Source organism: Phaeovulum sp. (genome assembly GCF_030684035.1).
Classification (GTDB): Bacteria; Pseudomonadota; Alphaproteobacteria; order Rhodobacterales; family Rhodobacteraceae; genus UBA6213.
The window spans coordinates 1-52,962 of record NZ_JAUXPI010000045.1; the positions used below are offsets into that span (position 1 = coordinate 1).

Here is a 52,962-nt window from a genome sequence, read left to right on the forward strand (position 1 = left end):
GGCGCGGCCACGCTGGCCGCCGACAGGGTGCTGGTGTTCTAGAGTCTGTCTGGCGCAGATAGAAGCGCCAGACAGACTCTAGGGGTGCCTGCGAAGGACCTGGCGCTTGTGGTGCCGCCAGAAATTCCGAAAGCTGCCAGCCTCAGCGCGCTGCAAGGGCACGCAGCAAAAAATGCCGGTCGCCATCGTTGGCCAGCGCCTCTGCCGCCTCTGCCGCCCCCATCCAGACCGCGCGATGGCCGGGCTCGCTCGGAAGCCCCAGGCGGCGGGTGGGGCGGGCGAGGTAGATGGTGCACAGCTTTTCCGCCCAGCGGTCATATTCCGGCATATAGGCAAAACGGCGGAACGCGCCGATCCGGCGCGGCGCTGCGATGCCCCAGCCGGTTTCCTCGAAGACCTCGCGGTGCAGCGCCCGAAGCGCGCTTTCGCCGGCGTCAATGCCGCCTCCGGGAAGCTGGAATTCTGGCCGCGGCGCGTTCTGGTGGGTAAGCAAGACGCTGTTGCCCAGCAAGAGCACCGCATAGGCACCCGCGCGCAGACTGTAGCTTTGCCCCCGCAGCACCGGCGCGCCAAATCTGCGGATCATGCATTTCCCCTTGGCAGCGCCACCCCGGCCCCCATATAGGCCCGGTATGCCAGCCGCACGGCTGCAAGGAAACCCCCGAGGCCTCGCTTATGAGCACGCATTCACTGACCAATTGGGATGATACCGTCCTGCCATTCCAGCTTGACCACGCCGATGTGCGCGGCCGCGTGGCGCGCCTTGACGGGGTGTTGCAGCAGGTGCTGGCGCAACACGCCTACCCGCCCGCCATCGAGGCGCTGGTGGCTGAGGCGGTGCTGTTGACCGCGCTCATCGGCCAGACGATCAAACTTCGCTGGAAGCTCAGCCTGCAAATCCGCGGCAAGGGGCCGATTCGCATCATCGCCACCGATTATTTCGGCCCCGGTGCCAGGGGCGAACCCGCGCGGATTCGCGGCTGGGCGAGCTTTGATGCCGAAAGGCTCGATCCCGCGGCAGACCCCTTCAGCCAGATCGGCGAGGGCTATTTCGCCGTGCTGATCGACCAGGGCGAAGGTGGCCAGCCCTACCAGGGCATCACATCGCTTGCCGGTGGCTCGCTCGCCGCCTGTGCCGAGGCCTATTTTGCGCAGTCCGAGCAACTGGCCACCCGCTTTGCGCTGTCTTTCGGGCAGTCGCAGCTACCCGGGCAGGGGCTGCGCTGGCGCGCCGGTGGGGTGATGGTGCAGCACATGCCCGAAGCCTCGCCCTTCGTGACCATGCCCGAAGACAAGGCGCTGCACGAAAGCGAGCCGGGCGAAAACTGGTCGCGCGTGGGCTTCCTTCTCGATACCGTCGAGGCGCTGGAGCTGATCGGCCCAACCGTGGCACCGACGGATCTTCTGCTGCGGCTGTTTCATGAGGAGCGGCCGCGCGTGTTCCCGGCGCAACCGGTGCAGTTTGGCTGCACCTGCGCGCCCGACAAGGTGCGCCAGACGCTTTCCATCTATTCCGCCAAGGACATCCGCACGATGACCACACCCGAAGGCATGGTGACCGCCGATTGCCAGTTTTGCGGCGCGCATTACCAGTTCAAACCGGCCTCGCTGGGGTTCGAGGCGACCGAGGCCCCGGATGGCTCGCCCTTGCCGGGGGCGGCACATGGCTGATGCCTTCGCCCCGCTGCGCGCCGCTTTGGCGCGGCCGGGGCGGCCATCATCGGATTTCGATCTGAACCCCGGCACGGTTCTGCCCGAGGGGCGGTTGCTGCGCCCGGCCGGGGTGCTGATCGGAATTCAGGAGGCAAGGGGCGGGCTGAGCGTACTTCTGACCAAACGCGCCTCGCATCTGCGAAACCACCCCGGCCAGATCGCCTTTCCGGGCGGCAAGGTTGATGCGACCGATGCCGATGCCGCCGCCGCGGCGCTGCGCGAGGCGGAGGAGGAAGTGGGCCTGCCGCAAGCCAATGTAGAGCTGATAGGCACCATGGCGGCGCATGAAACGGTGACCGGTTTCCTGATCACCCCGGTCGTCGGGCGGATCGTGGCCCCTTTCACGTCGCGCCCCGAGGCGGGCGAGGTGGAAGAGGTCTTCTCTATCCCGCTGGCGCATTTTTCCGATCAGGCCAACTTTCACGTTGAGGCGCGGCGCTGGCGCGGGCAGTTGCGGCGCTATTATGTCGTGCCCTATGGGCCGTATTATGTCTGGGGCGCAACTGCGCGGATCTTGCGGGCGCTGGCGGACAGGATGGCGGGATGATGCGGATTTCGGGCGATTGGCTGGCAGAGCCGGGGCTGCAAGCGGTGCTGGCGATGCTGGCGGCGGGTGGCCACCGCGCGCTGCTGGTCGGCGGCGCGGTGCGCAACGCGCTTCTGGGCCAGGCGGTCGCCGACATCGACATTGCCACCGACGCGCGGCCCGAGCGGGTGCAGGAACTGGCCGAGGCGGCGGGCATGCGCGCGGTGCCAACCGGCATCGAGCACGGAACCATCACCGTTGTCGTTCAGGGCGTGGGCCATGAGGTCACGACATTCCGCCGCGATATCGAAACCTTTGGCCGCCATGCCGTGGTCGGCTATGCCGATACGATTGAAGAAGATGCGGCCCGGCGTGATTTTACCATGAACGCGCTTTACGCTGATGCAGAGGGCCATGTGCTCGACCCGCTGGGCGAGGGCTTGGCCGACCTCGCCGCCCGGCGGGTGCGCTTTGTCGGCGCGCCGGATGATCGCATCCGCGAAGATTTCCTGCGCATCCTGCGGTTCTTCCGCTTCACCGCCTGGTATGGAAGGCCCGAGGCTGGCCCGGATGCAGACGCGCTCGCGGCTTGCGCCGAACACGCCCAAGGTGTGGCCAGCCTTTCGCGCGAAAGGGTGGGGGCCGAGATGCGCAAGCTTCTCGCGGCACCCGACCCCGCGCCCGCCATGGCCGCGATGCAGGCGGCGGGGGTGCTGGCACAGGTGCTGCCGGGGGCCGATGCGCGCGCGCTCGGTGTGCTTGTGCATCTCGAAGCGGGGGCCGCGCCCGATTGGCTGCGGCGGCTTGGGGTGCTTGGCGGCGAAGGCCTTGCAAAGGCGCTGCGCCTTTCGCGGGCCGACGCGCGCGCACTCATGGCGTTGCAGGCGGCGGTGGCGGGCGGCGAAGCGGCGGCGGTGATCGGTTATCGGTTCGGCACCGATGTCGGGGCAAACGCGATGCTGGTGCGCGCGGCACTGGAGGGTGCCGCCCCGCCTGAAGACTGGCAAGCCGAAATCGCCCGCGGCACCGCCGCGCGGTTTCCGCTCAAGGCCGCAGATTTCGCGCCAGGCCTGAGCGGTGCCGCACTTGGTGCGCGGATGAAAGAGCTTGAGGCACGTTGGCTGGCTTCGGGCTTTGCGCTTAGCCGCGCCGAGCTTCTGGGCTGAACAGGGCGGGTTTCACCCGCCGCGCCGGCGGCCTATATGGGTGCGATGAGCACGCGCGCCCGCAAACCGATGATTGATGCCTTCCGCCCCGCCGAAGGCGACCCGCCTCAGCGGTTGTTGCCGTTTTTGCGCTGGTCGCTCAAGGGTGCCTGGCCCGCGCTCTGGGTTTCGGGCGTGCTTTCCGCTGCGGCGGGTGCGCTTGAAATCGTCTCGGCGCTACTTCTTGGTTGGGTGATCGACGCCGCTCTGGCTTCCGAACCGGGCCGGATATTTACCGATAACTGGCCGCTTATCGCCGCGTTTGCAGGCTTTTATCTGGTGCTTCGGCCGCTGGTTTTCGGGCTGTCGTCGTTATCCGCCAACGTCGTAGTCGCACCAAACGTGCTGCCGCTCGTGCTTTCGCGCCTGCATCGCTGGACCATGGGCCACGCCGTCACGTTTTTTGACAACGACTTCGCCGGCCGCATCGCGCAAAAACAGATGCAGACGGCGCGGGCGGTAACCGATGTTGCCACCGAAATCATCAACACGGTGCTGTTCGCGCTTGCCTCGATCATCGGCTCGGCGCTGTTCCTGCTGGCAATCGACAGTTGGGCAGCGCTGGCGCTCAGCCTCTGGCTCGTCGCCTACCTCGGGCTGATTCGCTGGTTCTTGCCTCGGGTGCGGGGACGCTCGGCAGCGCGCGCCTCGGCGCGGGCAATGGTGACCGGGCAGGTGGTCGATACCATCACCAACATCAAGACGGTCAAGCTTTTTGCCAGCGCGGCACATGAAGACCGCGCGGCGCTCAGGGCAATGGCGGGCTTTCGCGAACGCGCGCTTGATTTTGGCGTGGTCTCGGCGTGGTTCCGACTGGCGCTGATGACACTGGCCGGGGCGCTGCCGGTGCTGCTCGTCGGCGGCACCTTGCTGCTTTGGCAAAGGGGCGGGGCGAGCGCGGGCGACATTGCCGCTGCGGGTGCCATTTCCATTCGCATCGCGCAGATGACCGGCTGGGTCAGCATGTCGCTGATGGGCATCTGGGGCTCGGTTGGCGAGGTCGAGGACGGCATGCACACCCTGACCCCGCCGCACAGCCTGACCGACGCGCCCGGCGCAATCGAACTTGGGCGCGCAGCGGGCGAGGTGCGCTTTGAAGGCGTGCGCTTTGCCTACGGTGCCACGCAAGGCGGGATCGACGGTATCGACCTGACGATCCGCCCGGGCGAGCGGTTGGGCATCGTCGGTGCATCGGGGGCCGGAAAATCGACTCTCGTGGCGCTGCTGCTGCGGCTTTACGATACCGAGGCGGGCCGGGTGCTGATCGACGGCGAGGATATTCGCGGCGTCACGCAAGAAAGCCTGCGCCGCCAGATCGGCATGGTCACGCAAGAAACCGCGATGTTCAACCGAAGCGCGCGCGAGAACATTCTCTACGGCCGCCCCGAAGCCACCGAAGCCGAGGTAGAGGCCGCCGCACGCGCTGCCGAAGCGCATGAATTCATTCTCGGGCTTCAGGATCACCGTGGCAATCGCGGCTACGATGCGGCGCTGGGTGAACGCGGGGTGAAGCTTTCGGGTGGCCAGCGCCAGCGCATAGCACTGGCTCGCGCCTTTCTGAAGGACGCGCCAATTCTGGTTCTGGACGAGGCAACAAGTGCGCTCGACAGCGAGGTTGAGGCGGCAATTCAGGATGCGCTGGTGCGGGTGATGCAGGGCAAGACCGTGCTCGCCATCGCCCACCGGCTTTCGACAATTGCGCAGATGGACCGGATCGTGGTGCTTGACGAGGGGCGCATTGTCGAGGCAGGCAGCCATGCTGAACTGCTGGCGCGCGGCGGCCTTTACGCGCGCTACTGGAGCCGCCAGTCCGGCGGCTTCATCGGCACCGACGAGGCGGTGCCGGCATGAGCGGGCCTGACCTCGAAATGATCACGCCAAAAGCGTTCGGGCAAAGTCTGCGCGGGGTCGGGGTCAATCTTCTGTGTCGCGACGTGCCGGGGATGGCGGCGTTTCTGGCGCAGGTCTTCGGACTTTCGGCGCACCGCGTCAGCGCCGATTTCGCGATCGTCTCGCATGCCGGAGTGATGCTGCAACTGCACGCCGATGCGACCTTTGCCAGCCATCCGCTGCATGCGCTGCTGCCCGAGGCCGGGCCGCGCGGTGCCGGGGTGCAGCTTTACCTGTTCGGCATCGACCCGGACGCTGCCGCTGCGCGTGCCGAGGCGGCGGGCGGCATGGTGCTGGAACCGCCATCCGACAAACCGCACGGGCTGCGCGAGGCGACGATACTGGCGCCAGAGGGGCAGGCGTTTTCGCCAGCAGTGCTGTGCGCATGAGGCTTCGCATCGACCGGCTCGGGCATCTGGGCGATGCGGTGGCAGCCGGGCCTGATGGCCCGGTCTATGTGCCGCGCGCGCTGCCCGGCGAACTGGTCGAGGGCGAGGTTGCGGCGGGCCGGATGGAAGCGCCGAAGATCCTTGTCCCCAGCCCCGACCGCGTGCTCCCACCCTGCCCGCACTACCGATCCTGCGGCGGCTGCGCGCTGCAACACGCCTCTGACGCCTTCGTGGCGGGGTGGAAGGCCGATGTGCTGCGCACGGCGCTTGCCGGGCAGGGCCTCGGCGCGCCGATCCGCGCCGTGCATACTTCGCCCGCCGCGACGCGCCGCCGCGCCACATTGGCGGGGCGGCGAACCAAAAGCGGGGCGATCGTGGGTTTTCACGCCCGCGCCTCGGGCACGCTGGCCGAGGTGCCGGACTGCGCGGTGCTGCGCCCTGAACTGCTGGCGGCGCTGCCCGCGCTACGCGAGGCAACCGTTTTGGGTGCCAGCCGCAAGGGCGAGATTGCCTTTGCGCTCAGCCAGTCCGATGCCGGGCTCGATGTTGCGGCCTTGGGCGGCAAACAGGCCGACGCTGCGCTTCTCGAAGCTCTCGCCAGGTTGGCCGAGCGGCACGACCTTGCGCGGTTAAGCTGGAACGGCGCGCCGGTGGCAAGCCGCCGTCCGGCGCAGCAGAGCTTTGGCGCGGCGCGGGTCACCCCGCCCCCCGGCGCGTTCTTGCAGGCGACCCGCGAGGGTGAGGCGGCGCTGCTTGCGGGTGTGCGCGAGGCAGTTGGCGGCGCGGCGCGGCTTGCAGACCTGTTCGCCGGTTGCGGCACCTTTGCGCTGCCACTTGCCTCTGCGGCCGAAGTGCACGCGGTCGAGGGGGATGGGGCAATGGTGGCGTCACTTCTTGCGGGCGCGCGCAGTGCCGCATGCTTGAAGCGGGTTACTGCCGAAGCGCGCGACCTTTTTCGCCGTCCGCTTTTGTCCGAGGAACTGGCGCGTTATGCGGCGGTTGTGCTCGATCCGCCGCGCGCCGGGGCTGAGGCGCAGGTGGCCATGCTCGCCGCCTCGGCGGTGCCGGTCATTGCCTATGTCTCGTGCAACCCGGTCACCTTTGCGCGCGATGCGCGGCAGCTTGCGGCGGCGGGCTATGTGATCGACTGGCTCGACGTGATCGACCAGTTCCGATGGTCGCCGCATGTGGAACTGGTGGCGCGCCTGGTGCGGCCCGCACCGAGGCGCCAAGGCGGAATTCTGCCACCAGCGCTCCGACCATGGCACGGAGCGGCATTTCTGACGCTAGGCAAAAGCCCCGTTTTCAGGTATTGGTCCGCGCAACAAGCGCGAAGCGCGCGGCAGTAACGGGCAGTCTCATGCACTCACGCCGATCTCTCCTTGGTCTTTCTCTGGCCTCGCTTCTGGTAGCGCGCGGCGCGGGCGCGCAGGTGTCGAAGTTTCGCAGCTACGATGGCCCGCCGGTCTCCCAGCTTCAGGTCTTCAAGACCGATCGGAAGCTCTACCTGATCAGCGGCGAGAAGGTGCTGAAGACCTACCGCATTGCGCTGAGCGGCAACGAAAAGGGCCACAAGCGCTGGGAAGGCGACGGGCGCACGCCCGAAGGCACCTACATGATCGACTTTCGCAACCCCAGCAGCGCCTTTCACCTTTCGCTCAGGATTTCCTATCCCAATGCGCGCGACGTAGCCGAAGCCAAGGCACTGGGGCGCAAGCCGGGGGGCGATATCTTCATTCATGGTGGCGGCGGCACCACGTTTCTGCCCTGGCTGCGCCGCGACTGGACCGCGGGCTGCATCGCCGTGAAAGATCGCGAGATCGAGGAAATCTACGCGATGGTGCAGCTTGGCACGCCGATTTTCATCTTTGCCTGAGCGCTACGGGGCCTAGCCGCCGGTCACCAGGGTCCACCAGATCTTGCCGCTCGGTTCCTGATACCAGGCAAAGCCGAGATCGCGCGCTGCCGGGTTCAGGACCACGTCGCGGGTGTCCGGCACCGCCATCCATGCCGACAGGGTTTCGGTTTCGGTCTCATAGGTCTCCGAGATGTTCTCGCCCAGCACCCGGCCCGCATAGCCCGCGCGCTGCCCACGGTCGAGCGGCGACGAGCCATCGGAACCAAAGTGCCAGGGCCGGTTCTGCACCGCCATGTCGCGCGAATGGGTGGCGGCGGCGGCGTTGAGTTCGGGGCTGAGTGCAAGCGCACCCACGCCGCCCGCCGCCCGCAACGCATTGACGCTGTCGAGTATTCCGAAAGTGATGCGCGAAGTATCCGAGGCGCTGATCTTGTAAAGCTGCGGCAGCGGCTTGCCATCGGGGCCAAGCGCTGGCGGTTCGGCGGCGCAAGCGGTCAGCGCCAGTACCGACAGCAACAGCAGAGCTTTGGAGAAGTTCATCAGCGATACCCATGCAAATTCAGGGCGCAGCTTTAGCGCGTCGGCGCGCCAAGGGCAAACGCAACTCTGCGTGAAACCGCCGAGTGACGGGAGTTTGATTTGCGCCCGGCGGATTGTCGCAATATGTAGCGCCAAGACGCCCGGTGTGTTTTCGCCGCGGCAGACCGGAGTTGACAGATGTCCACGAAACCTTTCACCAGCCCCAGCCGCCGCGCCTTTCTGGGCGGTGCGGCATTGGTTGGCGCGGGGCTTGCCGCGCCGGCGCTCGCGCAGACCACGTTTGATGCGGGCGAGGTACACGAAGATAATGCCTACACCAACGTGCGCCGCAATATCTCGTCGTTCCGCACGCTCGACTGGCAGCCGTACTTCTCCAATACGAAGAAGGGCGCGATACTGGTGGATATCACCTCGCGCGCCCTGCATTTCTGGTCCGAGGATCTGAGCGTCTACAAGCTTTTCCCAACCTCGGTGCCGGTCAGCGAGGATCTTACCCGGAAGGGTCGCTCCGAAGTGGTCCGCAAGGTGGTGGGGCCGACATGGTCGCCGACCCCGGCGATGAAGATCCGCAACCCGGAATGGCCCGATTTCGTGCCCGCCGGGCCCGATAATCCGCTTGGAACCCACGCGCTCTACCTGAGCTGGCAATACTATCGAATTCACGGCACCCATGACACCCGCAAGATCGGGCGCAAGTCTTCGAACGGCTGTATCGGGCTATATAACGAGCATATCGCGCAGCTTTTTGAGCTTACGCGGAACGGCACGCAGGTTCTGCTGATCTGACGCAGGCGATGATGGCGCGCAATAACACGCGTGTCATCCTTGCCAAGCCTTTGCCATATATAGATAATATTTGCGGCATTAAGCTTTTGGCAAGCATTTCGCCGCGCCGCCGGGGGCGGTTCAGCCGAGCCAGCCGGTCAGGTTTTCCGTCACCACCTCCATGAGCGCGGCAATGTGGGCCGCGTCGTCGTTGAGGCAGGGAATATAGGTGAAGCTTTCACCTCCCGCCGCCTCGAAGGCATGGAGGATTTCGCCGTTGATCTCTTCCAGCGTTTCGATGCAGTCGGCGGCGAAAGCGGGCGAGATTACCGCGATGTTTTTCTTGCCCTCCCGCGCCAGCGCCGCAACATGCTTGACCGTGTAGGGCTTCAGCCATTCCTCGCGCCCGAACACCGACTGAAAGCTGGTGTCGATGCTGCCCGCCGCCCAGCCGAGCCGCTCGCGCAAGAGCCGCGAGGTCTTCTGGCACTGGCAATGGTAGGGGTCGCCCTCGGTCAGGTAGCGCTGGGGCATGCCGTGGTAGGAAGCGACCAGAACATCGGGCCGCGCCGCCAGCCCCGCATAGGCGCGTTCGACCGACTGCGCCAGCGCGTCGATGTAGCTTGGCCGGTCGAAATACTCGGCCACGACCCGCGCGGCTGGCTGCCGCTTGATCCGCATCAACGCCTTGAAAAACGCGTCGTTGGCGGTCGCCGAGGTGGCCCCGGCATAGTGCGGGTATAGCGGGAAGAAGAGGATTTTCTCGCAGCCATCGGCCACCATCCGCTCGACCACCGACCGGGTCGAAGGATTGCCGTAGCGCATGCAGAATTCAACCTGCACAGCCTCGCCCCAGTTTGCCTCGGCAGCGGCGCGGAGTTTGGCCACCTGCTGCCTGGTGATCGTCATCAACGGGCTTTCGTTGGCCTCGTTGTTCCAGATGAGCCGGTAATTGGCACCCGAAGTGAATGGCCGCTTGCTGAGGATGATGAGCTGCAGCAGCGGTTGCCACTTCCAGTTAGGGATGTCGATCACCCGCTTGTCGGAAAGAAACTCGTTCAGGTAGCGCCGCATCGACCAGTAGTCGGTGGCATCCGGCGTGCCGAGGTTGGCAAAAAGCACGCCGATTCTGGCAGGCTTCACCGCAGGGTGATCGGCCGGTGCATGGGCAAGGCGGCCATCGCCGGGGCGGATCGAGGCATTGGTCATCGCGGTCCCTTTCGCTTTGCCCCCAGATAGCGGTTCGGGCGCAGCCGTCAATCTTTGCGGGTTGGAATTGCCGCCAGAACGGCGGCAAGGCTGTGTGTGGCCGAGCCGGGGCGCAGCGGCTTTTGCTGGCTTTCGTGCGGTGCCCAGCCGGTCAGGTAGATCATCTCGAAACTGGCGGTGATGCGGCCCATGCCATCGCCGAAGGCTTCGCCATAAAGCTGGCCCGCCTTGGCGAAGAGCGCGCGCGGTGTCGGGGTTCGGCGGCGCGCGGCAAGCGCATTGGCTTCGCCCATGGCGCGCAGGTCGGCCATCAGCTGCCCCAGATCGCGGTAACTTACCGGGCGCGCTGCCATATCGGCCACTGGCAAGGCAAAGCCAGCCCTTTGCAGCAACCCGCCAAGGTCGCGGATCTCGCCCATCGGCAGCACCCTTGGGGAAAGGCCGCCGGTCAGCCGCGCCTCGGCATCGGCAAGAACGCTGCGCAATTCGGCCAGCGTCTGGCCGCCGAACATCACCGCCAGCATCAGCCCATCGGGGGCGAGCGCGCGGCGGCATTGCACCAGTTGGCCGACCGGGTCGTTTGCCCAGTGCAGCGCCAGCGCGTGGATCACCAGATCATGCGCGCCGGGGGCAAGATCAAGCAGTTCGTCATCTGGCACGATCTTTGCCTGCGGCAGAATTTTCGCCCATGGCCCGGCAAAACCGGTCACCACGGCAGGTGCCGTAAACCTTCTGTTAACCTCGTTGAGCCTTTCCTCGATCTCGGCGGCAGCATCTTCGTGCAGGAACAGCGCGGGGCCGAAGGCCGCTGCGCGGGCGCGGTTTCGTAGCAAGGCGATGCGGTCGGTGAGGGGGGGCGGCGTGGTCATGGGGCGCAACTTTACGGGGCTTCGGCGCGGGATGCTAGGGGCGCTGCACCTGATGTTTCCGCCCCGCTGCATTGCCTGCGGCGATCTGGTGAGCACCGATTTCGGCCTCTGCGCCGCCTGCTGGCGCGACACCCCCTTTGCTACCGGGCTGGTGTGCGACAAATGCGGCGTCCCGCTGCCGGGCGAAGATGAGGGCAGGGCGGAGTTCTGCGACGATTGCCTGACCCTGGCGCGGCCATGGAAAAGGGGGCGCGCGGCGCTGGTGTACAACGGGGCCGCGCGGCGCATGGTGCTGGCATTCAAGCATGGCGACAGGCTTGACCTCTTGCGGCCTTTGGCGGGCTGGATGAACCGGGCGGCTGCACCGATTCTTGAACCCGGAATGCTGGTGGTGCCGGTGCCGTTGCACCGGCTGCGGCTCTTGAAGCGGCGCTACAACCAATCGGTGCTGCTGGCGGCGGCGCTGGCCCGCGCGGCGGCGCTTGACCACGCGCCAGACCTGTTGCTGCGCACCCGCGCCACGGCAAGCCAGGAGGGGCTGCACCGCGACGACCGTTTTGCCAATCTGGCGGGTGCGGTGCGGGTGAACCCGCGCCGGGAGGCGGTGCTTGCCGGGCGCGCGGTGCTTTTGGTCGATGACGTGATGACCTCGGGCGCGACCTTCGCCGCCTGTGCCGATGCCTGCCTTGCCGCGGGGGCAAAAAACGTTTCGGTGCTGGCTCTGGCGCGCGTTGCGAAGGATGCCTAAATCCCGCATAGTCGCAGCCGAGAGAAGGATTTTACCCATGCCGCGCGTCGAGATCTATACCACCCGTTCCTGCCCCTATTGCCTTGCCGCGAAAGCGCTTCTGACCCGCAAGGGCGTGAAGTTCGAGGAAACCGATGTGGGCGCGGACCCCTCGCTGCGGATGGCGATGACCCAGCGCGCGGGCGGGCGGCGGACGGTGCCGCAAATCTTCATCGGCGGCAAGCATGTGGGCGGTTGCGATGATATCCATGCGCTTGACCACCTCGGCAGGCTTGATGCGCTCTTGGCAGGCTAGGCCATGCGGGCGGCGCTGATCCAGCTTTCGGTTACCGACGACTGGGCGGTGAACCTGCCGGTGACGCTGGGCTTGGTGCGGCAGGCGGTGGCGGCGGGGGCGGGCTTTGTGCTTACGCCCGAGGCGACGAACCTGCTCAGCTCTGACCGTGCCCATCAGCGCGCCGTGTTGCACCCCGAGGCCAGCGACCCGACGCTGGCGGCGCTGCGGGCCGAGGCGGCGCGGGCGGGGGTGTGGCTGCTGATCGGCTCGCTGGCGCTGAAAACCGACGATGCCGATGGCCGCTTTGCCAACCGCTGCTTTCTGATCGGGCCGGATGGCAGCATCGCGGCGCGCTATGACAAGATCCATATGTTCGACGTGGAGGTGAGCGAAACCGAGCGTTACCGCGAATCCGAGGGCTATCGGCCCGGTGCGCGGGCGGTGCTGGCCGCCACGCCTTTTGCGCGGCTTGGCCTTTCGGTCTGCTATGACCTGCGCTTTCCCTATCTTTACCGCGCCCTCGCGCATGCCGGGGCGGAGGTGCTGACCGTTCCCGCCGCCTTCAACGACACCACCGGTGCCGCGCATTGGGAGCCCTTGCTGCGGGCGCGGGCGATTGAAAACGGTGCCTATGTGCTGGCACCCGCGCAATGCGGCAGCCACGCCGCCCATGCCGGCCGTCCGCGCCGCACCCATGGCCACAGCCTTGCCGTGGCACCCTGGGGCGAGGTGTTGGCAGACGGCGGCATCGAACCGGGCGTGAGCCTCGTCACGCTCGATCTGGCCGAGGTGGCACGCGCCCGCGCGCGGGTGCCATCGCTTTCGCACGACCGCCCCTTTGCGGGGCCGACGCCGTGACCGATGCCACCGATACCCTTGCCGCCGCGCTTTTTTCGGAAGTCTTCATGACCGATCAGCTGGCGCGCCACCGGGTTTCGCGGGCGTTGCCCAAGGGCATGGAGATTTCGCATTTCTCGGTGCTGAACCACCTTGCCCACAGCCCCGAAGAGCGAACCCCGGCGCAACTTGCCGCCACCTTTCATGTTACCCGTGGCGCGATGACCAATACCCTGGCCAAGCTCGAATGGGCGGGGCATGTGCACATCCGCCCCGATTGGGACGATGCGCGGCGAAAGTTCGTGTCGATCAGCCCGGCGGGTCGGGCCGCGCGTGACACCGCGGTTGCGGCTTTCATGCCGGTCATTGCCGATCTGGTGCGCGGCATCGGCCCGGAGAGGGTGCGCGCCATGCTTCCGGTTCTGCGCGAACTGCGCGCCCGGCTGGAAGGGGCGCTCTGACGCCAGCGCGTCAGATGAGCGCGGCGTGGCGCATGGCGGCGTCGATTGCGGCCTTGGTGCCATCAAGCAGCGTGGTCAGCGGCAGCCGCACCGTCTCGCCGCAAAGCCCGAGCCTGGAGAGCGCGTATTTCGCCCCGGCAAGCCCCGGCTCGATGAAAATTGCGCTATGCAGCGGCATGAGCCTATCCTGATACTCCAGCGCCTTGGCGTAGTCGCCAGCCAGCATCGCCACCTGAAACTCGGAACAAAGCCGTGGTGCCACATTGGCGGTAACCGAAATGCAGCCAACCCCGCCTTGCGCATTGAAACCAAGCGCCGTTGCATCTTCGCCCGAAATCTGGATGAAATCTGCGCCGCAGGTCTGGCGTTGCTTGCTGACCCGTTCGATCTTGCCGGTTGCGTCCTTCACCCCGACGATGCGCGGCAGTTTGGCCAGCACGCCCATGGTTTCCGGGCTCATGTCGATCACCGAGCGGCCGGGGATGTTGTAGATGATGATCGGCAGCGTGCAGGCATCATGCAGGGCGGTGTAATGCGCAATCAACCCGCGCTGCGTGGGCTTGTTGTAATAGGGCGTTACCACCAGCGCCGCATCGGCCCCCACATCCTGCATCTCGCGGATCAGCGCGACCGCGTGGGCGGTGGCGTTTGAACCCGCTCCGGCGATCACCGGAATCCGCCCGGCGGCGGCTTTCACCACCTCGGTCACCACCTGCACATGCTCGCCGTGGCTGAGCGTCGGGCTTTCGCCGGTGGTGCCGCAGGGCACCAGCGCGTGGCTGCCCTCGGCGATGTGCCATTCCACCAGCTTCCTGAGCGCGTCCAGATCCAGTGCGCCGCTCGCGGTGAACGGTGTGACCAGTGCAGGGATCGACCCTTTGAACATGACGCGCTCCTTTCGTTTTCGGTGGATTCGCCGGTGCAAATCGGCGCGGACCCTAGCCGAGCCGCGCGCGCTTGCCAAGTTTGTGTCTTGCGCCAAGGCCGCTTGGCAGGCAGGAAGGGTGAAAACCAACCGAGCCGAGGCACATGTTTGCACGAAACTGGTATTTTGCCGCCCTATTCGCCCTGACCGCGCTTTTCACCGGGCTGCCGCGCCCGTCGCTGGCCGAAGATACCGAGGCGCTTGCCCGCGCCATGGCCGCGATCGAGGCGAAAGACTGGGTGACTGCACTCGCCGAAGGTGCGGCGGCAGGCGCGCTTTCCCGCGATATCGTCGAATGGCACCGGCTGCGCGCGGGCGAGGGCAGGTTTGCCGAGTTTGCCGCCTTTGCCGCGCGCCGCGCCGACTGGCCGGGAATGCCGCTGTTGCGCAAGGCAGGCGAGGCGAAACTTGCCGAGGCCTCGGCCGCCGAGGTGCGCGCCTGGTTTGCGCCGCTTGCGCCGCAAACCGGGGCCGGGGCGCTGGCGCTGGTTGCGGCGGGCGGCGATGCGGGCGAGGCGGTGCGCGCCTGGCGCAACCTGAGCCTGACCGAGGCCGAGCAGGCGGCGTTTCTGGCCGCGCATGGCCCGGTGCTGGCCGACCATCACGGCGGGCGCATGCAGATGTTGCTTGACCGTGGGCTGATCGAGCAGGCGCGCGCCATGCTTGATCTGGTCAGCGCCAACACCCGCGCGGTGGCCGCAGCCCGGATCGCGCTGCAAGCCGATGCAAACGGCGTCGATGCGTTGATCGCGGCGGTGCCGCCTGCGATGGCGGGCTCGGCAGGGCTGGCGCGCGACCGTGCCGCCTGGCGGCTGCGAAAGGGCAACCCGGATGGGGCGGCAGAGCTGATGCTTGAACGTTCCGGCAGCGCCGAGGCACTTGGCTCGCCCGAGCTTTGGGCCGCGATGCGGGCCCGGCTGGTGCGCGATGATCTGCGCGCGGGCAACTTCAGCCGCGCCTACCGGCTTGCCTCGCGCAACCGGATGAGCACCGGCAGCGCCTATGCCGATCTGGAATGGCTGGCGGGCTATGCCGCGCTGAAGCTGGGCGATGCGCCTGCGGCGCTTGGGCATTTCAAGGCGTTTGAGGCGGCGGTGAAAAGCCCGATCAGCATGGGGCGCGCCGGCTATTGGCAGGGCCGCGCCCATGAGGCGGCGGGCAATGCCGAAGCCGCGCGCGCGGCCTATGCCATGGCGGCGCGCTACCAGACCTCGTACTACGGGCTTCTGGCCGCCGAGCGCGCCGGGCTGCCGCCCGACCCGGCACTTGCCGGGACCGCGCCGCTGCCGGACTGGCGCAATGCCGCCTTTACCGGATCGTCGGTGTTTCAGGCGGCGGTGCTTTTGCGCGCGGCGGGGGCTGGCACGCTGGCCAAGCGGTTCTTCCTGCACCTTGGCGAAAGCCTGAGCGATGATGACCTTGCGCGGCTGGCGCGGCTGGCGCTTGATTGGAACGATGCGCATCTTGCGCTGGTCATTGCCAAGGCCGCCGCCGACCGCGGCACCGAGCTGGTGCCTGCCTATTACCCGCTTTCGGGGATGGAAAAGCTCGACCTCGGAATTCCGCCCGAATTGCTGCTGGCCATCACCCGGCGCGAAAGCGAGTTCAACCCCGCGGTCATTTCCAGCGCCGGGGCGCGCGGGCTGATGCAGGTGATGCCCAACACCGGGCGCGAGACCGCCGCGAAGATCGGCCAGCCGTTTTCGCTCGACCGGCTGCTGAGCGATGGCGAATACAACTCGCGCCTCGCCTCGGCCTATATCGCCGGGTTAAGGGCCGAGTTCGGCCCGGCGCTGGCGCTGGTGGCTTCGGGCTATAATGCCGGGCCGGGGCGGCCGCGCCGCTGGATGGGCGAGCGCGGCGATCCGCGGCAGGCATCGGTCGATGTCATCGACTGGGTCGAGATGATCCCCTTCGAGGAAACCCGCAATTACGTCATGCGGGTATCGGAAAGCGTTGCGGTGTATCGCGCGCGGCTGAGCGGCGTTTCGGCACCGGTGAAGCTGACCGACATGCTCAATGGGCGCTGATCCGGGTCAGGCCTTTTGCGCCGCAATGCGCGAACGCCAGAGCGTGAACAGCCCCGCCCCGACCACCACAACCGCGCCCACCGCCACCTCGGGCTTCAGCACTTCGTCGAACACGGTGATGCCGAGCACCGCGATGAACACCAGTTGCAGATAGGCGAAGGGCTGAATCGCGCTTGCCTCGGCGGCCTCATAGGCCTTGATGAGCAGCCAGTGCGCGGTGATCGCGGTCAGGCACAGGAGGCCCATCCAGGCCCAGTCTGGCCGCGCCATCGGCTCCCAGAACCAGATGCCGACCGCGGTTGCCGCCAGCGCCCCCACGGTTCCGGTCCAGAAGAACGATACCGCCGCACTGTCCTTGCGCGCCACATAGCGGGTGAGCAAGCCGTAAAGCGCGAACATGAAAGCCGCGCCGAGCGGGATCAGCGCGGCGGGCGAAAACACCTTTACCCCCGGTTGCAGGATGATCAGCACCCCGGCAAAGCCGATGCCGATTGCGCTCCAGCGCCGCCAGCCGACCCTTTCGCCCAGAACCGGGCCGGAAAGCGCTGCCACCAGCAGCGGATAGCAGATGAAGATCGCGTGGGTTTCCACCAGACCCAGAATGACGAAGGCTTGCACCGTCACCAGCACTTCGAAGATCAGCAAGAGCGCGCGCAGCGCTTGCAGCCACGGCTGGCGGCTGAACGCGGCGGCGCGCAGGCCGCCCGGTTGCCGCGCCGCGAGCGCGACCACGAAGAGCGCAAAGAACCAGTAGCGGATCATCACCACCATGTAGACGTTGTATTCCCCCGCGAGATGGCGCGAGATGCCGTCTTGCAGCGAGAAGATCACCGTCGCGCCGATCATCATCGCCACGCCCTTGCGGGTGCTTTGCGGGGTCATGCAGGGGTCTCCAACTGGCCTGCGGTCATATGTCGCTTCAGGCCATGCCCGGCACGCCGCGTAACCGCAAACCCCGCTGCCTGCAAGGCGCGCCGCACATGGCCTGCGGCGGTGTAGGTGGCAAAGGTTCCGCCCGGCACGGTGTGCCGCGCCACCTCGGCCATCAGCGCCTCGGACCAGAGTTCGGGGTTGCGGGCGGGCGAGAAGCCATCGAGAAACCACGCATCGGCGCGCCCCTGCCAGCCCGGCAGGGTTTCGCGCGCGTCCCCCTCGATGACCTCGACCGCCAATGCGCCAAGGTTGAAACGCCTTGCGCCACTGGCCCAGGCGGCAAGGAAAGGCGCGGCCACCGCCAGCGCCTCGGGAAAGGCGGCGAGCGCGCGGGCGATGTCTGCGCTGGCCAGCGGATAGGCCTCGAAGCTGGTAAACTGCACCGGGCCGGGGCAGGTGCCCGCGCTTGCAAGCGCCAGTGCCAGCATGTTCAGCCCGGTACCGAAGCCGAGTTCCGCCACCACGAAGCCGGGGCGAAGCCGGGCCGGAAGGCCGTTGCCCGCCAGAAACACATGCCGGCTTTCCGCGAGGCCGTTCTGGAGGCTGAAATAGGGGTCGTCAAAGCGCCGCGACACCGGCAGATCGCCGGCCCGCCATTCAAGCCCGCTCTGGTCCTGGTCCTGCATTCGGTTTACCCCTCGCGGCGCGACAGTGGCGAAGGGCAAAGGCAATGGCAACGGCAGATGTGACCGTGCGCGGCGGCGGCGTTTTCGGGCTTTCGGTGGCGTGGGAATGTGCGCGTCGCGGCGCGAAGGTGCGGCTGATCGAGCGCGCGCGGATCGGCGCCGGGTCGAGCGGCGGCGTGGTGGGCGCACTGGCACCGCATGTGCCCGAACAATGGAACCCGAAAAAGCAGTTCCAGTTCGAAAGCCTGGTGATGGCGGCGGATTTCTGGGCTGCCGTGGCCGAGGCCGGTGGCTGCGAGACCGGCTTTGCGCGGGTCGGGCGATTGCAGCCGTTGGTCGATGCGGCGGCGGTGGCACTGGCCGAGGCGCGCAAAGCCGGGGCCGCGGCACATTGGCAGGGGCAGGGCTTCTGGCGGGTGGGGCCGGTGACGGATTTCGGTGTGCTTGCGCCGAGAAGCCGGAGCGGGCTCGTGGTACACGACAGTCTGAGCGCGCGCGCCAACCCGCGCCTGCTTGGCACGGCGCTGGTGGCGGCGATCCGCGCGCGGGGCGGCGAGATCGTGCTTGGCGATGCGCCCGACGAGGGCACGGTGGTCTGGGCGACCGGGCTTGCCGGGCTTGCCGATCTGTCGGCGGCGTTTGGCAAGCCGGTTGGCAATGGCGTCAAGGGGCAGGCGGCGATCCTTGGTTTTGATGCGGGTGCGGTGCCGCAGGTCTTTGCCGACGGGATCTTGATCGTGCCGCATGGCAATGGCACGGTGGCGGTCGGATCGACCTCCGAAAAACGCTACGACGCGCCCGATACGACCGATGGCCAGCTTGAGGATGTGCTGGCGCGGGCCCGCGCTCTCTGCCCCGATCTGGCCGGGGCACCGGTGCTGGAGCGCTGGGCCGGGGTGCGCCCGCGTGCAGTGACGATGGCCCCGATGCTTGGGGCATGGCCGGGGCGGGCGGGGCATTATGTGGCCAATGGCGGCTTCAAGATCGGCTTCGGCATGGCCCCGAAAGTGGCCGAGGTGATGGCCGATCTGCTGCTTGCCGGGCGCGATGCCATTCCCGCCGGGTTCCGGGTCGAGGACTGCCTTTGAAGCGCGGGGGCCAGCCCCCGCACCCCGGGGTATTTCAGCAAAGAAGAAGCTACCAGCGGGTGAGCGCGTCTTCGTCCGAGGCCTTCGCGCCGACCCATTGCGCACCTTCGGCGGTGATCTCCCGCTTCCAGAACGGGGCGCGCGATTTCAGGTAATCCATCAGGTACTCGGCGGCGGCAAAGGCTTCGGCGCGGTGCCGGGCGGCGGTGGCGACCATCATGATCGGCGCGCCGGGGGCGAGGCGGCCGAAACGGTGGATGACGAGGCAATCGAGAAGCTGCCAGCGGGTGGCGGCCTCGGCCATGATGGCGCTGATCGCCGCTTCGGTCATGCCTGGGTAATGCTCGATTTCAAGCGCCTGAAGCGCCCCGGTATCATCGCGCACCCGGCCGGTAAAGCTGACCTCGGCACCCGTTTCACGGTGCCCGGTGGCAAAGCCTTCAAGCTCGGCGGCGGGGCTGAAGGGCGTGTTCTGGATGCTGAGGCGCATTGGTCAGCCGCCGGTCATCGGCGGGAAGAAGGCGATCTCGCGGACCCCGGCAAGCGGCGCGTCAAAGCTTGCGAGTTTCTGGTCGAGCGCCACCCGGAGTGCCGAGGTATCGGCAAAAGCCGCAGCATAGCGCGGCTCGCGCGCGGCAAGTTCAGTGACCAGCTCGGCGGGAGTGGCGGCGGTGGTTTCGACACTTTCCTGGGCCAGCCCGATGCGTTCGCGCACCCAGGCAAAGTAGAGCACGTCGATCATGGTTTGGGGTCTCGCAGATAGGGCAGCGCCTTGCGGAAATAATCGATGCCGGTGGCCAGCGTCAGCGCCGCCGCAATCCAGATCAGGACCAGGCCGACATCGGTGGCGAGCGACGAGCAGCCGCGCACCCCGCAACTGCGCACCGGGTCGGCAAGGCCGAGGCTGACGCGCTCGGCATATTGTTCGGCGGTCATGCCGCGCCGGGCTATGCCTTCGAGGTATTCGAGCCCGGTGCCGAGAAACAGGGTGGCAATGGCAACCATCTGCGTGGTGGTTTTCCACTTGGCAAGCCTGGTCACCTTGAGCAACCTCGCATCGGAGCCCAGAAACTCGCGCAGGCCGGAAACGAAAACCTCGCGGAACAGGATCACCGTGGCGGGCAGGATCAGCATCGGGTTCATGCTGGAATAGCCGGTAAGAATGACCAGCGCGATGACCACCATCGCCTTGTCGGCGATCGGGTCGAGCATCGCGCCGAACCGGCTTTCCTGCTTCCAGAGCCGCGCCAGATAGCCGTCGAACCAGTCGGTTACGGCGGCGGTGACGAACAGTGTCAGTGCGAACCAATCGGCCCAGGGGCGGTGAAAATAGAGAAACATCAGCGCAACACCCGGCGCTGCGACCAGTCGGCCGACGGTGAGCATGTTGGGCAGGTTGAGTTTCATTCGTGATGGATAGCCCATTCCGGCGCTGCTGGGAAAGAGCGGATTGCGACGCGCGCGCATTGGCGGCTTGACGCGCGCCCGCGGCACCGCGCAACTTTGGCGCGAAGGCAGCGGTAATTGCCGGGGAGAATGGCGTGATGCAGCGGTTGGGAACGGTCGGTCTGGCATTGCTCGCGACCTGCGCGGCGGGGCCGGGCGTGGCGTATGCCGATGCGGCAGCCGCGCTTGATGGCACCTGGCTGGTGCAGCAGGACGCGCCAGATGGCATGCGCCGCGCGCTGCGCATCGCGGGCGACCGGGTGACGCTGCTTTGGGTTGAAGGCGAGGCTTTCACCTTTGCCGAGGGTGGCTGGCAGATGCGCGAAACCGTGGGCGGTGCGATGGACGCGGCGATGCAGATTGCTGCTTCGCTGGTGCCGGGCGACCCCGACTTTGCCGCCGGTGCGGTGCAGATGCTGTTTCGCATGAACGGCCCGGACAGCGGCGACGTTCTGCGGCAGGGTGAGCAGGGGCGCATCGGCACGATGGCGCGCAGCGCCTGCGATCTGAGCCTGAAATTCCGCAACCGGGCTTCGCCGCCGCCAGAGGGCTGCGCCTGGCTTGAACTGCGCGGCATTGGCTTCAACGGCATTGCCGATGCTTGCGAATACCACGCAGGCTGGGCCGAAAACTGGCCTGGCTTCTTGCAAGGCCTCGACGGCTACCCGATGCCCGCAGGCTGCCTGTTTTCAGTGCCTACGGGGTTCATGAACTAGCTGTGCGGGTGCTGCGGGCTCGCCTCAGGCGCGGTGACGAAACACCGTGAAGACGAAGATCAGCATCGAGCCGAGCGTCAGCAGCGAGCCGACGGCCACGAGCAACTCGTCGCGTTCAAGCGCCGCGAGGATGATGCCGGGCACCATGGCCAGCACCCCGGCGGTGGCGATGGTGTAATGCACCCTTGCCAGCCTTGTGTCTGCGGCGGCTGGGACGAGATGATAATAGATGCCAAACAGCGCCATCGTGACCCAACCTACAAGGTTCAGGTGCGCATGGGCCGGGGCCAGCGTGTGGTCCGAGCTGACCGCCATCGCAATTCCGCCGAGCATTCCGAGGGTAACAAAAACTGAACCGGTAGCAACAAACCAGAGTGACACACCACGCATGCTTCCTCTCCCCCTTGTCTGGACCGTCGTTGCCGCCCGGAATCGGGCCGACGCGCGGAAGCTACTGCATGCGACAAAATGTCGCAACCGGTGCGGACGGAAAGATTCGGCGTTGCCGCGAGACCAGTCGATTCGGCGCGGCACCCAATGCTCAGCTTCGCGGGTTGAAGAACCCGTGGATGGTTTGCGCCATGGTTTCGGAGATGCCGGGCACCGCTTGCAGGTCAGGCAGGCCGGCGCGGCTGACCGCCTTGGCCGAGCCGAAATGCGCCAGAAGCGCGCGTTTGCGGGCCGCGCCAATGCCGGGAATTTCATCAAGCGGCGTCGCCGACACCGCCTTGGCCCGCTTGGCGCGATGCGCGCCGATCGCCCAGCGGTGCGCCTCGTCGCGCAGGCGCTGCACGAAGTAGAGCACCGGGTCGTTTGAACGCAGCGCGAAGGGACGGGCTCCGGGGCGGTGAAACTCTTCGCGCCCGAGGTCGCGGTCAATGCCCTTGGCAACGCCGATCATGGCGATGTCTTCCACCCCCATCTCGGCCATGATCCCGGCCACCGCCGAAACCTGCCCGGCCCCGCCATCGATCAACAAAAGGTCGGGCCAGAGCCCGTGTTCGCGGTCGGGGTCTTCCTTCAGCAGCCGGGCAAAGCGGCGGCCCAGCACCTCTTTCATCATGCCGAAATCGTCGCCGGGGGTGATCTCGCTGCCCTTGATGTTGAACTTGCGATACTGGCTTTTGAGAAACCCCTCCGGCCCCGCCACGATCATGCCGCCGACCGCGTTGGTGCCCTGAATATGGCTGTTGTCGTAAACTTCAATGCGCTTTGGCGGCGCTTCCAGCCCGAAGGCTTCGGCCAGCCCTTCGAGCAGGCGGCTTTGCGCGGCGCTTTCGCTCATCTTGCGGGCAAGGCTTTCGCGGGCGTTGCGGGCGGCGTTTTCGACCAGCTCGGCCTTTTCGCCCCGTTGCGGCACCGCAAGCTCGACCCTGCGCCCGGCGCGGTCGGAGAGCAGTTGCACCATCAGGTCGGCATCTTCGATGGCGTGCGAAAGCAGAATCAGCCGGGGCGGGGTCTTGTCGTCGTAGAACTGCGCAAGAAACGCCTCCAGCACCTCGGGTGCCTCGGCACCCGAGCCGGTGCGGGGGTAGAAATCGCGGTTGCCCCAGCTTTGGTTGGCGCGGATGAAGAACACCTGCACGCAGGCTTGCCCGCCCGCCATGTGCAGCGCCACGACATCGGCTTCGCTCACCCCCTGCGGGTTGATGCCCTGCCCCTGCTGCACCTGTGTCAACGCCCGGATCCGGTCGCGCAGCGCCGCCGCGCGTTCATATTCCATCGCCTCTGCCGCAGCACCCATGGCGCGCGCGAGGTCTTCCTGAATTCTTGTCGATTTGCCCTGCAAAAAGCGCTCGGCATCGCTGACCAATGCCGTGTAGTCCGCTTGCCCGATCTTGCCGACGCAAGGCCCCGCGCAACGCTTGATCTGATAGAGCAGACAGGGGCGGGTGCGCGATTCAAACACCGCATCGGTGCAGGTCCGCAGCCCGAAGACCCTTTGCAACTGGTTCAGCGAGCGGTTCACCGCACCGGCGCTGGCGAAAGGCCCGTAATAATCGCCCTTTTCGCTTTTCGCCCCCCGGTGTTTCTTGATCTGTGGAAAGGCGTGGGTCTTGGAAACCAGAATGTTGGGAAAGCTCTTGTCGTCGCGCAGGAGCACATTGTAGCGCGGCTTCAGCTGCTTGATCAGGTTCTGCTCCAGAAGCAGCGCCTCGGTCTCGGTGCGGGTGGTCAGAAACATCATCGAGGCGGTTTCAAGGATCATCCGCGCGATCCGCCCCGAGTGACCCGATGGCCGCGCATAATTGGAAACCCGCGCCCGCAGGTTGCGCGCCTTGCCGACATAGAGCACTTCGTTCGCGGCATTGAGCATGCGGTACACGCCGGGCGAGCCGTCGAGCGTTTTCACCAGATTCTGGATCAGCACATGGCCGGTTGTCGCGGTCTGGGCAGGGGGCGGCGTTCTGGTCATTGGCGGATCTGATTCCTTGGCTCCGCTGCAACCTTACGCGACATCGCGCAAGAGAAAAGCTGTCCACGGATTCTGTGGATAACTCTGTTGGGAATATTTGCCGAGCGCCGAATTTCCCTTGTTTTAGGCCCGCTTCATCACGCTGCCTGTTTTTTGGGCAAATCGGCAAGGCATTGAAAACGCAAGAGATAAATTGTTTCCGGCAGCAACTCACTGATTACATTAACAGAATCGTAACGGGTCCGTGACGCGGCAAGGGCAGGTGCACAAGTCAACCGGCAAAGACTGCGGCATGATGTCAAAAGCTCACTCCAGGCCAAGAATATCGGGGGTTTGCCAGGCCAGGTGTTGGCCGCCATCGACGCAGATCAACTGCCCGGTCACCGCGGGCGCATCGATGAGATAGCCGAGCGCCGCGCAGATATCTTCGGGCCCGGCACCGCGCCGCAACGGCGTTGCCGCGCGCTGGCGGGCAAAGTGCAGGGCGGTCTGCCGCGCGCCTTGCAGGGTCGGGCCGGGGCCGATGGCGTTGACCCGGATATCGGGTGCGAGGCCCTGTGCCGCGGTGCGGGTCAGCGCCCAGAGCCCCATCTTGGCCAGCGTGTAGGTGGCGAATTCGGGCGTGAGCTTCAGCACCCTTTGGTCGAGCATGTTGACGATCAGGGCGCGCGCCAGCGGTTCCGCGCCGCTGCGGTCTGCCTTTGGGGCCTGCGCGGCAAAGGCCTGGGTCAGCACGAAGGGTGCCCGCAGGTTCGAGCCGAAGTGCCGATCCCAGCTTTCCAGCGTGGCGGTAGCGATGGTGTCGTATTCGAAGATCGAGGCGTTGTTTACCAAGAGCGTCAACGGAGCGCCAAGTGCCGCGGCGGCGCGGGGCACCAGATCGGCGGCCCCCGCCTCGTCCAGCAGATCGGCGGCAAGCGCCACCGCCTGCCCGCCCGCCGCGCGCAAGGCGGCTGCCAGCGCCTCGGCCTCGTCACCCGAGCGGTGATGATGGATCGCCACGCCAAAGCCGCGCCGGGCGAGGTATTCGACCATCGCCCGCCCGAGCCGCCGCCCGCCGCCGGTAACCAGTGCAAAGCCGCTCATTGCCCCACCCCCAATGCCAGCGCCCCAAGGTAGCCCGCATAGGCCGCCACCAGAACCGCGCCGCTGCCGCGCCCTATCGGCAGGCCGCGAAAAACAATCGGTCCCAGCAGCAGCGACGCCGCCAGCATGACCCAAAGGTCAAAGAGCAACAACTGCGGCGGCATTGGTAGCGGCCCCAGAAGCCCGGCTACGCCGACGATCGCCAGCACGTTGAAGATATTCGAGCCAATCACATTGCCCAGCGCCACATCGGCCCGGCCCTTCAAGGCCGCGGCGACCGAGGTCGCAAGTTCCGGCAGCGAAGTGCCCACCGCCACCAGTGTGAGGCCGATGACGGCCTCGGAAATGCCGAAGCCGCGGGCGATGCCGGTTGCGCCCTCGACCAGAAAATGCGCGCCAAGCGGAAGCCCCACAAGGCCAAGCGCCAGCAGCAGGCCCATGCGCAGGCCCGGCATCGGCACCGGTGACGCGACCAGTTCGATATCCTCTTCGCCCGGCACCGGCGGGCGGGCGCGAAACGTTACCGCGGCGCGCACCTGGCTTGTCATCATCGCCACCAGCAGGCAGAGAAGCAGCAGCGCCTGCGGCCACCTGATCGGCCCGGCGAAGGCAAGCCCGATGAAAAGCACCGTGATGCCCAGCATGAAAAGATAGTCGCGGCGGTAATTGCCTTCGTCGGTGCGAATGCTGACCATCAGCGCCGGCAGACCCAGAACGAGCAGCACATTGGCGATGTTGGAGCCAACGACATTGCCAAGTGCCAGCGCCGGTGCGCCGTCAACTACCGCTACCACGGAAACCACCATTTCGGGTGCCGAGGTTCCGAACGCGACCACGGTCAGGCTGACGATCAGCGCCGGAATGCCAAGCCGCAGCGACAGCGCCACCGCGCCGCGCACCAGCGCATCGCCCGCCAGCACTAGCGCCACCAGCCCCACCGCAACCAGCACAAGATCGGACGCCACCTAGCCCCTCCGTCCGGTTCCGCCGCAGGGGCAGGGCTTGCTGGCCCTGCGGTGGCACCCGCAATCGGGGCATTTGATCAGCCGCATCGAAGCCGGAAGCCGCAGCCGCCCGAAAAGCGCCAGCACCACCATAGCCACCAGAAACAGGCTGACCACTTTCAGCATGTGCTAAAGCCCATAGCGCGACCAGAGCGCGCGTTCCTCGGCCAGATCAAGCGCTGCGGAAAGTACTGCCGTGGTTGCCTCTGCCGCGCCGAAACGCCGCCAGAACGGGCGACGGAGGCCGTATTGAACAAGCCGAACCTTGTCGCCGTAAAGCGCCTTGAGCTTGGGAACCAAATGCGCGATGCCGTCGATCAGCCCGACTTCAAGCGCCTGCTGCCCCACCCAGATGTCGCCGGTGAACAAATCGCGCCCTGCCGCCAGTTTCGCGCCGCGCCGATCGGTGATCTGCGCCTTGAAAGCCGCGTGCATCGGTTCCAGCAAGGCGTGCAGCCGCACCACATCCTCGGGTTTTTCCGGCCGGAACGGGTCCATGAAGCTTTTCGCGCTGCCCGCCGTGTGCACCCGCCGTTCTACCCCGTAGCGTTCGATCAGCCCGGCAAGGCCGAACCCCGCCGAGATCACCCCGATCGAGCCGACGAGCGAGGTGGCATCGGCCCAGATGTCATCGGCGGCCGAGGCGAGCCAGTAGCCGCCCGAGGCCGCGATATCTTCGACGAAGGCATGCACCGGCAGCTTGGTTTCATCTGCCAGTCTGCGGATGTGCGCCGCGATCAGCGCGCTTTGCACCGGCGAGCCGCCGGGCGAGTTGATGACAAGCGCCACCGCTGCGGGCTTGCCACGGCGGAATGCACGCTCCAGCAACGGGCCGAGTGCGGCATCGGAAAGCCCGGCGGCACCGGGGCGAGCGGCACCGATGGCCCCTTGAAGCCGCACCACGGCAACCCGGGGCTGGCGTTTGCGGAACGGGGGAAGATATTGTCTGATGTCCATCTGCCCGATGTAGGCCGACTGTCTTGGAGCGGCAAGCCGGGCCGAGAGATTTTACGCCGGGCGTGTCGCGGCGGCATGGTGGCTGCCAAAATCGCGCCGGGCAGGGCGGGTCTGGCGCATCCGGCCTCTGGAAGGCCGCAAAGAGCAAAGATTTGATTTCCCGCGCGCCGCACTTTAGGCCAGCCTCATGCTACCCCGGAGCCGCCATGCCTGAGCCAAGCCAGACCAATCGTGTTGCCGAAATCTGCCAGGCCCATGCCGGGCGCGAAGGCGCGTTGCTGCCTATCCTGCATGCGGTGCAGGCCGAATTCGGGCATGTGCCGTCCGAGACACTGCCGCTGCTGGCCAAGGCGCTGGCGGTGACGGTGGCCGAGGTGCAGGGCGTGGTCAGCTTCTATCACGATTTCCGCGCAGCACCCGCCGGGCGTCATGTGCTGAAAATCTGCCGCGCCGAGGCCTGCCAGGCGATGGGCGCGGTGGCGCTGGCCGAGGCTGCCAAGGCGCGGCTCGGGGTGGATTGGCATGGCACCTCTGCGGGCGGGGTGACGCTGGAGCCGGTGTTTTGCCTAGGCCTCTGCGCTGCCGCCCCGGCGCTGATGCTGAATGGCGTGCTGGCGGCGCGGGTCGATGTGGCGCGGCTGGGCGAGATGTTGGCGGAGGCGGGGGCATGAAGATTTACGTTCCCGCCGATGCGCTGGCGCGCGCGCTGGGTGCCGATGCGGTGGCCGCAGCCCTTGCCGCTGCCGCTGCCGCGCGCGGTTTGGTGGTGCAGATCCTGCGCAATGGCAGCCGGGGCATGGCGTGGCTGGAGCCGCTGGTAGAGGTCGAGACGCCTGAGGGACGGCTGGCCTTTGGTCCGTTTTCCGGTGCCGATGCCGGGGCGCTGTTCGATGCGCCCGAGGCGCACCCGAAGGCGCTGGGGCTTACCGAGGAAGTCCCGTTCCTGAAGCGCCAGACGCGGCTGACTTTTGCCCGCGTCGGCGTGATCGACCCGCTTGATCTGGCCGATTACGAGGCAGAGGGCGGCCTAGCGGGGCTGCGCCGGGCGCTGGCGATGCGGCCCGAGGCGGTGGTTGCCGAGGTGGCGGACAGCGGGCTGCGCGGGCGCGGTGGCGCGGGCTTTCCCACCGGCATCAAATGGCGCACGGTCGCGGCCGCGCCGGGGCCGCAGAAATACATCGTCTGCAACGCCGATGAGGGCGACAGCGGCAGCTTTGCCGACCGCATGCTGATCGAGGGCGACCCTTTCGCGCTGATCGAAGGCATGGCGATTGCGGGCCTCGCTGTCGGGGCCGACAAGGGCTTTGTCTATATCCGCTCCGAATACCCTGACGCCATCGCGGTGCTTGGCCGCGCGCTGGCGCTGGCGCGCGGCGCGGGGCTGCTTGGCGCTTCGGTTCTGGGCAGTGGCCGGGGTTTTGACATCGAGTTGCGGGTTGGTGCCGGGTCCTATGTCTGCGGCGAGGAAACCGCGCTGTTGAACAGCATCGAGGGCAAGCGCGGCACAGTGCGCGCCAAGCCGCCGCTGCCCGCGATCGAGGGGCTTTGGGGCAAGCCGACGGTGGTGAACAACGTGCTCAGCCTTGCCACGGTGCCGATCATTCTGGCGCGCGGCGCGGGTTATTACCGCGACTTCGGCATTGGCCGTTCGCGCGGGACCATGCCGCTGCAACTGGCGGGCAATGTGCGCTTTGGCGGGCTCTTTGAGGTGCCATTCGGGCTGACCCTCGGCGAGATCGTCAACGACATCGGCGGCGGCACCGCAAGCGGCCGCCCGGTCAAGGCGGTGCAGGTGGGTGGCCCCTTGGGGGCATGGTTCCCGCCAGCGCTGTTCGATACCCCCTTTGGCTACGAGGAATTCGCGGCGGCGGGCGGGCTTATTGGCCACGCCGGGCTGGTGGTGGTCGATGAAAGCGCCGACATGCTGGCCCTCGCGCGCTTTGCCATGGAGTTTTGCGCCGTCGAATCTTGTGGCAAATGCACCCCCTGCCGGATCGGTTCGGTGCGCGGGGTTGAAACGCTTGACCGCATCGCCGCGGGCGATGGCACCGCAGTTCCGCTTCTGCGCGATCTTTGCGAAACCATGCGGCTCGGTTCGCTCTGTGCGCTTGGGGGGTTCGCGCCCTATCCGGTGCTGAGCGCGCTTGACCATTTCCCGCAAGATTTCGCCCGCGCAAGGGAGGCCGCCGAATGAAAGACTTCATCCTGCCCGGTCGCGACATGGGCACGCCCGCGCGCAAGGGTGCGCCGGTCAGTCTGACCATCGATGGCTTCGCCATAACCGTGCCTGCGGGCACCAGCGTGATGCGCGCGGCGGCCGAGGCGGGGATTCGCATTCCCAAGCTCTGCGCCACCGACAGCCTTGAGCCGATCGGTGCCTGCCGCCTTTGCGCGGTGGAAATTGCGGGCCAGCGCGGCACCCCTGCCTCCTGCACCACGCCGGTCGCCCCCGGCATGGTGGTGCACACCCAGACCGAAGCCCTTGCGCGGCTTCGGCGCGGGGTAATGGAGCTGACCATTTCGGACCACCCGCTCGATTGCCTCACCTGTGCCGCCAATGGCGACTGCGAGTTGCAGGACATGGCCGGGGCGGTGGGGCTGCGCGAAGTGCGCTATGCCCCCGGTGCCAACCATTTTGCGCAGCGCGCGGCCGAGGTGGCAAACCCGGAATGGCGGCCAAAAGACGCCTCCAACCCCTATTTCACCTATGACCCGGCCAAGTGCATCGTCTGCATGCGCTGCGTGCGGGCCTGCGAAGAGGTGCAGGGCACCTTTGCGCTGACCATCGACGGGCGCGGTTTTGCCAGTCGCGTGGTGGCGGGGCAGGATGTGCCCTTCATGGCATCCGATTGCGTTTCCTGCGGGGCTTGCGTACAGGCCTGCCCGACCGCAACCTTGCAGGAAAACTCGGTCATCGCCATCGGCACGCCCGAGCGCTCGGTCATCACCACCTGCGCCTATTGCGGCGTCGGGTGCAGTTTCGAGGCGCAGATGCGCGGCGATACGCTGGTGCGGATGGTGCCGTGGAAAGAGGGCAAGGCCAACCGTGGCCACTCCTGCGTGAAAGGCCGCTTCGCCTGGGGCTATGCGCAACATCAGGACCGCATCCTCAAGCCGATGGTGCGCGAGGCGATCACCGATGCCTGGCGCGAGGTGGGTTGGGAGGAAGCGATCGGCTTTGCCGCCGCGCGGCTGAGCGCGATTCGCGCCGAAAGCGGGCCGGATGCGCTTGGCGTCATCACCTCGTCGCGCTGCACCAACGAGGAAACCTTTCTGGTGCAGAAACTCGCCCGCGCGGTCTTTGGCACCAACAACACCGACACCTGCGCCCGCGTTTGCCATTCGCCCACCGGCTACGGGCTGAAACAGACCTTCGGCACCTCTGCAGGCACGCAGGATTTCGATTCGGTCGAAGCGGTCGATTGCGCCGTGGTGATCGGTGCCAACCCGACCGACGGGCACCCGGTCTTTGCCAGCCGCCTGCGCAGGCGGTTACGGCAGGGGGCAGGGCTGATCGTCATCGACCCGCGCCGGATCGACCTTCTGGACACCCCGCACATGGGCGAGGGGCTGCATCTTGCGCTGCGCCCGGGCACCAATGTGGCGGTGCTGACAGCGCTGGCGCATGTGATCGTGACCGAAAGGCTTTACGATGAGGCCTTCATCCGCGCCCGCTGCGACTGGGACGAGTTCGCCGATTACATGGAGTTCGCGGCGCGGCCCGAGCATGCGCCCGAGGTGGTCGAGGCGCTTTCCGGGGTGCCCGCGGCGAACATCCGCGCTGCCGCGCGCGCCTATGCCGCTGCCGCCAATGGTGCCATCTACTACGGCCTCGGCGTGACCGAGCACAGCCAGGGTTCCACCACGGTGATGGCAATTGCCAACCTGGCGATGATGACCGGCAACATCGGCCGCCCCGGCGTCGGGGTTAACCCGCTGCGCGGCCAGAACAATGTGCAGGGCAGTTGCGACATGGGGTCGTTTCCGCATGAATTGCCCGGCTACCGGCATGTTTCCGACCCCGCTGCGCGCGGTGTTTTTGAAGCCGCATGGGGGGTCAGCCTCAGCCCGGAACCGGGACTGCGCATTCCCAACATGCTGGATGCGGCGCAGAGCGGGCAGTTCCGCGCGATCTACATTCAAGGTGAGGACATTTTGCAGTCGGACCCCGACACCAGGCACGTCGCGGCGGGACTTGCCGCGATGGAATGCGTGATCGTGCACGACCTTTTCCTCAATGAGACCGCCGCTTATGCGCATGTGTTCCTGCCCGGCTCGACCTTTCTGGAAAAGGACGGCACCTTCACCAACGCCGAACGGCGGATCAACCGGGTGCGCCGGGTGATGGCCCCGAAAAACGGCTTTGCCGACTGGGAAGTGACGCAATTGCTTGCCAACGCGCTGGGCGCAGGCTGGGCCTACAGCCACCCTTCGCAGGTGATGGACGAGATCGCCGCCACCACGCCGGGTTTTGCCGGGGTGAATTACCCGATGCTGGAGGCGCGCGGATCGGTGCAGTGGCCCTGCAACGACGCGGCACCCGAAGGCAGCCCGATCATGCATGTCGATGGCTTCGTGCGCGGGCGCGGCCGCTTCATCCGCACCGAATACATCGCTACGGATGAGCGCAGTGGTCCGCGCTTTCCGCTGCTGCTGACCACCGGCCGGGTGCTGAGCCAATACAATGTCGGTGCCCAGACGCGGCGCACCGAAAACACCGCCTGGCATGCCGAGGATGTGCTGGAAATCCACCCGCATGACGCCGAGGTGCGCGGCGTCAAGCACGGCGATCTGGTGCGGCTTGCCTCGCGCGTGGGCGAAACCAGCCTGCGCGCCGAGGTGACCGAGCGGGTGGCACCGGGGGTGGTCTATACCACCTTCCATCACCCCGGCACCCAGGCCAACGTGGTGACCACCGACAATTCCGACTGGGCCACGAACTGCCCGGAATACAAGGTTACCGCAGTGCAGGTGTCGGCCTCGAACGGGCCTTCGGAATGGCAATCCGATTATGCCGCGCTCATCTCGCTTCAGCGGCGCATCGCCCCGGCGGCGGAATGAGCGCGCCAGCTTCCGCATCACGGCACCCGGTGCGGGCATGGGTGAGTGGCTGGCAGAATGCGGCGCGGCTTTTGCCCGAGGAAGTGCCGGTGGCGCTGGTCTATGACGGCGCGACCCAGGCGGTCATGATGGCCTCGCCCGCCGATCTGGCCGATTTCCTGCTGGGGTTCGCGCTGACCGAGGGCCTGATCGCCAGCGCCGCCGAACTGACCGCAACCGAGATCGTGCCGCAGCCGCGCGGTATCGAGGCGCGCGCCTGGCTGGTGCCGGGAGCCGCGGCGCGGCTTGCGGCGCGGCGGCGGGCGATGGCGGGGCCGGTGGGCTGCGGGCTTTGCGGCATCGACAGCATCGCCGAGGCGCTGCGCGCGTTGCCGCGCGCCGTGCCAACCTCGGGGCCGCGTCTTGGGCCGCAGGCTCCGGCCGCGGCGCTGACCGCGCTTGCCGCTGCGCAGCCACTGCATGCCGAAACCCGCGCCACCCATGCCGCCGGATTCTGGCTGCCCGATGCCGGTCTCGTTTCGGTGCGCGAGGATGTGGGGCGGCACAACGCGCTCGACAAGCTCGCGGGGGCGCTTTCGCGCGGGCAGGCCGAGATTTCGGCGGGGGTGCTGGTGTTGACCTCGCGGATTTCGGTAGATCTGGTGCAGAAGGCGGCAATGATTGGCGCGCGGGTGCTGATCGGGGCCGCGGCACCGACGGCGCTTGCCGTTGCCGAAGCCGAGGCGGCGGCAATCACGCTTGTCGCCCGGGTCCGGGGTGACAGCTTCGATGTTTATTCCCACCCGCAACGCATCAATGGCGAGGGCCAGGCATGAGAGATGAAAAGCTGATCCGCATGGCGAACCAGATTGCCGCCTTTTTCGTCAGCCAGCCCGGCACCGCGTCAGAGGGTGTTGCGGCGCATATCAACGACAACTGGTCGCCGCCGATGCGGGCGGCGCTGCTTGCCCATGTGGCAGGGGGGGGCGCGGGCCTTGCGCTTGCGGTGGTCGAGGCGGCTCCGCGGCTGCGCCCGCCCCCGGCGCGGGCGGCCAAGGCCTGAACCGGCAGCTATTTCCCCGCGTTCTGCTTTTCGATGTAGCCGCGCAGTTCTTCGGCCTCCTGGCGGGCATCGCGCAGGCCATCCATCGCGGCGCGCAATTCGGCCTCGGTCTGGTGGTTCTGGCTCACCAGTTCCGCTTCGCGCTGATCGAGGTATTCCATCGCCTGATCGCGCATTTCCTCGGCCTCGTGCAGCGCCTGCGCCATCTGTTCCAGCTCGCCCATGTCGGCTTTGGTCATTCGGGTCAGGCGGTGCAAAAGCCATGATGCGAACCAGCCAAGGCAAAATGCGGCGAAAAGGATGATCGCGGTGGCGGTGATGAATTCTTCTCGGTTCATGGCTCGGATCCTGCCGCGAGGTCTAGGGGGTGGTGGGTGCCGGGCGCGCGGTTGGGCGATCGGCGGTGATGACGGGTCCAGCCACCCATGCCGGGCCGGTTGTGGCGGCGGGCGTGGCGGCATCGCTTTCGAGTAGCAGAAACTCGATGCGCCGGTTTGCTTCGCGGCCGGCTTCGGTGCCGTTGTCGGCAATCGGCTGCGCCTCGCCGAAGCCCTGCGAAACGATGTTGCCGGTCAGCACCCGACGCTGTTGCAGCGCCACCACCACGGCCCGGGCGCGCCCCTGCGACAGGCGCAGGTTCATGTCTTCGCTGCCCTGGCTGTCGGTATGGCCGCCGATCTGCATCGGCACCGCTTCACATTCGCGCACGATCACGGCAAGCGCGTCAATGGTTGGCGCGGCGGCGGCGGTGATGACCGACGATCCGGGTTCGAAAGTGATCTTGTTTTCAGCCAGCACCGCGTTCAGCCGCGCCACGCAATCGGCACCGCTCGGGCCGTCGGGTTCCGGCTCTGGTGGCGCGAGGTAGGTCAGTGTCAGTTCGATGCGCGCGCCCTGGCCGAGCCGCGACACGAACAGCCGCGAAATTGTGTCCGAGGCCTGCGCGTCATCGGTCTCGCCGCTCAGCCTGATCACCTCGGGGCGCACCTGCACGTTGCCGGACGAAAGCTTGCCCAGAGCCTCGACCGAGGTCAGCACCCGCGCGGTCCAGCCGGTGGGCAGATCGGCGTAGATCCGGGTGGCAAGGTATACCGAAGCGTGGCCGAACTCGGCAGCGGCAAGCGCTGCAAGCGCGTCGCGGGCGCGTTGGTCGGGAACCCGGCCGCGCAGCTGAACACTGCCTGTAGCAGAGAGCGTGGCAAAGAATTCCGGCGGCTCGGTGGCGGTGCTGGAGCCGTTCACTGGCTTTTCCGGCAGGTTTGCATGCAGCGAAAACACCGCTGGCAGGTTCGATTCAAGCTCGCCCACGACGCGGTCGAAATCTGCCTGCGTGACGTTTTCGGCGGCGATCAGTGCAATGTCGGCATCCGAAAAGGTGATCGAGCCGCCGCCGATGCCTGCCAGCGCCCCGAGCCCCATTTCGACCGCCTCGGCCCAGTTCGGCGAAGGCACGCCCATGCCGATGGTGCAGCCAAGCGCGCCCTGCGCCCCGGCGCGCCGCGCGGCCTCCAGAATGCGCGCTTGCGCGCGTTCGCTATCGGCCGAACAGGCATCGAACCGCGCACCCTCGGCGTCGATCAAAAAGCGCAGCGTGAACGGGGTAATCACCGGCCGCGGTGCCGAAATGTCCAGCTCCAGGAGCAGCGACGCGGGGGTGCTGCGGCGCAGATCGGTTTCGATGCGGCCCTTTTCGCGGGTGCTTTCGGCAATGGCGGTGATCGCCACCCGGTTCGCCGAGATCGAAATCTTGGAACGCGGCAGCGCCTTCAGCGCCGACACGCCAAAGTCGAGCGCCCGCGCCCAGCCCTCGGGCTCGCGGTAGTCTGCGCTTTCGAGCATGTCGGCCACCTGCCCGCCGCCGGCGCTGGCCACCAGTTCGGCCACCAGCGCCGCGCGGTCGGTTGTAGCCGGAACCAGCCCGATCAACGACACGCCATCATCATTGCGCAGCATTTCAAGCGAGAACTCCGGCGGCGCAACTGCTACCGGGCGGGCGACCTCGGTCAGATCGACAATCCGGCTGGCTTCGACCACCTGCCCCAGCGCCGTGAGCACCCGAAACCGGTGCCCCTCGGAAGGCGCAACGCCTGCAACCCGCACCTGCAAGCCGTCGGCACCGATCACCGCCCAGTCATGGCCCGCTATGGCAAGCTCGAGCTGCGCCGCCTTGCGGGTGCGCATTTCGATCACGGTCGCGGCAGTGCCCGCGACCACCGCAGCAAGAAGGAACGCCAGCACAAAAGCCAGCGCGGTCAGAATCTTCGGGCCGTGGCGCATGCGGCGGTTGCCTTTGGTCGGTTGCTTCTGGCCCTGCTTAGGCCGGTGGTGCGGCGCATTCAATCACGCCAGCGCGGCAGCGGCAAGAAACAGCGCAGCAATGGCACCGGCTTCGCGGTTGGCGCGAAACAGCCGCAGGCAGACCTCGGGCCGGTCAATGTCAAGCCGCTGCATCTGCCAGAGCAGGCACCAGCCAAGCCCCCAGGGCGCTGCCAGCGCCAGTGCCAGCTTCAGCGGCGCGGCCGTGGGCAAAAGCGCCACCAGCACCGCCGCCGTCATCAGAGTGACCGTGGCCATCAGAAAAACCCCGAGCCAGCGCCCGGTGCGCGCGCCGAAAAGCCGCGCAGTAGAGCGCACGCCGATCAGCGCATCATCTTCCTTGTCCTGATGCGCGTAGATGGTGTCGTAAAACAGCGTCCAGGCGATGCCGGAGCCGTAAAGCGCGACCGGTGCCGCCGAAAGGCTGCCGCTATGGGCAACCCATGCCAGAAGCGCGCCCCAGTTGAACGCAAGGCCAAGGAACACCTGCGGCCACCAGGTGAACCGCTTGGCAAAAGGGTAGATCGCCACCAGCGCCAGGCTGGCGATGCCAAGCGCCACCGCCGCCCCGTTGAAGCTGAGCAAAAGCGCCCCGGCGACGGCAGTTTGCACCAGCATCCAGACCAGTGCCGCGCGCACCGAAACCTGCCCCGAGGGTATCGGCCGCGAGCGGGTGCGGGCCACGGCACCGTCGATGTCGCGGTCGGTGATGTCGTTCCAGGTGCAGCCCGCACCGCGCATCAGCGCCGCGCCGAGCGTGCAGGCGGCGATGATCCACAGGTCTTCAAGGCGCGGCGCATCGGCTGCGGCGGCAAGCGCCACGCCCCAAAGGCAGGGCAGCAGCAACAGCCAGGTGCCGATTGGCCGGTCGGCGCGTGACAGCCGCAGATAGGGGCGCGTGCGGGCCGGGGCGAAACGGTCCACCCAGTTGCCGGGCGGCGCATCGGCAACGCGCCCCGGCTCTGGCAATTCGCGGCTCTCGGTCATAGGTTCGGCCTCATGGCACAGGCAAAGATCAGGCTCTATCTAGATCAACCGCTGGCGGCGGGGCAACCGCTTCACCTGTCGCAAGCGCAGGCGCAGTACCTTTTTGCGGTGATGCGGCTTGGCGTGGGCGACAAGCTGCTGGTGTTCAACGGCCAGCAGGGCGAATGGCTGGCCGAGGTCGCCGAGGCGGCCAAGCGCGGCGGCGTTCTCAGCCCGATCGCACAGACCGCGCCGCAGCAAGACCCGCCCGACCTGTGGCTGCTTTTCGCGCCGATCAAGAAGGCGCGCACCGATTTCATCGTGGAAAAGGCGACCGAACTTGGGGCCGCGCGGATCGTGCCGGTGCAGACCGATTTCACCAATTCCGAACGCATCCGGCAGGACCGTTTGCAGGCCCATGCGGTTGAGGCGGCGGAGCAGTGCGGCGGCACCTTCGTGCCGGAAGTCGCCGGTCTGGTGCCACTTTCGCGGCTGCTCGATGACTGGAACCCTGCCCGGCGGATCCTCTGGGCCGATGAAAGCCGCCTTGGTGTCGCCGCGACACTGGCGGGCCTCGGACCCGGCCCCTGGGCGGTGCTGGTCGGACCCGAGGGCGGCTTTTCGGCGGCAGAGCGCGCCCGGCTGGCCGGCCTTGGCTTTGTGACGCCGGTCAGCCTTGGCCCGCGCATTCTGCGCGCCGATACCGCCGCCTGCGCCGCGCTGACGCTTTGGCAGGCCGCCCTGGGAGATTGGCGATGAGCATGCTGCGCCCCGAGGCGCTGGCATGGCTGGTGCGGTGGCGCGAACTGGCGGCGGCTGTAGCGGTGGCGGCACTGGGGCTGTGGCTGGCTTCGCGCGGCGGCTATGTGCTGCTGCCACTGGGCACTGTGCTTGTTGCGCTGGGTGTGGGGTGGGTGGTCATTGCGCTGCGCCGCCTGCGGTTTGCCCGCCCCGCCACGCTGCCCGGCTGGATCGAGATCGACGAGGGCCAGCTTGGCTATTACGGCCCCGGCATCGGCGGCTTTGTGGCGCTGCGCGACCTGAGCGAGATTCGCCTGCTGGTCTTGCGCGGGGTGCCGCATTGGCGGTTGAAGCAGGCCGATGGGCAGGCGCTGTTGATTCCCCTTGCCGCCAAAGGTGCCGATCAGCTTTATGATGCATTTGCCACGCTTCCCGGCATCGATATGGCGCGGCTTGCCGCCGCTGCCGGTGCCAGCGTATCCGCACAGCCCACTGTGCAGGTGTTGTGGCAAAGGCTCCGGGTGCGGGGTTGACTTGGCCGCTGCCGCGCTCCACCTACTCTCTCCCGAAGCCGCCAACCGGAGCGCTCCTTGATGTCCATTCCCCAAGAAGGCGGCGGCCCGATCGAGCGGTTCGAGGAGTTGGCCGACTACATCGCCTCGGGCGAAAAACCGCGCGATGAGTGGCGGATCGGCACCGAGCACGAAAAGTTCGGCTACCTGACCGACAGCCTCGCGCCGCTGCCCTACGAGGGCCCGCGCAGTGTGCGCGCCGTACTCGAGGCGCTGCAGGCGCGCTTTGGCTGGCAGCCGATACTGGAGCAGGGGGCGATCATTGGCCTGAGCCGCAATGGCGCGAACGTGAGCCTTGAACCCGGTGGCCAGCTGGAGCTTTCGGGCGCGCCGCTTGCGAGCATGCACGCGATTGCCGAAGAATTCGACACGCATATGCGCGAATGCGCCGAGGTGGTAGCAGGGATGGGCGTCGGTTTTGCCGGTATCGGTGCTGCGCCGGTCTGGACCCATGCGCAGATGCCGCGCATGCCCAAGGGTCGCTACCGGCTGATGACCGACTACATGGACAAGGTGGGCAGCCACGGCACCCAGATGATGTATCGAACCTGTACCGTGCAGGTGAACCTCGATTTCGGCTCCGAAGCCGACATGGTGCAGAAACTGCGCGTAGCGCTGGCGCTGCAACCGGTGGCGACCGCGCTCTGCGCAAGCTCTCCGTTCTTCGAGGGCAAGCCGAATGGCCACAAAAGCTGGCGCTCGCGGATCTGGCGCGATCTCGATGCCAGCCGCACCGGCATGCTGCCCTTCGCCTTCGAGCCGGGGATGGGCTATCAGCGCTACGTCGATTGGGTGCTCGATGTGCCGATGTATTTCGTTTACCGCGACGGCAAATACATCAACGCGCTCGGCCAGTCATTCCGCGCCTTCCTGAAGGGCGAATTGCCCGCGCTGCCCGGCGAATTGCCCACGCTGAGCGACTGGGCGGACCATATGACGACCGTATTCCCCGAGGCTCGGGTGAAGAAATACCTTGAAACGCGCGGTGCCGATGCGGGCGACCGGGCGCATATGCTGGCACTTCCGGCGCTTTGGGTGGGGCTGCTTTATGACCAGAACGCGCTCGATGCTGCCTGGGATCTCGCCAAGGGCTGGAGCGTGGAAACCCGCGAGGGGCTGCGCGTTGCCGCCTCGGTCTCGGGGTTGCAGGCCGAGGCGGGCGGGGTGAAGATGCGCGACCTCGCGCGGCAGGTGGTGGCGATTTCGCGCGCCGGCCTTGCGGCGCGCGGCCGCATTGCGGGTGGTGCCGACGAGAGCCGATTTCTCGATGTGCTGGACGAGGACATTGCGACCGGGCAGGTGCAGGCCGACCGTCTGCTTGCCAGGTATCACGGCGAATGGCACGGCGATCTTTCCCACATCTATGCGGCCACGCGGCTCTGACCCCCATATTTGCTTGACCAAACCGGGTTTGAGGCTCACCTTTCGCGCTACGCGGGGTGCCGCAGCAGGTGTTCCGTGCGTTCAACAACGGACAGGGGAATGCAATGAGGGACTTTTTCATCAACACCTTCGAGATCCTCGTCGGCGTGATCGTGGTGCTTTTGTGCATCGGCGTCGTGGTGTTTGCGGGCATCGCTGCCTTTGGCGGCAGCGGCATGATGGGGCCGGGCGCGCCAAGTGGGCCGCTGATGGGCCTCGGGATTCTGATCGGTGGCGCGATCTATGTGATCTTCATCGGTGGTCTGATGTATATGGGCCTCGGCATCTATCAAAACACCAAGCGCACTGCGGAAGCGGTCGAAAAGCTTCTCCAGCGCTAGGCCTGTCGGCCCCGGATCAGTGCTTGCCGCCGATCCGGGGCTCGGTGCCTGCCGCCAGCCGAGCGATATTGGCGCGGTGGCGCCAAAAGACCAGCGCCGCAAGCACCGCGCAAAGCATCATCACATCCGGACGGTCATAGACCCAGGCGAAGGTCACCGAGGTTGCCGCCGCCACCAGTGCCGCAAGCGACGAGATCCGGCTGCCGAGCGCCATGACCAGCCAGACCGCGCAGACCGAAACCCCGACAGGCCAGGCAAGCGCCAGCGAAATGCCAAGGAAGGTTGCCACCCCCTTGCCGCCCTTGAAGCCCAGCCAGACCGGGTAGAGATGGCCCAGAAACGCCGCTGCCGCCGCCAGTTGCACCGCGTCTTCGGGATAAAGCGCCCGCGCGATCAGCACCGCCGCCGCCCCCTTGCCACCGTCAAGCAGCAGGGTTGCCAGCGCCGCGCCCTTGTTGCCGGTGCGCAGCACGTTGGTGGCACCGATATTGCCCGAGCCGATACTGCGCGGGTCCGCAAGACCCAGCGCCCAGGTGATGACAACCCCGAACGGGATCGCGCCAAGCAGATAGCCCAGGAGTGCCGCCAGGGCGAGCGCGCCCGCTCCGCTTTCAAGCCCCGGCATCAGCAGACCTCCCCAAAAACCTGTTTCCCGGCAACGAAGGTGGCAAGCACGCGCCCCTCCATCCGCTGGCCGTCAAACGGCGTGTTCTTCGATTTCGAGCGCAGTTTTGCGCGGTCAAGCAGAAACGGCGCATCGGGGTCAAAAAGCACGAGGTCGGCGGGGGCACCCGTCGCCAACCGCCCCTGTGCGAGGCCAAGCCGACGCGCCGGGTTGAGCGCCATTGCCCGAAAAAGCTGCGGCAGGCTGAGCGCCCCGGCGTGGAAAAGCCGCATCGCTGCGGGCAGCAGGGTTTCCAGCGCCACCGCCCCGGCTGCCGCCTCTTCAAAGGGCAGGCGCTTGCTTTCCTCATCTTGCGGCGTGTGCATTGACGAGATCACGTCAATCAGCCCGTCGGCCACCGCCGCCACCACCGCCTTGCGGTCTTCTTCCGAACGCAGCGGCGGGCTGAGCTTGAAGAAAGTGCGGTAGTCGCCCACGTCGAATTCGTTCAGCGTCAGGTGATGAATCGAAACCCCTGCGGTCACATCCAGCCCGTTTGCCTTGGCGCGCGCCAGCGCGGGCAAGGCACGCGCGGTGGTGATCTGGTCGGCGTGGTAGCGCGCGCCGGTCAGCTCGACCATGCCAAGGTCGCGGTCGAGCCCGATCCGCTCGGCAAGCGCCGGGGCTGCGGGCAGGCCGCGCAGGCTGGCGAATTTGCCCGAGGTGGCCGACGCGCCATGCGAAAGGTCGGCGTCTTGCGGGTGGCCGACCACCAGCGCGCCAAGCCCGCGCGCATAGATCAGCGCCCGCGCCAGCACCCGCGTATCGGTCACCACATGGTCGCAATCGGTAAAGGCCACCGCGCCGACATCGCGCAAAAAGCCGATCTCGGTCATTTCGCGGCCCTCGCGGCCCTTTGTCAGTGCCGCCATGTGGCGGATGCGCACGGGTGCCGCCTCGGCCGCGCGGCGGGTAACGAATTCCAGCAGTTCCGGCGTGTCGATGGCGGGCAGCGTGTCGGGCCGCGCGATCAGCGTGGTTACCCCGCCCGCCGCCGCCGCCAGCCCCGCCGAGCGAAAGCTTTCGCGGTGCCGCTCGCCCGGCTCGCCGACCTTCACCCCCCAATCGACGATGCCGGGGGCAAGGCACTTGCCGCCGCAGTCGATGACCCGCGCGCCCTTTGGCGCGGTGCCGCTGATCGCCGCGATATGGCCACCGCTGACCGAGAGGCTACCCGGCGCATCGGTTAGCGCTTCGGGGTCGATCAGGCGGGCGTTGGCGAAATGGAGGGTGGTCATCGGGCGGCTTTCTGTATTTCGCGCAACTTCTCCAGCACCTCGCCTGCATCGTGAATATGCTCGAAGCCGATTGGCACCAGCCGGTCGCGCTTGTTGATGCGGCGCATCACCGAGGCGAAATGCACCGAAGCCGGGTCTTCGCCTTCCAGCGTCAGCACCGTGTCGGCGGCGATCGGATAGGCGGCAAGGCTGCGCCCCGAGGTCAGCGTGTCGGTGGCGATGAAGGCGCGCCTTGTGGTCAGCGTGTACCAGGTGTGCCGCAACCGGTAGGTTCGCCAGACCGGACCGCCCACCGCAATCGCCGCGCCCACGCTGAAATGAATCAACCCGAAGGCCCAGAAAAACCCACCCGCGCTTGCCGCAATCACCATCCAGACCAGCGCGAAACCGGCAAAGATGAAGCCGAAAAGCCCGGTTACAAGGTCGCGCCAGCCGAAGCGGAATCGCCCGTCAGGCCGCCCCTGCCAGATGATCGCTTCGCCTGCATCAAGAATCCCCCCCCAGCCGGGAGGGGTGGCGATGGTTGTGGGTGTTTTGCTCATGGCTTCACCTTTGCCCGCGCATCCCTTGCCCTCTCGATTGTGGCAATGGTCGCGCCGCTGTCGGCCAGATGCTTGATGAGGTGCTTGGCACCGCCCTTGGTGACGATCTGCACATCCCCCATCATGCGGCGGAGCGCGGCGATTTCAAGCAACATCACCTGCCGCCCCTGCGGCCCGATCAGGCGGCGGTCGGTCAACTGCCAGCGACGCGAGAAGGCTTCCGAGGCGAGATAGAGACCGCGCGCCGCCACCGCCGCCGCCACCGCAGGCAAGGCGATCGGAATTTGCCCGGCGCGGTCGAAGAAAGGCAGGATCGCCACCACCCCCGCCGCCCCCAATGCCGCCATTGCCGCATGGTCAAGCCAATAGCGGCGGCGGTCAGCCACGAAGACCGCGATAAGCCGCTCGCCCGGCTCCAGCGGCAGCTCGGAAGCCGGGCCGGGGCGGTAGTCTTGCACCCTGTCGCGCTTGATCTCAGGCATAGAGGCCCCCTGTCGCTGCGCGCCCACGTTCGGCCCGCAGGTTCTGCGCCAGAAGGTCCATGCAGGCCATGCGCACCGCCACCCCCATCTCGACCTGATCCTGAATCACGCTGCGGTTGATGTCGTCAGCCAGTTCACCGTCGATTTCCACCCCCCGGTTCATCGGGCCGGGGTGCATGACGATGGCATCGGGCTTTGCGTTCGCCAGTTTTTCGGCATCCAGCCCGTAGCGGTGGTAATATTCGCGCTCCGAGGGGATAAAGCCGCCATCCATCCGCTCTTTCTGAAGCCGCAGCATCATGACCACGTCGGCACCCTCCAGCCCCGCGGCCATGTCGTCATGCACCTCGCAACCGAACTCCGCAACGCCGGTCGGCATCAGCGTTGGCGGGCCGATTAGGCGGATGCGGTTTTCCATCTTGCCAAGCAGAATGAGGTTCGAGCGCGCCACCCGGCTGTGCGCGATATCGCCGCAGATCGCCACCGTCAGGCGCTGGATGCGTCCCTTTGCCCGGCGGATGGTGAGCGCATCCAGCAGCGCCTGTGTCGGGTGTTCGTGGCGTCCGTCGCCGGCGTTCAGGACCGCGCAATTGACCTTTTCCGCCAGCAGGTTGACCGCACCCGAGGCGGGGTGACGCACGACCAGCAGGTCGGGGTGCATGGCATTGAGCGTCAGCGCCGTGTCGATCAGCGTTTCGCCCTTTTTCACGCTTGAATGCGCCACCGACATGTTCATCACGTCGGCCCCGAGCCGCTTGCCTGCCAGCTCGAAGCTCGACTGGGTGCGGGTCGAGGCTTCGAAGAACATGTTGATCTGGGTCATCCCGGCCAGCGCATCGGAATGCTTGATGGTGCGGCGGCTCAGTTCGACATAGCGATCGGACAGGTCGAGTACGGCGCGGATATCCTCGGGCGTAAGCTGCTCGATGCCCAGAAGGTGGCGCGCGCGGAATGTCATGGCAGCCCTCGTCCCCCGTTTTTTCTGCTTATGACAAAACCAGCGCATTGCGGCAATCGGATTGCGCGCGGTTTACCTTTGCTGCCACCCGGCCTAGATTTGGCGATGATGCCCGAAACCGCGCCCTTGTCTGCCGCCGAATATGCCGCCACCCGCGCCATGCTGGAGTGGCAGATCGAGCTTGGTGCCGATGAGGCGATGCTGGATGCACCGGTAAGCCGCTATGCCCCGGTAGAAGCCGCACCCGAGGCCGCACCCGAGGTGGCACCGAAAGCCCCCGCCGCCGAGGCGTTGGCTGCCCCGGTTCCGGTCGATCCGGTGGCCGAGGCCACAGCCCTTGCCGCCGCCGCACCCGACCTTGCGGCGCTGGCCGAGGCGATGGCGGGCTTCGAGCGCTGCGAGTTGAAGCGCGGCGCGCGCAATTTCGTCTTCGCCGATGGCAACCCCGCGGCGCGGGTGCTGATACTGGGCGAAGCACCGGGGCGCGAGGAAGACCTTGAGGGCCGCCCCTTTGTCGGCCCGGCGGGGCAGTTGCTCGACCGGATGCTGGCGGCCATCGGGCTTTCGCGCAATACGCCTGACGCGGCCGCGGCGGTTTACATCACCAACGTTCTGCCCTGGTGCCCGCCTGCGAACCGCGACCCCGAGCCCGAGGAAATTGCCATGTTCCGCCCCTTCGTGGCCCGGCATGTGGAGCTTGTCTCCCCCGATCTGGTGGTGCTCATGGGCAATCCGGCCTGCCTTGCCGGGCTGGGCCAGCGCGGCATTCTTCGGCTACGCGGGCGCTGGGCTGAAGCCTTCGGTCGCCCGGCCCTGCCGATGACGCACCCGGCCTATCTGCTGCGCAATCCCGCAGCCAAGCGCGAAGCCTGGGCCGACCTTTTGGCACTCCGCGCCCGGCTTGACGGCTGATCTCGCGAAAGGCGCGACGGAAGCGGCCACACGGCACGTTGAACGTGCGGTAGCTTGGCCCCGCAGGGACCGGCGTATAAGCTGTGCGAATGACGCCGGAGCCTTCCGGCGAGCCAAAGGGCGGGTGCATGCGGTTTCTGACACGAAGCTTGGTCGGGCTGTTCTTGATGGCGCTGACCGTCGGCGTGCTCGCCTATGCGGGATATCTGGTGAAAGCCGCGCTCGATCTGCGCCGCAACGCCGAATCGCGCCCACGCCCGGTGCAGGAGCGGGTTTTCACCGCCAATGTGGTAACCGCGAACGCCCGGACCATCACCCCCTCGCTGATCGCCTTTGGCGAAGTGCAAAGCCGCCGCAGCCTGCAACTGCGCGCGCCCAGCGCAGGCCAGATACTTGATCTGGCACCGAACTTCGAGGAAGGCGCGCGGGTGCAGGCGGGTCAGCTTTTGGTTCAGATCAACCCGACCGAGGCCGAGCGCGCCCGCGATGTGCAGCGCGCGGCACTTGCCGATGCCGAAGGCGCGCTTGCCGCGGCAACCCGGGCGGTGGCGATTGCCGAGGATGATCTTGGCGTCGCCGAGCAACAGGCGCAATTGCGCGAACAGGCGCTGGACCGGCAGCGCACCATTACCGAGGGCGGCTTTGGCACCGCGACTGCGATCGAGACCGCCGAGCTGGCGGCGATTTCGGCGCGCCAGGCGGTGCTCGGGAAACGCTCGCAACTGTCGCAGGCGCAGACCCAGGCCGACCAGGCCCGCAATACCGTCGAGCGGCAGACGATTGCCTTGGCCGAAGCCGAGCGAAAGCTTGCCAACACCCGGCTGGTGGCCGAGTTCGACGGCCTGCTTTCAGGCGTTTCGGCGGTGACCGGTGGGCTGGTGAACAACAACGAAATGCTGGGAACCCTGATTGACCCAGCCTCGCTGGAAGTATCGTTTCGCATCTCGACCACGCAATTCGCGCGTTTCCTTGATGCCGATGGTGTGCTCACCCCGGCCCGCGCCGAGGTGCTGCTGGAGGTTTCCGGCACCCCGATCAGCGCCACCGCGCGGCTTGGCCGGGTTGGTGCCGTGGTTGGCGAGGGGCAGACCGGGCGGCTGGTCTTTGCACAGATCGAGGCCGGGTCGGCGGGCTTCCGGCAGGGCGATTTCGTCACCCTCCGGATCGAGGAACCGCCGCTTGAAAGCGTGATCGAGCTGCCTGCGGCGGCGGTTGATGCCGTGGGGCGGGTGCTTGTGCTTGGTGTCGATGACCGGCTTGAGGAAATTGCCACCGAGGTGTTGCGCCGTCAGGGCGATACGGTGATCGTGCGTGCCGCTGCGCTGGACGGGCGCGAGGTGGTGGCGGCGCGCTCGCCGCTGCTTGGTGCCGGGCTGAAGGTGCGCGCGCTGCGCCCCGGCGCGGCAGCGCAGGAGCCCACCGTGGCACCGCTTGCCGCGGGGTCGGGTGGCGGCAGCCGCCCACCCGCGACCAGCGGCGAAATGGTCAAGCTGAGCACCGAGCGGCGCGAAAAGCTCATCGCATATGTGGAATCGAACGCCGGAATGTCACCCGAGGCCAAGGCGCGCAACATCAGCCAGTTGCAGGCGGAAGAAGTGCCCTTGCAGGTGGTCGAGCGGCTCGAACAGCGGATGGGGGGCTAGGCAATGGTGGCAGGGCGCGAACATGTAGCCAGCGCTGCGCGCGGTGTGCTTTCCTACTTCACCCGGCACAAGACGCTCGCCAACATCGTGCTGGTCATCATGATCGGCGCGGGTATCTACGCGCTGCCCCGTATGCGTTCGCAAACCTTCCCCGATACCGTGGTGCAGAACGTCAACGTTTCGGTTGCATGGTCCGGTGCCGGGGCGGATGAGGTTGACCGCGCCATTGTGCAGGTGCTTGAACCTTCGCTGCTGGTGGTCGAAGGGGTGAAAAGCTCGACTTCGCGTTCCTCTGAAGGCAGCGCGCGCATCGCGCTTGAGTTCGAGCCGGGATGGGACATGAGCCGCGCCGAAGCCGATGTGAAAACCGCGCTGACGCAAGCGGGAAGCCTGCCCGACGACGCCGATGAGCCCAAGGTGGCGCGCGGCGTCTGGCGCGAGACGGTTACCGATGTGGTCATTACCGGGCCGCTGCCGGTGGAGCAGCTCGGGCGGCTGGCCGACGAGCTCGTAACCCGGCTTTATGCGGTGGGCGTTACCCGCACCTCGGTGCAGGGCTATGCCGCGCCGCGCACGATCGTCGAGCTTTCGACCGCGCAGATGATCCGCCACAACGTAACCATGTCGGAAATTTCCAACCTGATCGGCACCGAAAGCGCCACCGCCCCTGCGGGCGAGCTGGCATCGGGGGGCGCGCGGGTGCGCACCGGGGTCGAAAAGCGCGACGCGAGCGAAATTGCGGCGCTGGTGCTGCGATCCAATGCCGATGGCTCGAAACTGACCATAGGTGATGTCGCAACCATCTATGTTGAGGGCGCAGACCGCGCCCGCGCCTTCTACGTTGGCCCGAACCCGGCGATGACGGTGAACGTTTCGCGCTCCGACACCGGTGATGCGGTGGCGATTCAGCGGCAGGTGGAAGAGGTCGCGGCAACGATGGCGCTCAGCCTTCCCGAAGGGGTGAAGATCGACCTGATCCGCACCCGGTCCGAGGAAATCACCGCGCGCATCAACCTCTTGGTGTCGAACGGCTCGCAGGGGCTCGCGCTGGTGATGCTGATGCTCTTTCTGTTCCTCAATGCGCGCACCGCGCTTTGGGTGGCGGCGGGTATTCCGGTGGCGATGCTGGCCGCGGTTGCGGCGATGCACTTCGCTGGCATGACGCTGAACCAGATTTCCATCTTCGCCCTGATCATCACGCTCGGCATTGTGGTTGATGATGCAATCGTGGTCGGCGAACACGCCGATTTTCGCGTCAGGCACCTGAACGAACCCCCTGTCGAGGCGGCAGAGAATGCCGCGCGGCGGATGGCGGCACCGGTGCTGGCCTCGTCGATCACCACGATCATCGCTTTTGCCGGGCTGATGATCATTGGCGGTCGGATGGGCAGCATGATTGCCGACATACCGTTTACCGTCATCGCCGTGCTGGCGGCGTCGCTGATTGAATGCTTCCTGATTCTGCCCAACCATATGGCCCACGCGCTCACCCATGCGGCGAAGGAAAGCTGGTATGACCTGCCCTCGCGTCTGGTGAACCGGGGTTTTGACTGGATGCGGTTCACCCTGGTCCGCCCGTTGAGCGCGCTCGTCATCCGCCTGCGCTATCCGGTGCTGGCGGCAATGCTGCTGCTGCTTGCCTATCAGATGACCTTCCTGATTTCCGGCCGCGTGCAGTGGCGGTTCTTCAACGGTCCCGAACAGGCCTCGGTTTCGGTGAACTTCTCGATGCTGCCGGGGGCGAGCCGCAATGACACGCGCGAAATGCTCGACATGCTGCAAGCGGCGGCGCAGGCGACGGGCGCGCAATTTGCCGCGCAATATGGCCCCAACCCGGTGAAATACGTGCTTGGCGAAATCGGCGGCAATTCGGGCCGGGCGCTCGCGGGTGCCGACACCAAGGACCCCGATCAGCTTGGCGGAGTTTCGGTCGAGCTGATCGACCGCGACCTTCGGCCCTATTCAGCGCCCGAGTTCATCGCCGCGATGCAGGCGCTTACCCCGCGCCACCCGATGGTGGAGGAACTGAGCTTCCGGGGTTTCCGTGGCGGGCCGGGGGGCGACAGCATTTCGGTGCAGTTTTCCGGTGCCGAGGTCGAGAACCTCAAGGCTGCCGCCGAGGCGCTGAAAACCGCGCTTTCGGCCTATCCCGAAGCTTCGGCGCTGGAAGACAGCCTTGCCTATGACAAGGAAGAACTGATCCTTGAACTCACCCCGCAGGGGCAGGCGCTCGGCTTTACCATCGAGGGGCTTGGCCGCGAGTTGCGGCTGCGGATGAACGGCATCGAAGCGGCAAGCTTCCCCGACGGCCCACGCAGCGCCTCGATCCGGGTGCAGGTGCCGAAATCGGAATTGGCCGATGATTTTGTCGAAAGCATGCAGCTTCGTACCCCCAAGGGCGAATGGGCGATGCTGTCGGACATTGTGCATGTCTCCAGCCGTTCTGGCTTTACCACGGTGCGGCGCGAAGACGGATTGCGGCTGGTTTCGGTGACCGGCGAGTTGTCCGAGGACAACCCCGACCGCGCCACCGAGATCACCGAAGAAATGGTCAGCGTGATCTTGCCGCGCATTGCCGAGGATTATGGCGTGACCTGGCGCAGGTCGGGCCTTGCGCAACAGCAGCAGGAATTTTTCGGCGATGCCCTGCTGGGGCTGATCATGTGCCTTGTCGGCATCTACATTGCGCTGGCCTGGATCTTTTCAAGCTGGACCCGCCCGGTGGTGGTGATGGCGGTCATTCCCTTCGGGCTGATCGGCGCGATCTGGGGGCACTACCTCTGGGGCATGCCGATGTCGATGTTCTCGGTTGTAGGCATGATCGGGATGTCGGGCATCATCATCAACGACTCGATCGTTCTGGTCAGCACGGTTGATGAATACGCGGCGCGGCGCGGGCTGGTTCCGGCGATCATTGATGCGGTGTCGGACCGGCTGCGCCCGGTATTCCTGACCACCGCCACCACCGTGCTTGGCCTCGCGCCGGTGCTTTATGCGCAGTCGAATGCGGCGCTGTTCCTGAAGCCGACGGTCATAACACTGTGCTACGGGCTTGGCTTCGGCATGGTGCTGGTGCTGGTTCTGGTGCCCGCGCTGCTTGCGGTGCAGCAAGATTTTGCGCGCCAGCTTCAGGCGCTCCGGCGCGGCCTGCGGGCACCGCGGCTGCGGGTTGTGCTGGGTCTGGTGGTGCTGTCGCTGGCCGCGGCTTTTGCCGCGACGCTGGGGCGGGCACTGCTGGCGGATGCGGGCGTGGTGCAGGCGCTCGGTCAGTTCGCGGCGGCGGCGCTGGCGGTGGTGGTGCTGGCAACGCTGCTTGCACCGCTCGCGCTGCGCGGCCTGCGTCGGCGCTCGGTCAGATTGGGCAGCCGCTGATTTCGACCGCGCGGCTGCCGCCAAGCACGGTTATCAGAAGATCACGCCGCTCCAGATCGAACGGCCGCGAATCGTAGGGCACGATCTCGACCATCGAGGTCAGCACGTCGCCCTCGCGGCTGTTGACCGATTCCGACACCCAAGACGAAACGCCGGCAAGCTCGAACAGCGCGATTTCCCGCGGACCGAGCCTTGGCATCTCGATTTTCGCGGTAACGCGCATCCCATCAAGCACCGGCTCGATCTCGCAATGCGCGATGCCGGTGCGTATTTCCGGCAGTGCCGCAATCGCGGCGATGATATCGGGGGTGGCTTCACCCGGACCCCGCAGCAGATTCTGGACATTCACCAGCACCGGCACACAGATTTCACGGCAGATGCCGAACGAGATTTCGGCCGCCAGCCAGACATCCTGCGTGGGATCGGCTGGCACCACCTCGATCGGCAGGATCATTTCGTGGGCGTAGCCGATGGTGCGCAGGCCCCCGCTTTCAAAAACCTGCGGAGTCGGCCAGTGGATGGTGATTTCCGCTGCGTTGGCGGAGCCGCGCCAGTTCCAATCGGGGGGAATCCCTGCATCGCCGGGCGCGCGCCAGTAGGTTTTCCAGCCGTCTTCCAGCCGCACCCGCAGCGCCGTCATCTGGGTTCCCTGATCGGTCCGCCAGCTTCCGACAAGTTCGGCGCTGACGAAGCCGGGCATCCAGGACTGTGCAACTGTCACTTGCGGTAGGCCGAGGCCAAGCGCGAGGCTGGCAAGCAGGGAGAGGCGCGAATTCATGGCATCGGAGTAACGCCGGGCAAGGGCGGTGAAAAGTCACAAGTGCGACACTGGCCGGGCGCTGCGGCGGGCCGGGCTGAAGCGGGGCCTTGCGCGGGGCTGCGGGGCGGGCGAAGGTTGGGCAAGCCAACCAGGGAAACCGCATGGATCTTACGGGAATGCTGCTCATCGCCATGCCGGGCATGGGTGATCCGCGCTTCGCACACGCGGTGGTGCTGGTCTGCGCCCATTCAGCGCAGGGCGCAATGGGGCTGGTTGTCAACAAGCCTGCGGCACCGGGGGTGGGCTGGGCGGTTCTGGCCGAGCAACTCGGGCTGGCCGTGGACGCGGGCGTCACCGGGGCCGGGGTGTCGGTTCAGTTCGGCGGTCCGGTGGAGCCGGGGCGCGGCTTTGTGCTGCATTCGCCGGATTGGCGCGTGGACAGGCCGCCGTTACCGCAGGTGGTGCCGGGGGTGGTGCTGACCTCGACCCGCGACATTCTGGAAGACATTGCCGCCGGGCGCGGCCCGGAGCGCGCCCTGCTGGCGCTTGGCTATGCGGGCTGGGGGCCGGGGCAACTGGAAGCCGAAATCGGGGCCAACGGCTGGCTGACCGGCGCGGGCGATGCCGAACTCGTGCTCGGTGTCGCAAACCTGAAGAAATGGGACGCGGCGCTGCGCCGGCTGGGGGTTGACCCGCTGTCGCTTTCCGCCGCCGCCGGGCGGGCCTGACCGTCCTTCCACGCTTGAAAACCCGTAACGCATTGGAAACGAACACGATGCGGCGTGGCTATCAGGGATTGGTCAAGTACTGCCCGAGGCGCTGGTGTAAAACCGCCCGGCTGGCGAAAGGGTGAAGATTTCGCCGCCGGTGGCGGTGACCCCGATCGAATGTTCAAACTGCGCGGAAAGGCTCTTGTCGCGCGTCACCGCGGTCCAGTCATCGGCGAGCACCTTGGTTTCGGGGCGACCGAGGTTCACCATCGGTTCGATGGTGAAGAACATCCCCTCTTCCAGCACCGGGCCGGTGCCGGGGCGGCCATAGTGCAGCACGTTCGGCGGCGCGTGGAACACCCGGCCCAGCCCGTGGCCGCAGAAATCGCGCACCACGCTCATCCGGTTGGCCTCGACATGGGCCTGAATCGCGGCCCCGATATCGCCGAAGGTGTTGCCCGGCCTTACCGCCGCAATGCCAAGCATCAGCGCCTCGTGGGTTACCTCGATCAGCCGCGCCGACTTGCGGCTGGGGTTCCCCGCCACATACATGCGCGAGGTGTCGCCAAACCAGCCATCGAGGATCACCGTCACGTCGATGTTGAGGATGTCGCCATCTTTCAGCAGTTTTGCACCGGGAATGCCGTGGCAAACCACATGGTTGACCGAAATGCAGCTGGCGTGGCGGTAGCCGCGATAGCCGATGGTGGCGGAAACCGCGCCAAGCGCCTCGACCCGGTTGCGGATAAAATCGTCAATCGCCGCGGTGGTGGTGCCGGGGGTCACCAGCGGCCCGACCTCGTCAAGAATCTCCGCCGCCGTCCGGCCAGCCGCGTGCATTCCGGCAAAATCGGCGTCTTCGTAAATGCGGATGCCGTCTTTGGTCATGCGGCCACGGGTTTGGTGCACGTCGCGCTCTCCTGCCTGATGCGCGCCCTAGTTAGTCACAAAATACCGGTTTGGCCAGTGTCGGGCTTTTCGGCGCGCGGTGGTCGCCCTATACCATGGCCAACACGAGGAGCTTTCATGCCCAACCCGACCGCCGCGGCGCTGATAATCGGTGACGAAATCCTGACCGGGCGCACCCGCGAGGGCAATGGCTTTTATCTGGCGGGAGAGCTTGCCAAGGCGGGAATCGCGCTGCGCGAGATCCGGGTGGTGGCAGACGATCATGCCGCGATCGTGGCGGCGGTACAGGCCCTGAGCGGCGCGCATGACCATGTATTCACCTCGGGCGGCATTGGCCCGACGCATGACGACATTACCGCCGACGCGGTGGCCGAGGCTTTCGGCGCGGCGATTGATGTGCGCGAGGATGCGCGCGCAATTCTTGCTGCCTATTACGCGGCGCGGGGGGTGGAGTTCAACGCCGCGCGGCTGCGCATGGCACGGATACCCGCAGGGGCAAGGCTGATCGAAAACCCGGTTTCCGCCGCGCCCGGCTTCAGCATCGGCAACTGCCATGTGCTGGCGGGGGTGCCGAACATCTTTCAGGCAATGGTGGCCTCGGTCTTGCCGCTACTGGCCGCTGGCGCGCCGCTGATCACGCAGAGCCTGCGGCTGATGCGGCCCGAAGCCGCGGTGGCCGAGGCATTCGGGGCGCTGGCGGCGGCATGGCCCGACCTTGCGATGGGCTCTTATCCCTTCGTGCAGGAGGGGGCGTTTGGCACCAATCTGGTGATCCGTGGCACCGACCCGGCCCGGGTCGCGGCCGCCTTCGCAGCGCTGGTCGCGCTTTTTCCGGAGGGGCGATGAGCGCGGAACTGTTCGCGGTGATCGATGCGACATGGCCGGCGCGGGCACTGCACCGGGCCGGGGCGTTCGTGGTGCGCGAAGGGCAGGGCGGCGGCAAGCGGGTTTCGGCGGCGAGCGCGAAAGGCCCGTGGACCGGGGCCGATATCGAAGCGGCCACAGCCACCCATGCGCGGCTTGGGCAGCCCGCGCTGTTCATGATCCGGCCCGGCGAGGCGGCGCTTGATGCGGCACTTGCGGCGCGCGGGTTCAGTGTCATCGACCCGGTCGTGGTTCTCGCCGCACCGGTGGCGGCGCTTGCCACCGAGCGGCCGCCGCCGATCACCACCTTTTGCCTCTGGCCGCCCCTGGCGATCATGCGCGAGATCTGGGCCGAGGGTGGCATCGGAGCCGGGCGGCAGGCGGTGATGGAGCGCGCGCCGGGGCCGAAATGCGCCGTGCTGGGGCGCATCGAGGACCGCGCTGCGGGCGCGGGCTTTGTCGGCATTCACGCGGGCGTGGCGATGCTGCACGCCTTTCATGTGCTGCCGGTGCTGCGCCGCCGGGGCCTCGCGCGCCAGATGCTGCGCGAAGCGGCGTTCTGGGCGGCGGACAATGGGGCCGAGACGCTGGCGCTGGTGGTGACGCGCGCAAATGCCGGGGCGCTGGCGCTTTATGGCGGCGTCGGCATGGCCGAGGTCGAGGGGTATCACTATCGCATCGCGCCGGGGGCGGCGTGATGGCGGCGCGGGCGGGTCTGCTGCTGGTGCTTGCCGCCTGCCTTGCCGCCCCGGCACCGCTTGCCGCCGAAATTGCCCTGCGTCTGCCTGCGAACGCCGAAAGCACCGCTGTGCGGGTTGACCCGCTGGCGAGCTATGCGCTGCCGGTCAGCGCGTGGCGTAGCGGCGAACTTCGCCTGCTGGCGCTGGAGGGGCGGCTCAGCCAGGCCGCATGGCGGCTGCGCGACAGCCCCGA

At 66.8% G+C, this 52,962-nt stretch carries 57 protein-coding genes (1 of these 57 only partly in view); 31 read left to right on the forward strand and 26 right to left on the reverse strand.

What is annotated here, in order from left to right:
• Positions 1-142: 142 nt before the first annotated feature.
• Complete coding sequence (locus Q8J98_RS10265) at positions 143-586, reverse strand: NUDIX hydrolase (protein WP_305294256.1); 444 nt, start codon at positions 584-586, stop codon at positions 143-145.
• A gap of 89 nt (positions 587-675) precedes the next feature.
• Between Q8J98_RS10265 and Q8J98_RS10270 the strand changes: the two genes are divergently transcribed.
• Genes Q8J98_RS10270 through Q8J98_RS10300 form a run of 7 tightly spaced genes read left to right on the forward strand, consistent with a single transcriptional unit; the run spans position 676 to position 7,599 of the window.
• On the forward strand, positions 676-1,671 hold the full coding sequence (locus Q8J98_RS10270) for an Hsp33 family molecular chaperone HslO (RefSeq protein ID WP_305294257.1): 996 nt from the start codon (positions 676-678) through the stop codon (positions 1,669-1,671).
• Complete coding sequence (locus Q8J98_RS10275; RefSeq protein WP_305294258.1) at positions 1,664-2,260, forward strand: CoA pyrophosphatase; 597 nt, start codon at positions 1,664-1,666, stop codon at positions 2,258-2,260. Before Q8J98_RS10270 ends, Q8J98_RS10275 begins: the two co-directional genes overlap by 8 nt.
• The gene (locus Q8J98_RS10280) at positions 2,260-3,405 is read left to right on the forward strand and encodes a CCA tRNA nucleotidyltransferase (RefSeq protein WP_305294358.1); all 1,146 of its coding nucleotides are present in this window, start codon (positions 2,260-2,262) and stop codon (positions 3,403-3,405) included. The genes Q8J98_RS10275 and Q8J98_RS10280 overlap by 1 nt, the downstream gene beginning before the upstream one ends.
• A gap of 45 nt (positions 3,406-3,450) precedes the next feature.
• Entirely contained in the window at positions 3,451-5,295 is a 1,845-nt protein-coding gene (locus Q8J98_RS10285; RefSeq protein ID WP_305294259.1) for an ABC transporter ATP-binding protein, read from the forward strand.
• On the forward strand, positions 5,292-5,723 hold the full coding sequence (locus Q8J98_RS10290; RefSeq protein ID WP_305184788.1) for a VOC family protein: 432 nt from the start codon (positions 5,292-5,294) through the stop codon (positions 5,721-5,723). The genes Q8J98_RS10285 and Q8J98_RS10290 overlap by 4 nt, the downstream gene beginning before the upstream one ends.
• Positions 5,720-7,072: a class I SAM-dependent RNA methyltransferase gene (locus tag Q8J98_RS10295; RefSeq protein ID WP_305294260.1), complete on the forward strand. Its 1,353-nt coding sequence runs from the start codon at positions 5,720-5,722 to the stop codon at positions 7,070-7,072. The genes Q8J98_RS10290 and Q8J98_RS10295 overlap by 4 nt, the downstream gene beginning before the upstream one ends.
• A gap of 11 nt (positions 7,073-7,083) precedes the next feature.
• Positions 7,084-7,599 (forward strand): murein L,D-transpeptidase family protein, encoded by a 516-nt coding sequence (locus Q8J98_RS10300; protein WP_305294261.1) that lies wholly within the window; start codon positions 7,084-7,086, stop codon positions 7,597-7,599.
• A 12-nt stretch (positions 7,600-7,611) separates the two neighbouring features.
• On the opposite strand, the gene Q8J98_RS10305 is transcribed toward Q8J98_RS10300, so the two are convergent.
• Positions 7,612-8,121, reverse strand: coding sequence for a CAP domain-containing protein (locus tag Q8J98_RS10305; protein ID WP_305184791.1), 510 nt, complete (start codon positions 8,119-8,121; stop codon positions 7,612-7,614).
• A 177-nt stretch (positions 8,122-8,298) separates the two neighbouring features.
• On the opposite strand from Q8J98_RS10305, the gene Q8J98_RS10310 reads away from it, so the two are divergent.
• On the forward strand, positions 8,299-8,907 hold the full coding sequence (locus Q8J98_RS10310; protein ID WP_305294262.1) for a L,D-transpeptidase: 609 nt from the start codon (positions 8,299-8,301) through the stop codon (positions 8,905-8,907).
• A 120-nt stretch (positions 8,908-9,027) separates the two neighbouring features.
• On the opposite strand, the gene hemH is transcribed toward Q8J98_RS10310, so the two are convergent.
• Both hemH and Q8J98_RS10320 read right to left on the reverse strand, forming a co-directional pair.
• Complete coding sequence (hemH, locus tag Q8J98_RS10315) at positions 9,028-10,095, reverse strand: ferrochelatase (protein WP_305294263.1); 1,068 nt, start codon at positions 10,093-10,095, stop codon at positions 9,028-9,030.
• Positions 10,096-10,142: 47 nt separating this feature from the next.
• Positions 10,143-10,964, reverse strand: a complete 822-nt coding sequence (locus tag Q8J98_RS10320) for an SAM-dependent methyltransferase (RefSeq protein ID WP_305294266.1) — start codon at positions 10,962-10,964, stop codon at positions 10,143-10,145.
• A gap of 52 nt (positions 10,965-11,016) precedes the next feature.
• On the opposite strand from Q8J98_RS10320, the gene Q8J98_RS10325 reads away from it, so the two are divergent.
• The 4 genes from Q8J98_RS10325 to Q8J98_RS10340 are packed head-to-tail and all read left to right on the forward strand — an operon-like array spanning position 11,017 to position 13,287.
• A complete protein-coding gene (locus Q8J98_RS10325; protein ID WP_305294267.1) occupies positions 11,017-11,712 on the forward strand; it encodes a double zinc ribbon domain-containing protein in 696 nt (231 codons plus the stop codon).
• A gap of 37 nt (positions 11,713-11,749) precedes the next feature.
• Complete coding sequence (gene grxC, locus Q8J98_RS10330) at positions 11,750-12,007, forward strand: glutaredoxin 3 (protein WP_305294268.1); 258 nt, start codon at positions 11,750-11,752, stop codon at positions 12,005-12,007.
• A 3-nt stretch (positions 12,008-12,010) separates the two neighbouring features.
• On the forward strand, positions 12,011-12,847 hold the full coding sequence (locus tag Q8J98_RS10335; protein WP_305294269.1) for a carbon-nitrogen hydrolase family protein: 837 nt from the start codon (positions 12,011-12,013) through the stop codon (positions 12,845-12,847).
• A gap of 47 nt (positions 12,848-12,894) precedes the next feature.
• The gene (locus Q8J98_RS10340; protein WP_370868000.1) at positions 12,895-13,287 is read left to right on the forward strand and encodes a MarR family winged helix-turn-helix transcriptional regulator; all 393 of its coding nucleotides are present in this window, start codon (positions 12,895-12,897) and stop codon (positions 13,285-13,287) included.
• Positions 13,288-13,297: 10 nt separating this feature from the next.
• On the opposite strand, the gene dapA is transcribed toward Q8J98_RS10340, so the two are convergent.
• A complete protein-coding gene (dapA, locus tag Q8J98_RS10345) occupies positions 13,298-14,173 on the reverse strand; it encodes a 4-hydroxy-tetrahydrodipicolinate synthase (protein ID WP_305294272.1) in 876 nt (291 codons plus the stop codon).
• A gap of 143 nt (positions 14,174-14,316) precedes the next feature.
• Here dapA and Q8J98_RS10350 point away from each other — a divergent pair, with 143 nt between their 5' ends.
• Positions 14,317-16,242: a lytic transglycosylase domain-containing protein gene (locus tag Q8J98_RS10350; protein ID WP_305294273.1), complete on the forward strand. Its 1,926-nt coding sequence runs from the start codon at positions 14,317-14,319 to the stop codon at positions 16,240-16,242.
• A gap of 6 nt (positions 16,243-16,248) precedes the next feature.
• On the opposite strand, the gene Q8J98_RS10355 is transcribed toward Q8J98_RS10350, so the two are convergent.
• Positions 16,249-17,124 carry a DMT family transporter gene (locus tag Q8J98_RS10355; RefSeq protein WP_305294274.1) on the reverse strand — a complete coding sequence of 292 codons (876 nt, stop codon included), beginning with the start codon at positions 17,122-17,124 and terminating at the stop codon, positions 16,249-16,251.
• Positions 17,121-17,801 carry a tRNA (5-methylaminomethyl-2-thiouridine)(34)-methyltransferase MnmD gene (gene mnmD / locus Q8J98_RS10360; protein WP_305294275.1) on the reverse strand — a complete coding sequence of 227 codons (681 nt, stop codon included), beginning with the start codon at positions 17,799-17,801 and terminating at the stop codon, positions 17,121-17,123. The genes Q8J98_RS10355 and mnmD overlap by 4 nt, the downstream gene beginning before the upstream one ends.
• Positions 17,802-17,845: 44 nt before the next feature.
• Here mnmD and Q8J98_RS10365 point away from each other — a divergent pair, with 44 nt between their 5' ends.
• On the forward strand, positions 17,846-18,889 hold the full coding sequence (locus Q8J98_RS10365) for an FAD-binding oxidoreductase (protein ID WP_305294276.1): 1,044 nt from the start codon (positions 17,846-17,848) through the stop codon (positions 18,887-18,889).
• Positions 18,890-18,938: 49 nt separating this feature from the next.
• On the opposite strand, the gene Q8J98_RS10370 is transcribed toward Q8J98_RS10365, so the two are convergent.
• Genes Q8J98_RS10370 through pgsA form a run of 3 tightly spaced genes read right to left on the reverse strand, consistent with a single transcriptional unit; the run spans position 18,939 to position 20,296 of the window.
• Entirely contained in the window at positions 18,939-19,379 is a 441-nt protein-coding gene (locus Q8J98_RS10370) for a molybdenum cofactor biosynthesis protein MoaE (RefSeq protein ID WP_305294277.1), read from the reverse strand.
• A gap of 3 nt (positions 19,380-19,382) precedes the next feature.
• The gene (gene moaD, locus Q8J98_RS10375; protein WP_305184807.1) at positions 19,383-19,631 is read right to left on the reverse strand and encodes a molybdopterin converting factor subunit 1; all 249 of its coding nucleotides are present in this window, start codon (positions 19,629-19,631) and stop codon (positions 19,383-19,385) included.
• A complete protein-coding gene (gene pgsA / locus Q8J98_RS10380; protein ID WP_305294359.1) occupies positions 19,628-20,296 on the reverse strand; it encodes a CDP-diacylglycerol--glycerol-3-phosphate 3-phosphatidyltransferase in 669 nt (222 codons plus the stop codon). The genes moaD and pgsA overlap by 4 nt, the downstream gene beginning before the upstream one ends.
• Before the next feature lie 137 nt (positions 20,297-20,433).
• Between pgsA and Q8J98_RS10385 the strand changes: the two genes are divergently transcribed.
• Positions 20,434-21,051, forward strand: coding sequence for a hypothetical protein (locus Q8J98_RS10385; RefSeq protein ID WP_305294278.1), 618 nt, complete (start codon positions 20,434-20,436; stop codon positions 21,049-21,051).
• Between the two features lie 24 nt (positions 21,052-21,075).
• On the opposite strand, the gene Q8J98_RS10390 is transcribed toward Q8J98_RS10385, so the two are convergent.
• The 6 genes from Q8J98_RS10390 to Q8J98_RS10415 all read right to left on the reverse strand — a co-directional run bounded on the left by Q8J98_RS10390 (position 21,076) and on the right by Q8J98_RS10415 (position 26,514).
• Positions 21,076-21,585, reverse strand: coding sequence for a cbb3-type cytochrome c oxidase subunit I (locus Q8J98_RS10390; RefSeq protein WP_305294279.1), 510 nt, complete (start codon positions 21,583-21,585; stop codon positions 21,076-21,078).
• Positions 21,586-21,592: 7 nt separating this feature from the next.
• Positions 21,593-23,467 carry an excinuclease ABC subunit UvrC gene (gene uvrC, locus Q8J98_RS10395; RefSeq protein WP_305294280.1) on the reverse strand — a complete coding sequence of 625 codons (1,875 nt, stop codon included), beginning with the start codon at positions 23,465-23,467 and terminating at the stop codon, positions 21,593-21,595.
• Between the two features lie 306 nt (positions 23,468-23,773).
• Complete coding sequence (locus Q8J98_RS10400) at positions 23,774-24,553, reverse strand: SDR family oxidoreductase (protein WP_305294281.1); 780 nt, start codon at positions 24,551-24,553, stop codon at positions 23,774-23,776.
• On the reverse strand, positions 24,550-25,518 hold the full coding sequence (locus Q8J98_RS10405) for a calcium/sodium antiporter (RefSeq protein WP_305294282.1): 969 nt from the start codon (positions 25,516-25,518) through the stop codon (positions 24,550-24,552). The genes Q8J98_RS10400 and Q8J98_RS10405 overlap by 4 nt, the downstream gene beginning before the upstream one ends.
• Positions 25,519-25,683, reverse strand: coding sequence for a hypothetical protein (locus Q8J98_RS10410; RefSeq protein WP_305294283.1), 165 nt, complete (start codon positions 25,681-25,683; stop codon positions 25,519-25,521).
• Between the two features lie 3 nt (positions 25,684-25,686).
• Positions 25,687-26,514 carry a S49 family peptidase gene (locus Q8J98_RS10415; RefSeq protein ID WP_305294284.1) on the reverse strand — a complete coding sequence of 276 codons (828 nt, stop codon included), beginning with the start codon at positions 26,512-26,514 and terminating at the stop codon, positions 25,687-25,689.
• 206 nt (positions 26,515-26,720) lie between these two features.
• Between Q8J98_RS10415 and Q8J98_RS10420 the strand changes: the two genes are divergently transcribed.
• Genes Q8J98_RS10420 through Q8J98_RS10440 form a run of 5 tightly spaced genes read left to right on the forward strand, consistent with a single transcriptional unit; the run spans position 26,721 to position 32,617 of the window.
• The gene (locus Q8J98_RS10420) at positions 26,721-27,185 is read left to right on the forward strand and encodes a formate dehydrogenase subunit gamma (RefSeq protein WP_305294285.1); all 465 of its coding nucleotides are present in this window, start codon (positions 26,721-26,723) and stop codon (positions 27,183-27,185) included.
• A complete protein-coding gene (locus Q8J98_RS10425) occupies positions 27,182-28,708 on the forward strand; it encodes an NADH-ubiquinone oxidoreductase-F iron-sulfur binding region domain-containing protein (RefSeq protein WP_305294286.1) in 1,527 nt (508 codons plus the stop codon). The genes Q8J98_RS10420 and Q8J98_RS10425 overlap by 4 nt, the downstream gene beginning before the upstream one ends.
• Positions 28,705-31,575 carry a formate dehydrogenase subunit alpha gene (gene fdhF / locus Q8J98_RS10430; RefSeq protein WP_305294287.1) on the forward strand — a complete coding sequence of 957 codons (2,871 nt, stop codon included), beginning with the start codon at positions 28,705-28,707 and terminating at the stop codon, positions 31,573-31,575. The genes Q8J98_RS10425 and fdhF overlap by 4 nt, the downstream gene beginning before the upstream one ends.
• Complete coding sequence (gene fdhD, locus Q8J98_RS10435; protein WP_305294288.1) at positions 31,572-32,390, forward strand: formate dehydrogenase accessory sulfurtransferase FdhD; 819 nt, start codon at positions 31,572-31,574, stop codon at positions 32,388-32,390. The genes fdhF and fdhD overlap by 4 nt, the downstream gene beginning before the upstream one ends.
• Complete coding sequence (locus tag Q8J98_RS10440) at positions 32,387-32,617, forward strand: formate dehydrogenase subunit delta (protein WP_305184825.1); 231 nt, start codon at positions 32,387-32,389, stop codon at positions 32,615-32,617. The genes fdhD and Q8J98_RS10440 overlap by 4 nt, the downstream gene beginning before the upstream one ends.
• A gap of 8 nt (positions 32,618-32,625) precedes the next feature.
• On the opposite strand, the gene Q8J98_RS10445 is transcribed toward Q8J98_RS10440, so the two are convergent.
• The 3 genes from Q8J98_RS10445 to ubiA form a co-directional block, all read right to left on the reverse strand.
• Complete coding sequence (locus Q8J98_RS10445; protein ID WP_305184827.1) at positions 32,626-32,955, reverse strand: hypothetical protein; 330 nt, start codon at positions 32,953-32,955, stop codon at positions 32,626-32,628.
• A 22-nt stretch (positions 32,956-32,977) separates the two neighbouring features.
• The gene (locus Q8J98_RS10450) at positions 32,978-34,894 is read right to left on the reverse strand and encodes an OmpA family protein (RefSeq protein WP_305294290.1); all 1,917 of its coding nucleotides are present in this window, start codon (positions 34,892-34,894) and stop codon (positions 32,978-32,980) included.
• A gap of 63 nt (positions 34,895-34,957) precedes the next feature.
• Positions 34,958-35,920, reverse strand: a complete 963-nt coding sequence (gene ubiA / locus Q8J98_RS10455; protein WP_305294291.1) for a 4-hydroxybenzoate octaprenyltransferase — start codon at positions 35,918-35,920, stop codon at positions 34,958-34,960.
• Between the two features lie 12 nt (positions 35,921-35,932).
• On the opposite strand from ubiA, the gene Q8J98_RS10460 reads away from it, so the two are divergent.
• The 4 genes from Q8J98_RS10460 (at position 35,933) to Q8J98_RS10475 (ending at position 38,975) form a co-directional block, all read left to right on the forward strand.
• A complete protein-coding gene (locus tag Q8J98_RS10460) occupies positions 35,933-36,658 on the forward strand; it encodes a 16S rRNA (uracil(1498)-N(3))-methyltransferase (RefSeq protein WP_305294292.1) in 726 nt (241 codons plus the stop codon).
• Positions 36,655-37,173, forward strand: a complete 519-nt coding sequence (locus tag Q8J98_RS10465) for a hypothetical protein (RefSeq protein WP_305294293.1) — start codon at positions 36,655-36,657, stop codon at positions 37,171-37,173. The genes Q8J98_RS10460 and Q8J98_RS10465 overlap by 4 nt, the downstream gene beginning before the upstream one ends.
• A gap of 60 nt (positions 37,174-37,233) precedes the next feature.
• On the forward strand, positions 37,234-38,595 hold the full coding sequence (locus Q8J98_RS10470; protein WP_305294294.1) for a glutamate--cysteine ligase: 1,362 nt from the start codon (positions 37,234-37,236) through the stop codon (positions 38,593-38,595).
• Positions 38,596-38,699: 104 nt separating this feature from the next.
• Entirely contained in the window at positions 38,700-38,975 is a 276-nt protein-coding gene (locus Q8J98_RS10475) for a hypothetical protein (protein ID WP_305184834.1), read from the forward strand.
• 16 nt (positions 38,976-38,991) lie between these two features.
• Here Q8J98_RS10475 and plsY read toward each other — a convergent pair whose 3' ends face one another.
• From plsY to Q8J98_RS10500, 5 genes are read right to left on the reverse strand one after another with little or no spacing between them, the layout of a single operon-like run.
• Positions 38,992-39,600, reverse strand: a complete 609-nt coding sequence (gene plsY, locus Q8J98_RS10480) for a glycerol-3-phosphate 1-O-acyltransferase PlsY (protein ID WP_305294295.1) — start codon at positions 39,598-39,600, stop codon at positions 38,992-38,994.
• The gene (gene pyrC, locus Q8J98_RS10485) at positions 39,600-40,877 is read right to left on the reverse strand and encodes a dihydroorotase (RefSeq protein ID WP_305294296.1); all 1,278 of its coding nucleotides are present in this window, start codon (positions 40,875-40,877) and stop codon (positions 39,600-39,602) included. The genes plsY and pyrC overlap by 1 nt, the downstream gene beginning before the upstream one ends.
• A complete protein-coding gene (locus Q8J98_RS10490) occupies positions 40,874-41,419 on the reverse strand; it encodes an aspartate carbamoyltransferase catalytic subunit (RefSeq protein WP_305294297.1) in 546 nt (181 codons plus the stop codon). The genes pyrC and Q8J98_RS10490 overlap by 4 nt, the downstream gene beginning before the upstream one ends.
• Complete coding sequence (locus Q8J98_RS10495) at positions 41,416-41,901, reverse strand: hypothetical protein (protein ID WP_305184843.1); 486 nt, start codon at positions 41,899-41,901, stop codon at positions 41,416-41,418. Before Q8J98_RS10495 ends, Q8J98_RS10490 begins: the two co-directional genes overlap by 4 nt.
• Positions 41,894-42,859: an aspartate carbamoyltransferase catalytic subunit gene (locus Q8J98_RS10500; protein ID WP_305294298.1), complete on the reverse strand. Its 966-nt coding sequence runs from the start codon at positions 42,857-42,859 to the stop codon at positions 41,894-41,896. The genes Q8J98_RS10495 and Q8J98_RS10500 overlap by 8 nt, the downstream gene beginning before the upstream one ends.
• A 105-nt stretch (positions 42,860-42,964) precedes the next feature.
• On the opposite strand from Q8J98_RS10500, the gene Q8J98_RS10505 reads away from it, so the two are divergent.
• From Q8J98_RS10505 to Q8J98_RS10515, 3 genes are all read left to right on the forward strand, one after another.
• Positions 42,965-43,771 (forward strand): uracil-DNA glycosylase, encoded by an 807-nt coding sequence (locus tag Q8J98_RS10505; protein ID WP_305294299.1) that lies wholly within the window; start codon positions 42,965-42,967, stop codon positions 43,769-43,771.
• A gap of 128 nt (positions 43,772-43,899) precedes the next feature.
• On the forward strand, positions 43,900-45,414 hold the full coding sequence (locus Q8J98_RS10510) for an efflux RND transporter periplasmic adaptor subunit (RefSeq protein ID WP_305294300.1): 1,515 nt from the start codon (positions 43,900-43,902) through the stop codon (positions 45,412-45,414).
• 3 nt (positions 45,415-45,417) lie between these two features.
• A complete protein-coding gene (locus tag Q8J98_RS10515) occupies positions 45,418-48,786 on the forward strand; it encodes an efflux RND transporter permease subunit (RefSeq protein WP_305294301.1) in 3,369 nt (1,122 codons plus the stop codon).
• Here the strand turns inward: Q8J98_RS10515 and Q8J98_RS10520 are convergent.
• Complete coding sequence (locus tag Q8J98_RS10520) at positions 48,767-49,486, reverse strand: protein-disulfide reductase DsbD domain-containing protein (protein ID WP_305294302.1); 720 nt, start codon at positions 49,484-49,486, stop codon at positions 48,767-48,769. The genes Q8J98_RS10515 and Q8J98_RS10520 overlap by 20 nt on opposite strands.
• A 221-nt stretch (positions 49,487-49,707) precedes the next feature.
• Between Q8J98_RS10520 and Q8J98_RS10525 the strand changes: the two genes are divergently transcribed.
• Positions 49,708-50,274 (forward strand): YqgE/AlgH family protein, encoded by a 567-nt coding sequence (locus Q8J98_RS10525; protein ID WP_305294303.1) that lies wholly within the window; start codon positions 49,708-49,710, stop codon positions 50,272-50,274.
• A 72-nt stretch (positions 50,275-50,346) separates the two neighbouring features.
• Here Q8J98_RS10525 and map read toward each other — a convergent pair whose 3' ends face one another.
• Positions 50,347-51,144, reverse strand: coding sequence for a type I methionyl aminopeptidase (gene map, locus Q8J98_RS10530; protein WP_370868080.1), 798 nt, complete (start codon positions 51,142-51,144; stop codon positions 50,347-50,349).
• Positions 51,145-51,282: 138 nt separating this feature from the next.
• Between map and Q8J98_RS10535 the strand changes: the two genes are divergently transcribed.
• The 3 genes in view from Q8J98_RS10535 to Q8J98_RS10545 are tightly spaced (each overlapping or abutting the next) and all read left to right on the forward strand, a layout consistent with a single transcriptional unit that may run on beyond the window.
• Complete coding sequence (locus tag Q8J98_RS10535) at positions 51,283-52,011, forward strand: competence/damage-inducible protein A (protein ID WP_305294305.1); 729 nt, start codon at positions 51,283-51,285, stop codon at positions 52,009-52,011.
• Positions 52,008-52,727, forward strand: a complete 720-nt coding sequence (locus Q8J98_RS10540; RefSeq protein WP_305294306.1) for an N-acetyltransferase — start codon at positions 52,008-52,010, stop codon at positions 52,725-52,727. Before Q8J98_RS10535 ends, Q8J98_RS10540 begins: the two co-directional genes overlap by 4 nt.
• Positions 52,727-52,962, forward strand: partial view of an OmpA family protein gene (locus tag Q8J98_RS10545; protein ID WP_305294307.1) — the 5' end (the start) only. 751 nt of this gene lie beyond the right edge of the window; 236 of the gene's 987 nt are visible here — the first part of the coding sequence; it begins with the start codon at positions 52,727-52,729; its stop codon lies off the right edge, out of view. The genes Q8J98_RS10540 and Q8J98_RS10545 overlap by 1 nt, the downstream gene beginning before the upstream one ends.

What these genes read in the sequence shown, in the direction of transcription:
- Q8J98_RS10265 (WP_305294256.1), bottom strand. Translation starts at nt 586, where the DNA reads ATGATCCGCAGATTTGGCGCGCCGGTGCTGCGGGGGCAAAGCTACAGT.
- Q8J98_RS10270 (WP_305294257.1), top strand. Translation starts at nt 676, where the DNA reads ATGAGCACGCATTCACTGACCAATTGGGATGATACCGTCCTGCCATTC.
- Q8J98_RS10275 (WP_305294258.1), top strand. Translation starts at nt 1,664, where the DNA reads ATGGCTGATGCCTTCGCCCCGCTGCGCGCCGCTTTGGCGCGGCCGGGG.
- Q8J98_RS10280 (WP_305294358.1), top strand. Translation starts at nt 2,260, where the DNA reads ATGCGGATTTCGGGCGATTGGCTGGCAGAGCCGGGGCTGCAAGCGGTG.
- Q8J98_RS10285 (WP_305294259.1), top strand. Translation starts at nt 3,451, where the DNA reads ATGAGCACGCGCGCCCGCAAACCGATGATTGATGCCTTCCGCCCCGCC.
- Q8J98_RS10290 (WP_305184788.1), top strand. Translation starts at nt 5,292, where the DNA reads ATGAGCGGGCCTGACCTCGAAATGATCACGCCAAAAGCGTTCGGGCAA.
- Q8J98_RS10295 (WP_305294260.1), top strand. Translation starts at nt 5,720, where the DNA reads ATGAGGCTTCGCATCGACCGGCTCGGGCATCTGGGCGATGCGGTGGCA.
- Q8J98_RS10300 (WP_305294261.1), top strand. Translation starts at nt 7,084, where the DNA reads ATGCACTCACGCCGATCTCTCCTTGGTCTTTCTCTGGCCTCGCTTCTG.
- Q8J98_RS10305 (WP_305184791.1), bottom strand. Translation starts at nt 8,121, where the DNA reads ATGAACTTCTCCAAAGCTCTGCTGTTGCTGTCGGTACTGGCGCTGACC.
- Q8J98_RS10310 (WP_305294262.1), top strand. Translation starts at nt 8,299, where the DNA reads ATGTCCACGAAACCTTTCACCAGCCCCAGCCGCCGCGCCTTTCTGGGC.
- hemH (WP_305294263.1), bottom strand. Translation starts at nt 10,095, where the DNA reads ATGACCAATGCCTCGATCCGCCCCGGCGATGGCCGCCTTGCCCATGCA.
- Q8J98_RS10320 (WP_305294266.1), bottom strand. Translation starts at nt 10,964, where the DNA reads ATGACCACGCCGCCCCCCCTCACCGACCGCATCGCCTTGCTACGAAAC.
- Q8J98_RS10325 (WP_305294267.1), top strand. Translation starts at nt 11,017, where the DNA reads ATGTTTCCGCCCCGCTGCATTGCCTGCGGCGATCTGGTGAGCACCGAT.
- grxC (WP_305294268.1), top strand. Translation starts at nt 11,750, where the DNA reads ATGCCGCGCGTCGAGATCTATACCACCCGTTCCTGCCCCTATTGCCTT.
- Q8J98_RS10335 (WP_305294269.1), top strand. Translation starts at nt 12,011, where the DNA reads ATGCGGGCGGCGCTGATCCAGCTTTCGGTTACCGACGACTGGGCGGTG.
- Q8J98_RS10340 (WP_370868000.1), top strand. Translation starts at nt 12,895, where the DNA reads ATGACCGATCAGCTGGCGCGCCACCGGGTTTCGCGGGCGTTGCCCAAG.
- dapA (WP_305294272.1), bottom strand. Translation starts at nt 14,173, where the DNA reads ATGTTCAAAGGGTCGATCCCTGCACTGGTCACACCGTTCACCGCGAGC.
- Q8J98_RS10350 (WP_305294273.1), top strand. Translation starts at nt 14,317, where the DNA reads ATGTTTGCACGAAACTGGTATTTTGCCGCCCTATTCGCCCTGACCGCG.
- Q8J98_RS10355 (WP_305294274.1), bottom strand. Translation starts at nt 17,124, where the DNA reads ATGACCCCGCAAAGCACCCGCAAGGGCGTGGCGATGATGATCGGCGCG.
- mnmD (WP_305294275.1), bottom strand. Translation starts at nt 17,801, where the DNA reads ATGCAGGACCAGGACCAGAGCGGGCTTGAATGGCGGGCCGGCGATCTG.
- Q8J98_RS10365 (WP_305294276.1), top strand. Translation starts at nt 17,846, where the DNA reads ATGGCAACGGCAGATGTGACCGTGCGCGGCGGCGGCGTTTTCGGGCTT.
- Q8J98_RS10370 (WP_305294277.1), bottom strand. Translation starts at nt 19,379, where the DNA reads ATGCGCCTCAGCATCCAGAACACGCCCTTCAGCCCCGCCGCCGAGCTT.
- moaD (WP_305184807.1), bottom strand. Translation starts at nt 19,631, where the DNA reads ATGATCGACGTGCTCTACTTTGCCTGGGTGCGCGAACGCATCGGGCTG.
- pgsA (WP_305294359.1), bottom strand. Translation starts at nt 20,296, where the DNA reads ATGAAACTCAACCTGCCCAACATGCTCACCGTCGGCCGACTGGTCGCA.
- Q8J98_RS10385 (WP_305294278.1), top strand. Translation starts at nt 20,434, where the DNA reads ATGCAGCGGTTGGGAACGGTCGGTCTGGCATTGCTCGCGACCTGCGCG.
- uvrC (WP_305294280.1), bottom strand. Translation starts at nt 23,467, where the DNA reads ATGACCAGAACGCCGCCCCCTGCCCAGACCGCGACAACCGGCCATGTG.
- Q8J98_RS10400 (WP_305294281.1), bottom strand. Translation starts at nt 24,553, where the DNA reads ATGAGCGGCTTTGCACTGGTTACCGGCGGCGGGCGGCGGCTCGGGCGG.
- Q8J98_RS10410 (WP_305294283.1), bottom strand. Translation starts at nt 25,683, where the DNA reads ATGCTGAAAGTGGTCAGCCTGTTTCTGGTGGCTATGGTGGTGCTGGCG.
- Q8J98_RS10415 (WP_305294284.1), bottom strand. Translation starts at nt 26,514, where the DNA reads ATGGACATCAGACAATATCTTCCCCCGTTCCGCAAACGCCAGCCCCGG.
- Q8J98_RS10420 (WP_305294285.1), top strand. Translation starts at nt 26,721, where the DNA reads ATGCCTGAGCCAAGCCAGACCAATCGTGTTGCCGAAATCTGCCAGGCC.
- Q8J98_RS10425 (WP_305294286.1), top strand. Translation starts at nt 27,182, where the DNA reads ATGAAGATTTACGTTCCCGCCGATGCGCTGGCGCGCGCGCTGGGTGCC.
- fdhF (WP_305294287.1), top strand. Translation starts at nt 28,705, where the DNA reads ATGAAAGACTTCATCCTGCCCGGTCGCGACATGGGCACGCCCGCGCGC.
- fdhD (WP_305294288.1), top strand. Translation starts at nt 31,572, where the DNA reads ATGAGCGCGCCAGCTTCCGCATCACGGCACCCGGTGCGGGCATGGGTG.
- Q8J98_RS10440 (WP_305184825.1), top strand. Translation starts at nt 32,387, where the DNA reads ATGAGAGATGAAAAGCTGATCCGCATGGCGAACCAGATTGCCGCCTTT.
- Q8J98_RS10445 (WP_305184827.1), bottom strand. Translation starts at nt 32,955, where the DNA reads ATGAACCGAGAAGAATTCATCACCGCCACCGCGATCATCCTTTTCGCC.
- Q8J98_RS10450 (WP_305294290.1), bottom strand. Translation starts at nt 34,894, where the DNA reads ATGCGCCACGGCCCGAAGATTCTGACCGCGCTGGCTTTTGTGCTGGCG.
- ubiA (WP_305294291.1), bottom strand. Translation starts at nt 35,920, where the DNA reads ATGACCGAGAGCCGCGAATTGCCAGAGCCGGGGCGCGTTGCCGATGCG.
- Q8J98_RS10460 (WP_305294292.1), top strand. Translation starts at nt 35,933, where the DNA reads ATGGCACAGGCAAAGATCAGGCTCTATCTAGATCAACCGCTGGCGGCG.
- Q8J98_RS10465 (WP_305294293.1), top strand. Translation starts at nt 36,655, where the DNA reads ATGAGCATGCTGCGCCCCGAGGCGCTGGCATGGCTGGTGCGGTGGCGC.
- Q8J98_RS10470 (WP_305294294.1), top strand. Translation starts at nt 37,234, where the DNA reads ATGTCCATTCCCCAAGAAGGCGGCGGCCCGATCGAGCGGTTCGAGGAG.
- Q8J98_RS10475 (WP_305184834.1), top strand. Translation starts at nt 38,700, where the DNA reads ATGAGGGACTTTTTCATCAACACCTTCGAGATCCTCGTCGGCGTGATC.
- plsY (WP_305294295.1), bottom strand. Translation starts at nt 39,600, where the DNA reads ATGCCGGGGCTTGAAAGCGGAGCGGGCGCGCTCGCCCTGGCGGCACTC.
- pyrC (WP_305294296.1), bottom strand. Translation starts at nt 40,877, where the DNA reads ATGACCACCCTCCATTTCGCCAACGCCCGCCTGATCGACCCCGAAGCG.
- Q8J98_RS10490 (WP_305294297.1), bottom strand. Translation starts at nt 41,419, where the DNA reads ATGAGCAAAACACCCACAACCATCGCCACCCCTCCCGGCTGGGGGGGG.
- Q8J98_RS10495 (WP_305184843.1), bottom strand. Translation starts at nt 41,901, where the DNA reads ATGCCTGAGATCAAGCGCGACAGGGTGCAAGACTACCGCCCCGGCCCG.
- Q8J98_RS10500 (WP_305294298.1), bottom strand. Translation starts at nt 42,859, where the DNA reads ATGACATTCCGCGCGCGCCACCTTCTGGGCATCGAGCAGCTTACGCCC.
- Q8J98_RS10505 (WP_305294299.1), top strand. Translation starts at nt 42,965, where the DNA reads ATGATGCCCGAAACCGCGCCCTTGTCTGCCGCCGAATATGCCGCCACC.
- Q8J98_RS10510 (WP_305294300.1), top strand. Translation starts at nt 43,900, where the DNA reads ATGCGGTTTCTGACACGAAGCTTGGTCGGGCTGTTCTTGATGGCGCTG.
- Q8J98_RS10515 (WP_305294301.1), top strand. Translation starts at nt 45,418, where the DNA reads ATGGTGGCAGGGCGCGAACATGTAGCCAGCGCTGCGCGCGGTGTGCTT.
- Q8J98_RS10520 (WP_305294302.1), bottom strand. Translation starts at nt 49,486, where the DNA reads ATGCCCGGCTTCGTCAGCGCCGAACTTGTCGGAAGCTGGCGGACCGAT.
- Q8J98_RS10525 (WP_305294303.1), top strand. Translation starts at nt 49,708, where the DNA reads ATGGATCTTACGGGAATGCTGCTCATCGCCATGCCGGGCATGGGTGAT.
- map (WP_370868080.1), bottom strand. Translation starts at nt 51,144, where the DNA reads ATGACCAAAGACGGCATCCGCATTTACGAAGACGCCGATTTTGCCGGA.
- Q8J98_RS10535 (WP_305294305.1), top strand. Translation starts at nt 51,283, where the DNA reads ATGCCCAACCCGACCGCCGCGGCGCTGATAATCGGTGACGAAATCCTG.
- Q8J98_RS10540 (WP_305294306.1), top strand. Translation starts at nt 52,008, where the DNA reads ATGAGCGCGGAACTGTTCGCGGTGATCGATGCGACATGGCCGGCGCGG.